The organism is Cupriavidus sp. SZY C1 (assembly GCF_032190535.1).
GTDB classification, from domain to species: Bacteria; Pseudomonadota; Gammaproteobacteria; order Burkholderiales; family Burkholderiaceae; genus Cupriavidus; species Cupriavidus pauculus_C.
On the sequence record NZ_JAUANU010000016.1, the window covers coordinates 1 to 56133 of the forward strand.

Consider the following 56133-nt stretch of genomic DNA (forward strand, 5'->3'; position numbering starts at 1 on the left):
GACGGCAACGGCAATGGCCCCGACGGGAACGGCAACGGCCCTGACGGAAACGGCAACGGCCCCGACGGCAATGGCAATGGCCCCGACGGGAACGGCAACGGCCCTGACGGAAACGGCAACGGCCCCGACGGCAACGGCAACGGCCCCGACGGCAATGGCAACGGCCCGGATGGGAACGGCAACGGTCCGGACGGGAACGGTAACGGCCCCGACGGCAACGGCAATGGCCCGGACGGCAATGGCAACGGACCCGATGGGAACGGCAACGGTCCCGACGGCAATGGCAACGGACCCGATGGGAACGGTAACGGCCCCGACGGTAATGGCAACGGTCCCGACGGTAACGGTAACGGCCCGGACGGCAACGGCAATGGCTCCGACGGCGGTAACGGCTCGAACGGTGGCAACGGCTCCGACGGCGGCGACAAGACGCCTGACGGTGGTTCGGACGGCTCGGGCGGTTCGGGCTCGGGTGGTTCCAACTCGGGTGCCACGGCCGGTGCAATCATGGGCGCGGTTGGCGCGGGCGGTATCCTGGCCTACGTGATCGACGACCTGACCGACCAGACGTGGTATCTCGATGCCCCGGTGCCGCTGACGGTCGAGTCCGACGAAGACAAGGCGTGGGAAGGTGCGCTGATGTCGGGTGCCACCGTCCAGGTGAAGGGCACGACGGCCACGGTCCAGGTGAAGACCAGGTCCGGGACTGTCGAGCGCACGCTGACGTTGCAGGACGGCGCCAACGGGACGAAGCACTTCGTCTACGAGGACCCGGTCACCAAGACCAAGGCCGATCTGGCGGTGAACATGGAGACACGCGAGTTCTTCTACACCGAAGCCGGTGCGCCGAATGGCAAGCGCTACGTCGTGAAGAGCCACGGCTGGTTGAAGAGTGACGCTGCGCCAGCAGCAAGCACCAGCTCCACCGTCTCGGCTACGCCGGGTACGGCAGGCGGTATCGGCGGCTGACGATAGCCATGTGCCGGCGTCGAAAGGCGCCGGCATATTGGCGCCCGCCATGGGTCCAATCATTCAACAAGAACCAGCGGTTCCGATCAGTTTCCGATGCTGTCGATGCGGAAACTGATTCGGACCATTTTCATTTCGAACGCGCACATTCCCTGCCACACTCCGCTCACATGCATGGGGTGGGAGATGCTGGGTATGCGCCTAACGCTCGGGTCCACGTCGAGATTTCGTAAAACGGCTATTAGCCTGTGGCCGCTGCGCCGCTACGCTGACTTGCATGAACGCTCTCTGAGCAGAATCGGACATGCAAGATGTCTCGACCGGTTCTGGAAAATCTTGAAAACCATCGAAACCATGCTCCGGCAGCATGCCAGCCGCACGCGCATGCTCATGCGCTGCCTGTGCACCACGCTGCTATTCGCCGTCGCGCCTGTCCAGGCGCAGTCGGAAACACCATCCACCACGCAGACTGGCATTCCCGCCGCCAACGTCGCCTTTGACGTCGTCCCGGCGGGCAGCCGCGCACACGACGACATCGTCGGCGTTCTTCGCAAGGCTTCCGCCACGCTGGGCGACACGCCGACGACCCTCGAAGCCGTCGGCGAATGGTCGGACAGCCTCACCAACGCGTTGCGCCAGGGCGGCTACCCCGTCGGCCAGGTCCTCGTGACCGAGCCAGACTGGCAGGCGAGCCGGCAAGGCGCGCCGCTGAAATTCACGGCCTTTCCTGGCCGCATTCATGAAGTCAAGATCGACAACAAGTCGCGCGTGAAGGATGCCCGGCTCTATCGGCTCATCACGAAGGCACTCTGTGGCGCCGACACGCTCGACCGCGTCTGCGTCCTGCAGACGTCGCGGCTGGAGCGCACCACGCAGCTCCTGCAGGACGTGCCCGGCGTGGCGATTGCCAAGGCGCCGCAGTTTTCGTCCGGCGGCGCGCTGGGCGGCATCGACGTGCTGTTCAGCCTGCAGCAGCGCGGCAAGCCCTTGAGCGGCGACATCTTCATCGACAACCAGGGTATCGAGGCAACAGGTCTCACCCGACTCGGCGTGACCGGCTCCGGCAACAACTTCTTCGGGCTGGGCGAAAGCTACGCGCTGACGCTGACCGGCACCGAGAAACGCATGTGGACCGGGTCGCTGACCGGCAGCATCCCGATCTTCGACGACGGGCTGCGCCTCACGGGCGGCTTCACGCGCCAGCAGTACACGATCAACGCCTCCACGCGGCTGGCCGGCGTGGCCAACACCGCGCAGCTCGGGCTGAGCTACCCCATCACGCGCGGGCTCGACCGCAACGTGTGGGTCGGCGGCTCCTACCTGCACAGCCGCACGTCGACGTCGTATGTCGACTTCGAGAATGCGTTCTCGCACAGCACGCTCGATGCCTTCCGCTTTTCGCTGCAGGGGAACAATGGCGACCGGGCGCAGCAACTGCGTACCAACATCTGGAGCGGCGAAGTGGCCCTGACGGCCGGCCGCCGGCGCAGCAGTTCCCCGGCCACCGACGCGGCGGTCAATCGCAAGGACCATTACGGCAAGCTCGGCGTGTCGGCCTTCGGCACCTATGCACTGAACACCAGCGGCGATTTCTTCCTGTCCGGGCGCGCGAACGGCCAGTACGCCAGCACCAACCTGGACCCCAGCGAGAAGCTCAGCGTGGGCGGCCCCGGCGCCGTGCGCGCCTACCGGGCCGACGAAGGGTCGTTCGATGACGGCGTGATCCTCAATCTCGGCGTCCACAAGCGCGTGCCGATCGTCGCCGGCAATCAGCTCCAGTTCGGCCTGTTCTCGGACTTCGCGATCGGCAAGGTCAATCACAAGCCCTGGAGCCGCTGGGAATCCGGCTACGTCGGCATCCCCGGTGTCACCAACCGACGCATCCTGTCCGGCTACGGCCTGAGCGTGGAATGGCTGACATCGTTCGGCGCCACGTTCTCGGCCTCGGTATCCAAGGCATACGGCTTTTCCTCCACCTCATGGGTCGACCCCGGCAAGAAACCCGTGCAGTACTGGCTATCCGTGTCCTGGGCGAACTAGGCCAACGCAACGCAAGCACAACACGCCAAGCGCCCCTTTTCGAGAAAGACGGCTATGAAATTCGATATCACGACGTTCGAGCATCACTGTTATCGCAGTGATCCCGCGATTGCCTTCAACGGCCTGCGCGAGCTGCTGCAGAAGATTGCCGATGGCTATGGCGAGACCAGCCACCTCGATGAATGGGAGCAGTCGACCGAGGCCATCAATATCCGCGACGAGCATATGGTGACGCGGCTGGCCGCGGCGATCACCGCGCTGGCGACCAATCCGGACTTCCACATGTCCGAGCAGGACAGCGCATCGGTGCTCAAGCACCAGCGCTGGCTGGCCAGCATCTTTGCCAGCAGCCCGTTCCGCAATGCCGACCACATCCTGCGGGCGCTGGGCATCGACGAAACGGCGCGCGACAGCTTCGACATCCACCCGGCCGACCTGTGGAAGTTCCAGCTCTTCTACCTGCCGCAGTCGGAAATCAAGCTCGACTGGGACGCATTGTGGAAGCTCGACAAGGGCGCGGCTGGCGGGCTGGCCATGGCGATCCTCTCGCCGCGGTTCCAGGGCACCGTCGCCGCGCACCGGAAACGCGAGTTCCTGCTGGAATGGCTGCCCGGCCGTTTGGACCAGGTGGAAAACCTCGACCGGCTGCCGCATGTGATCATGCACGACGTCAACATGTTCTGCAGCTACGCGGACACGCCGGAAAAGCACAGCATCAAGAAGCCGCTCTGCACGCTGGTGCGCCGCAAGCTGGCGGGGATGGGCGTGCATGACACCGAGCGCAAGGCCGTGGCGCCGAAGGACGGGAAGAAGCCGGTGCTGCTGGTGGTGCTGGAATCGTTCCAGAAGAACCATTCGATCTACCGCACCCATTCGCAGACCATCGACCTGATGCGCCGGAAGTTCCACGTGGTCGGCATGGGCTACCGCGACCGGGTGGACGACGCGGGCCGGGCGGTGTTCGACGAGTTCATCGAGCTGCAGTACCACGGTGTGTGGAACTCGGCCGCCCATGTACGCGACATCAGCGAGAAGTACCAGGCGCAGATGTTCTACATGCCTAGCGTCGGCATGTTCGCGGTCACCGTGGTCGTCTCGGCCTTCCGCGTCGCGCCGATCCAGATCATGGCGCTGGGCCATCCGGCGACGACCCATTCCCCGGCGATGGACTACGTGGTGGTCGAGCAGGACTACGTCGGCGATCCGGCCTGTTTCAGCGAGCAACTGCTGGTGCTGCCGCCCGATGGCATGCCCTACCGGCCGTCGGCCAACCTGCTGGCCTGGCCGCCAAAGCCGCCGGCCCGGTCGTCCGATGTCGTCAAGATCGCCGTGGCGGCCACGACCATGAAGCTCAACCCGGGGTTCATCGAGACCTGCGGCGCGATTGCCCGCGAGGCGCGCGTGCCGGTGGAGTTCCATTTCCTGGTGGGGCAGGGCAGCGGGCTGGTGTATCCGCAGGTCCGCAACATGATCCAGCGCGTGATGGGCAACAAGGCGGTGGTGCATCGGGACCAGCGCTACGGCGTCTACATGGACACCATCGCGAGCTGCCAGATGTTTGCGAACCCGTTCCCGTTCGGCAATACCAACGGCATCGTCGATACGGTCTGGCCGGGGCTGGTCGGCGTCTGCAAGACCGGCCGGGAGGTGCACGAGCACATCGACGAGGGCATGTTCCGCCGGCTGGGCTTCCCGGAATGGACCATCGCCAAGACCGTGGACGAGTACAAGGCGGCCGTGATCCGCATGGCCGAGAACCACGAGGAACGCGAGGCGCTGGCGGCGAAGCTGGCCGGGCGAGAGGCCATCGAGACGCACATCTTCAAGGGCCGCCCGGAGATCCTGGGCGAGCGCATGTATGCGCTGTGGTCGGAACAGGTTGCCAATGAGAACGCGAACAGATCATGAATGAACTCAGCAAATCGGCGCTGCGGCGCTCGCACGACCCCGCCTTCCTGCAGCATTACTTTGCCGGCCGGGGACTGGACATCTGCGGGGCGGGCGAGAGCCTGGCCACGTTCGCGGGCTGGTTCCCGCGCGTGCAGGACGTGAAACCCTGGCGCAAGTCGGCGTCCGACATGCAGGAGGTGCCGGGCATCGACGAACAGTCGCTCGACTTCGTCCACGCCAGCCTGCGCCTGCAGACCCTGGCCAACCCGCACAAGGCGCTGGCCCGCTGGCTGGACCTGGTGAAGCCCGGCGGCTATGTGATCTTCACCGTGCCGGACGAGGACTTCCTGACGCCGCGCAATACCATCCGGCTGACGATGCCCGGCAAGAATCCCAAGGCGCAGTCGTCCGGCCAGGGCGGCGGCGCGCGCTTCACGATCTACAAGCCACCGCACGACGACGCGACGACCCAGAACCTGCTGGACACCATCCAGCTGTTCTCGCGCGTGGCGTCGTGCGAGCGGATGGCGCTGGTGCGGGACCATGAAGGCGAGGCGCCAGTCAACGGCGAGGCCGATACGCGGCGCTTTGTCGAGGGCGTGATCGAGGTGGTGCTGCGCAAGCGCGCCGCGCCGGGCATCCAGGACCTGCTCGGCCGCGCCAACGCGGCCCAGAACGCGGAAGACTGCGTGCGCTGCTGCCGCGAGGCCGTCGCGACCTATCCGTACCGGTTCCAGGCCTACCTTCGCTCGATCATGCTGGCGCAGCGCTGGAGCCTGATGGACGAGATCGACCACGTGCTGGATCTGGCCACGAAGCGCCTGCATGGCGAATGGAATCCGCAGCTCTACCAGATGCTCCACTACATCAAGAGCGGGCGCCTGAACCAGGGCTTCCAGCTGCGCGAGCGGATGTACGCCCGCATCAACTGGCAGCGTCGCACCAAGGCGCAGCCGCCGGCCAACACCCCGGCCTGGACAGGCCAGCCGCTGGAGGGCAAGCGCATTGTCATCTGGAGCGAGTTCGGGCTGGGGGACGAGATCTTCTTCCTGCGGTTCGCCAGGGTCCTGCGGGAGCAATGTGGCGCCGCCCATGTGACCGTGGTGTGCCAGGGACCGATCTTCGAGCTGTTCAAGGCGTCGGGCGAGGCGGACGACGTGGTCCGCGTGGACGCCACGTCCAGCCTGGCGCCGCACGATTTCTGGGTCTATCCGCACGCGATCATGGCCCACCTGCCGGTCGATGTGTCGAACCTGCCGCAAACGGTGCCGTTCCTGCGCGTGCCGGAGGCGGCCAGCCTGCCCGGGCGGCCCGAGGCGCTGAAGGTGGGCGTGGTGTTCAAGGGCGCGCCCAATCACGAGAACGACCATGCACGCTCGCTGCGGTCGCTCTCGGTGCTGGACGCGCTGTTCGCGCATCAGGAAGTGGACTTCTACAGCCTGCAGAAGGGTCCCGGCGCCGACGAGGCCGCCGATTACGCGCGGCGCCTGCCCAACTTCTACGACATCGGCGCCGGCGTGCAGACGATGATCGAGACGGCGCAGGCGGTCCAGGCGCTCGACCTGCTGGTGACGGTGGATACCTCGGTCGCCCACGTGGCCGGCGCGCTGGGCAAGCAGACGTGGCTGTTCCTGCCGTTCTACACGGACTGGCGCTGGTTCTACGAAGGCGAGGACAGCCCCTGGTATCCGTCGATGCGGTTGTTCCGCCAGCGTTGGGGCGCCGAGGTGCCCGAGGTAATCGCCCGCATGAACGGCGAACTGCTCGGTCTGATGCTGGACAAGCAGAGACGCCAGGTGACTGTCGGCGAACCCAGAATCTGATGCCAATTGTTTAAAGAAATTGCTATTCGATGCGGTCAGGGACGGCTCTACCCTTCAGGTGAATTGACCAAGGAGTCCATCATGAAACATCCAGTCGACCGGCTGATTGCCGGCATCTTTCTGACAGTCGTGACGACGGTGGTGGCGATGCTGCTGCTGTCCGTCATACCCGTTGCCGAGATGAACGAAGGGCGGAACATCTGGCATCTGCTGATTGGCGTGACCATCGCCGCCTGCATTTGCCTGCCGCGTCCGATTCTGATGCGTACGTACTGGCGCGAGCGCTATCCGTTCGTGCTGGACGACGAACTCAACAACATGCTGCTGGGCCGGTTGATCGGCCTGGCCTGCGGGGCGATGGCGGGCATGTTCGTGCTCGCGAAGATTGCCTGATGTGCCACTGTCCCATCCTTTTCCTGCGAGGCCGATCATGACGATCACAAAATTCAGCATCAACAAGTTCGAGTACCTGTGCTACCTCGGCGAGCACGAAAAGGCCGGCCGCGAGCTGGTCGCCCTGATGGAGCTCATCGACCGCCACTACGGGCTGCTGATGGACGTCGACGAGTGGCCGCAATCGGTTGAGGCGCTCGACATCATGGACGACCACCTGCTCACGCGGCTGGCGTCCGCCATCACGAGCCTCGTCGCCAATCCGTCGTTCCGCTTCTCGGACCATGGGGCCGCCGTGCTGCTCCAGTACCAGCGCTGGCTGGCGGCCCTGTTCGCGGCCAGCCCGTTCCGGAACGGCGACCACATCCTGCGCACGCTGGGCGCGGACGAGGAGGCGCGCACGGCGCTGCAACTGCGCACGTCGGAGCTGCAGAAGTTTCAGTTGTTCTATTTCCCGGAATCGGAAGTCGTGCTCGACTGGGACGTGATCTGGGGCGTCGACAAGGTGCTGCCGGCCGGCCTGGCGCTGGCGATCATGTCGTCGCGCTTCCTGGCCACCCCGTCGGCGCACGCCAAGCGCGAGCTGCTGCTGCGCTGGCTGCCGCCGCGGCTGGCCGAGGTGGACAGCGTCGACCAGTTGCCGATGGCCATCCTGCACGACGTCTACATGCACTGCAGCTACGCCGACCTGCCGGGCAAGCACGACATCAAGAAGCCGATCAACACGCTGATCCGGCGCAAGCTGGCGTCGCTGGGCGTGGCCGACGTGGCGCGCCCGGCGGCCCGGCCGGCGTCGGGCAAGCCGGTGATCCTGGTGGTGCTGGAGTGGTTCTCCGAGAACCATTCGATCTACCGCACCCATTCGCAGACCATGGTGGCCATGCGCGACAAGTTCCATCTGGTCGGCATGGGCTACGAAGAGCGCGTGGACGACGCCGGCAAGGCCGTGTTCGACGAGTTCGTGCCGCTGGAAGGCGGCAGCGTCTGGGAAAACGCCGCGCACGTGCGCGCCACCAGCGAGAAGTACCAGGCCCAGGCGGCCTACATGCCAAGTGTCGGCATGTTCCCGATCACGATGCTGCTGGCCAGCCTGCGCGTCGCGCCGCTGCAACTGATGGCGCTGGGCCATCCGGCCACGACCCACGGCCATGCGATGGATTACGTGGTGGTCGAGGAAGACTACGTCGGCGACGAGGCGTGCTTCAGCGAGACGCTGCTCAAGCTGCCGCCGGACGGTATGCCGTACCGGGCGCCGGCGGCGATGCTGCGGCTGGACCTGGACGCGGCAAGGAAGCCGCGGCCGACCGAAGTCGTCAAGGTCGCCGTGGCGGCCACGACGATCAAGCTCAACCCCAAGTTCCTGGCGGCCTGCGCGGCGATTGCCCGGACGACCAAGGTGCCGGTGGAGTTCCACTTCCTGGTGGGGCAGGCCACGGGGCTGATGTTCCCGCAGGTCCGCAATGTGGTGCGCCGGATCATCGGCCCGTCGGCCATCGTGCACAAGCACCAGAGCTACGACGACTACATGGCGGTCATCGCGGACTGCGACATGTTCCTGAACCCGTTCCCGTTCGGCAACACCAACGGAATCGTCGATACGGTCTGGTCGGGCCTGGTGGGCGTGTGCCGCACCGGTGCCGAAGTCCACGAGCATATCGACGAGGGCATGTTCCGCCGGCTCGGTTTTCCGGACTGGACGATCACCACGTCCACCGAGCAGTACATCGCGGCGGCCGTGCGGATGATCGAGCGCGCCGAGGAGCGGCGGGTCATGCAGGGCAAGCTGGCGGGCCCGCAGGCCATCGAGCGGCTGATCTTCAAGGGCCGCCCGGAGATCCTTGGCGAGCGCATCCAGGCGCTGTGGGAAGACAAGCTCAGGACGGCCACGCCGGCCTGAGCGCTGGGCGCCAAGGGTATCGCTTACTTCGCCCCCGTCACCGGCTCCGGCATGGCCGACGAGTGATGGTGGGCGATCAGCCACTTGCCGTCCTTCCACTCGTAGACGTAGGTGTACCGGGCGTGGACGGTCTTGCCGTCGGCGTACCGGAACGTGTAGTTGCCGACGTCCTGGGCCACGTTGCAGCCGATGCGGATAAAGCGGTCGTCGATCGATCCCTGCGGCTTGTACTTCAGGAACTTGACGAAGTAATCCTTGATGGCGGCCGGCGTGGTGCGGGCCTGGTTGGACACGGTCGGCAGCAGCACGCCGTCCGGCGCGTAGTTGGCCAGCACCTTGTCCGGGTCGCCGGTGCGCAGCGAGTCGTTCCAGCGGTCGAACAGGCTGGCGATCTGCTGCTGGGTGGCGGGCGCGCAGGCTTGCTGCGCGGCGGACTGCGCGGCGGCCGGCAGCGAGGTGAGAAGAACGCCTGCGGCAACGGCGGCGAGGGAAGCGGCACCAACGTATGTCATCGAATTTTTCCTGTGGTCAGTCTGGTCGTCACCCCTGGGCAGGGGTGGCGCCGGTGAATCGGCACGGGAAAATTCTGGGGGCCGAACGTTAACCGCAGGGCCCGGCTTCGATGAAGCGATGCTGACGATCAGATGAACGGCAGATGAACGAATCGTGCCGGGACCGGCGCAACTGGCTCAGGGTGCATCGTCGATGCGGTAGCCAAGCCCGCGCACGGTCTTGAGCAGCGGCAGCGCGTGGCCGTCGTCTATCTTGCTGCGCAGCCGGCGCACGTAGACGTCGACGATATTGGTCAGCGGGTCCTCGTTGGCGCCCCAGACGTTGGACAGGATGCGCTCGCGGCTGAACACCCGGCCCGGCGCGCTCATCAGCAGTTCCAGGAAGGCCAGCTCCTTGGCCGTCAGCGGGATGGCCTGGCCGCCGCGCATGACCTGCATGCGGTCGCGGTCGAGCACCAGGTCCGCCACCTGTAGCTGCTGGGATATGGGCTGCTGCTCGCGGCCACGCCGCAGCAGGGCCTCGATGCGGGCCAGCAGTTCCTCGAACGCGAACGGCTTGGTCAGGTAGTCGTCGGCGCCCAGCCGCAGGCCGGCCACGCGGTCGCCCACGTCGCTCAGCGAGGTCAGGATCAGGATCGGCACGTGGTTGCGCTCTGCGCGCAGCGTCTGGCACAGCTCCAGGCCGTCGATGCCGGGCAGCATCAGGTCCAGCAGCAGCAGCGACGCGTCGCCGCGGCGCGCCATGTCCAGCCCCTCGGGCCCGGTGCGCGCGAGCTGGACGAGATAGCCCTCGGCGCGCAGCCCGCGCACCAGGAAATCGGCCACGCGGGCGTCGTCTTCAATGACCAGGATGTTCATGGTGTGGGATGGCAGTGGCGCCCGCGCCGGCGCCGGCGGCATCGGCGCGCGGCCCGGGCGGCAGCTCGATGCAGGCGCGGGTGCCATGCGGCGCGGCGGCGCTGACGGAAAGGTTGCCATGATGGGCCCGCACGATCGCCAGCGCAATCGACAGGCCAATGCCGGTGCCGTCCGCCCGATGCGCCCGCGCGCGCCGGCCGCGCATGAAGCGCTCGAACACCGACCCCAGTTCCTCGGGGTCGATGCCGATGCCCCGGTCCTCCACTTCGATCCGTACGCCGTCGCCGCTGGCCGCCGCGCGCAGGCATACCGTGCTGCCGCGCGGCGAATAGCGGATGGCGTTGTCCAGCAGGATCACGATGGCCTGCCGCAGCCGGTCGGCATCGGCCATGACGGTGAGACCGTCGGCGCCCTCGGGCGCCTGGAGCTGGATCTTGACGTCGTGCTCGGCCCCCAGCGCATCGGCAAAATCGGCGGAATCCTGCAGGAGCTGCCACAGCGCCACGCTGCGCGGCTGCATGACCAACTGGTCAGCTTCCGCCCGCGCGATCAGCAACAGGTCGTTGATATGCCCGGTCAGTTGCTCGGCGGCGCCGACGATGTGCTGCAGCGCCTGCCGGTACTCGTGCGCGGGCTTCTCGCCGCCGCGCAGCGCAATCTCGGCCTCGCCGCGGATGGCCGTGGTCGGCGTGCGCAACTCGTGGCCCAGGTCGGCAAACAGTTGCCGGCGGCGCTGGTCGATGCGCTGGAGCGTCTCGTGCGCCGAACTCAGCTCGGCCGTGCGCGCCTGCACCGCCTCTTCCAGCCGGCGGCGGGCCGCGTCGGCGTCGATCCGGTGCTGCTGCAACTCGGCGGCCATGGCGTTGAAGCCGGCGGCGACGTGCCCGAATTCGTCGCCGGAATGGATTGGCAGGCGGTAGTCGAGGGCCCCGCTACGCAGCGCGCCCACGCCTTCGAGCAACTGGTCCAGCGGCCGCTTGAGCCGCCGGCCCAGGCGCAGCGCCAGCACGACGGCCGCCAGCAGCGTCACGGCGGCCATCACGAATGCCTGGGTCCGCAGCCGGTCCAGCCCGCGCTCGGTGGCGGCCCGCGCCACCGGCACGGCGGCGCGCTGGCGTTCGATGGCGCCGTAAAGCAGTTCGCGCAGGTCACGGCCGCGCGCCTTGTCGAACACCTCGTTCAGCTCGTTCCAGACGCCCGCGAAGTCGGCGTCGCGCGGCAGGGGCTGCAGGGCCACGAGGCGGCCTTCCACTGCGCGGATGTTGTCGCCCAGCAGTTCGGACATGCCGGCCAGTTCGTTGACCTCGGGCGGCACGGGCACGCCGTCGAGCGCCGAGATGGTGTTCCAGAGCACGATGTCCCGCTGGGCAAGCTGCTGCAGCCGGCCGGCGCTGCGCTTCATGCTGGCCAGCAGGCGGTCGCGGGCCTCGGGCGAGGCATCGGCGTTCATCAGCCGCTGCGACGCCCAGACGCGCAGCCGCTGCTTGTTGGCGGAAAGGTCCAGCAGTTCGGCCAGGATGTCGTTGGCCAGCCGGCTGTGCTGGGCGTAGTCGTTGACGCGGTTGGCGCCCCAATAAACGAACGCCGCCTGGATGCAGACCAGGGCGACGAGCAGGGCAAAGGCGAGCGTCAGGCGAAAACGGAACATGGCGGGGTATCAGGGGCGCAGCGGTGGCATGGCGCGCCACCGGGCTTGGCATGGCGCGGCCAGCGGGCACCTTCCGGACGCCCGCTGGCCGCAGCCGGCGCTCATACTTCCTTCGTCAGCGCCTTGAAGTCAATCCACTGGTCGAACTGTTCGTTCGTGACGTGACCGGAGTCAATGGCCGCCTCGCGCAGCGACAGGTTCTTCTTGACCGCGAGCTTGGCGATCTCGGCGGCCTTGTCGTAGCCGATATGCGGATTCAGCGCCGTCACCGACATCAGCGAGCGCTCCAGCAGTTCCTGAATCCGTGCGCGGTCCGGCTCGACGCCTTCCACCATGTGCTCGGCAAAGCTGGCGGCGGCGTCGGCCAGCAGCGTGACGGACTGCAACAAGCTGTAGACGATCACCGGCTTGTACGCGTTGAGTTCCAGCGTGCCCAGGCTGTTGGCCAGCGTGACCGTGGTGTGATTGCCGATCACGCGGCAGCAGACCATCGCCAGCGCCTCGGCCTGCGTGGGGTTGACCTTGCCCGGCATGATCGACGAACCCGGCTCGTTGGCGGGCAACTGCAGCTCGGCAAAGCCGGCGCGCGGGCCCGAGCCCAGCAGCATGAAATCGCGCGCGATCTTCAGGAACGATGACGCCGTCGTGTTCAGCGCGCCGGACAGGTCCGCCAGCGCATCGTGCGCGGCCTGCAGCGCGTAGCGGTTGGCGGCCGGCTCGAACGGCAGGCCCGTGTAGCCGGCCAGCGCCCTGGCAAACGCCGCCGCGAATCCCGGCGGCGCGTTCAGGCCCGTGCCGACGGCGGTACCGCCCTGCGCCACGGGCATCGCACGCAGCATGGCCTGCTGCAGCCGCGACTGCGCGTCGGCCACTTGCGTCATGTAGCCGGAAAATTCCTGCCCCAGCGTCAGCGGCACGGCATCCTGCAGATGGGTGCGGCCGACCTTGACGATGTCGGCAAACGCGTCGACCTTCCTGGCGAACGCCTGTTGCAGCGTCTCCAGCGACGGCAACAGTGTCTGCTGGATGGCACGCGTGGCCGCGATATGCATCGCCGTCGGGAAGCTGTCGTTCGACGACTGGCTGGCGTTGACGTGGTCGTTCGGGTGAACCGGCTTCTTGCTGCCCACCTCGCCGCCCAGCATCTGGATGGCGCGGTTTGAGATCACCTCGTTGAGGTTCATGTTGGTTTGCGTGCCGGACCCGGTCTGCCACACCGACAGCGGGAACTCGCCTGGCCACTTGCCGGCGATGACTTCCTCGGCGGCCTTCTCGATGGCGTCCGCCACGTCGGGCTTGAGCACGCCAAGCTCGCGGTTGGCGCGGGCGGCGCACAGCTTCAGGACCGCGAACGCCTCGATCAGCGCGGGCGGCATTTTCTCGGTGCCGATACGAAAATTCTGACGCGACCTTTCGGTCTGGGCACCCCAGAGATGATCGGCCGGGACGGCAACGTCTCCCAGGCTGTCTTTCTCGATGCGGGTGGCTGGGGACTTCTCGGACATGGACGGACTCCTTCAGGAAAGAGATCGCAGTTGAATCTGAGCAGACCTAGAGGATAGCCGCCCGGTGGCATATGCGCCGCAAAGCCCTGCCGCCGGCGCGTGCTTGGGCAGCGGCCGGCGGCGGTTGCCTGGAATCAATGCCTACGGAGCGATTGGCGGGGCCGGGCCGGTGCCGGCGTCCCGCGCGCGCCACGCATGGCGTGGCACGGTCATGCGGTCATCTTCAAGCACATTTCCATGCAGGCCGTGCACGCCTTGGCGCATTCCTGGCAGTGCCAGTGGTCGTGCCGCTCGCATTCTTCCTTGCACCACTTGCACACTTCGGCGCAATCTTCGCAGACCAGCGGGGCGAACTCGCTGTTGCGGAGCATGTAGGACGCGGCCAGGTTGGCGATGCCGGCGCAGTCCATGTCCAGCGCGATGCAGCGCGACATCTTGCGGGTGTCGGGTTCCTCCAGGCACGCCGCCGCGCACTTCAGGCAGGCCGCCGCCGCGGCGTTGCACGCGGCGATGCAGTCGGCGTAGCGGGCAAAGTTTTCCTGCACGTTGGGTCGTATCATCGGTGTCCTCCTTGGGGGGATAGGTGGTAGGCAACCGTTATCCACAATAGGCAACATCGGGCGGCCGTGCAGTCCGGCGTGGTCTACAATGGCCCCCTCCACTTCGCCTACATGGCCCGATGGCGGCGGGGCGAGGGCGGGGTTGCGCGCAGTTCGGCGCAGTACGCGGCAGTTGACAGATCCGGGCGGCATGAAAGGACAGCATCATGGGTGAGGCAAAACGACGGGGTACGCCTGAGGAACGGGCGCAGCAGGCGCGGGCACGGGTAGACGCGCTGCGGCCGGCGCAACTGGTCTGCGGATCGTGCAAGACCGCCTTCACGAACTTCGACGCCATTCCGGCGCCGGGCCTGCACGGCATCGACGCCGTGTTCGGCGGCGAGTGCCCCAACTGCGGCAACGACGTGGTCGTGTTCAAGGGCGAATCGAAGGCGGTGGCCGAGGCCATGCTGGCCTACCAGAGGATGATGGGCGAGAACGCCAAGCTCGGTTACCAGTCGGCCGACGGCCGGCACGTGCCGTTCGACGCCGACGCCCCGCAGGCATCGGACGCTTCCGACGAATCCACCAAGCACTGACAGGTCTGCAGCCGCGCCGCGCGCGGCGGCTTTCAGCGCCGAAAGTCGGCGCTCAGGCGTCGACTTCCAGCAGTTCCGCCGGGCCGATCTCGTAGCGGCCGCGGCCGGCCGCCTTGGCGCGGTACAGCAGCACGTCGGCCTGGCGCATCAACGCTTCCTCGCTCATCGGCGTGCCGCGATACAGCGCCACGCCGATGCTGACATCCACGTCGGCCAGCACCCCATCGAAATAGAATCCACGCGCCACGGCCTGCAGGATGGCCTCGGCCACGCGCTGCGCGGCGGCCGGGGTGGCGATGTCCGACAGGATCACGGCAAATTCGTCGCCACCGAGCCGCGCGACGTGGTCCTGCTTGCGCACGCAGCGCCGCAGCCGCAGCGCGAACGATTGCAGCAACTGGTCGCCCGTGGCGTGGCCGTGCATGTCGTTGACGGCCTTGAAGCGGTCCATGTCCAGATAGAGCAGCGCCATCAGTGCATCGTCGCTGCGGCTCAGCGCCATGGCGTCGCGCAGGTGGGTCTCGAACGCGGCGCGGTTGGGCAGCTGGGTCAGGTGATCGGTGCGGGACAGGTGCGACAGCCGCTGGGCTTCCAGCTTGCGCTGGGTGATGTCCTGCACGTGGATGTGCACGCCCACCACCTGCTTGCCGTCCTCGCTCCACTCGGGCCGGTAGCTCGTTTCCATCCAGTGCAGGTCGGGGTAGGCATATTCGGCCTCGAAGCTGACCACGCTGCCCGCCAGCGCCCGCTGCAGGTGGGGCCGGGCGCGCTGGTAGCGTTCCTCGCCCAGCAGCTCGCGCATGGTCATGCCGCGGATGCGGTCCACCGGCAGCCCGAACGCGCGCTCGTAGGCGGCGTTGTTGAAGACGTAGCGCTCGTCGTTGTCGATGAAGGCCAGCAGCGACGGCAGCGTATCGGTCACGGCCCGCAGCCGGCGCTCGCTGCGCGCCAGTTGCTGGCCGCGCTGCCGCACGTCGCGCATCAGGCCGATAAAGGCCCGCGTGACGTCGCCGATCTCGTCGCGCTGGGGCCGCTGCGGCAGCCGCTCGAAGGCGTCGACGTCGTTCGCGCTCTCGCGCACCACCTGGTGCAGCCGCGACAGCGGCATCAGCAGCCGCCGCACGGCCAGCCAGATCAGCAGCGCCACCACGGCCAGCACGATGCCGGACAACGTCAGGAAGCGCGCCTGCATCTGCCGCAGTGGGGCATACGCCTCGCGCGCGGGCAGCACGGCCACCAGCTCCCAGCCCGTGGTGGCCATCAGGCGCCGCGCGATGACCGGCTGAGCCGGCGTCAGGAATTCCAGCCGGGCCGTGTGGTTTTCGACGCCGCAGGTATCGTCGAACGGCCACGCGGGCTGATGCAGCCGTGCCGCATCGGGATGCTGGATGTAGACCGGCGCCGCGCCGGCCGACACCAGGCAGTAGAAGCCCGTGATGCCCAGCCGGCTGCGCGCGATCTCGACCAGGAAATTGGAGTGGGCCAGGTTAAGCCAGCCGCCCACCAGCCCCATGAACTCCCCGGCCGGGGAAACCACCGGCACCGCCACCAGCGCACCCATCGCCCCGTTGGTGCGGGCGCGCAGCGGGGCGGCCACCACGACGTTGCGCGTGCGGGCTGCCTCATGGAAGTAGATGCGGTCGCTGACGTCGGCCGGCATGCCGTCCATCGTCAGCACCGTGCCGCGGGCGTCGGCGATGACCACGGCGTCGAACGCATCGGGGATCGAGATGGCGCGGTTGACCACGTCGAGCAGGCGCGGGCGCAGTTCGTCGTGCGGTGTGCCGGTCGCGGCGGCCAGCAGCGGCACGAGCTGGGGCGCCAGGTTCGTCAGCATCACGATGCGGTCTTCCATGGCCGTGTCCAGCAACTCGGTGGACAATTTGACGATGGAGTCCTGCTGGTTCTGCAGCACGTCCTCAAGGTCGCGGTGCGCGTGATAGAGCGAGCCGAGCACAATGCCGCCGCCAAGCACGGCGGCGAGCACCGTGGTGATCAGGGCGATTCGCGCCTTGAGCGATGGCAGTAATCGGGGCATGCGGTTCGGATGATTCCCGCGTGGCGGGCTGGGCGCCTCGGTAGTCGGCGGAGGCCGGGATTGCCCTGTGCCAGGGTCCGTCGAGCCAAAGTCACGGTATCACGACTCACCCGTTTGAGGCAGTCCGGGCATTCCGGGTTTGACAGCGCGGCCGCGCTGGCGCGTGTGGCGGTGACGCCATGTTTCGGCGGCAGCGGCCACGCTTCGTGAAGTTTCGGTGTCAGCGTCATCTGTCCTGTCACATAGCGCGTTCAATCTGCACGGGTGCGACCCAAACAGCGTGCAACGCGGCGCACGGGCGGGCCGCCGTACACCAATAATCCACGTCATGGGCGGCGCGGACATGCCTGGGCATGCCGCCCGCCACCATGCGGAGGGGTCACCATGATCAAGACAATGCTGGGCCGGCTGGCTGCCATCCGCGTGCAGCGGCGGGCGGCCGCGCCGCGGCAGGCCCGTGGCATCGAGCGGTTCGAAATGCAGCGCATGGCACCGGCGCAGCGCCGCCACCTCTGGCTGTCGTTCGTCTGCTGCGTCGCGTTGCTGGGATAGCCATCCGCCAAAAAGAAAACCCGGCTGGACGCACACGCGTGCAGCCGGGGTTTCAGGGGCGGGGGCGCCCGGTCTACCGCGTTCAGGTCTTGCTGGCGATGGTCAGCGGTTCGCCGACGCCGGTCGGGTTGTGCAGGCGCCGGTAAAGGTCGTCGATCCGCGAGCGGCTGCTGGCCAGCTCTTCGCGGCCTTGCTCGGTCAGCAGGTAGACCCGTCCGATGCCGTCGCGCAGCACGCTTTCCAGGTAACCCTCCATCTGCAGGGCGCGGAGCAAGGGCCGGACCGTGCCGATATCGACCTGGAATCCATACTCCATGAGCATTTCTGCAAGCATGGCCACGGTGGCGGGCACCTCCATGGCGAACTGCATGACGTAGACGCGGGCTAGCAAGCCGAGGAACTGTCGTTTCATGTGGCAGGCAACGCAAAACCGGGGCGGTAGGTTGACGTAGGAATGCAACGTGCGCGCAACGCCCCATCCCCCGATCGCTGCGCAGTCGCTACGATACGCCTTTCCGCCGACAAAAAAAAAGAAGCCGCCAGGAGTTGCCTGGCGGCTTGTCGGGAATGCGTCGGAGGGGTCAATTAACTCTGGCGCAGGGCAGATTTTAATGGAACTGAATACGCGATGTCACGCCCTGTGGTAAGGCCCCCTACCACGGGGGGGTAAACCTGTAAGGCATCCGAAAGCGTCACTGCGGCGTGCATGCAACAAACGCCGCTTTTGCCCCGTTTTTGGGCGCCGATCCGGGACGTTCGGCGTTGCAGTCTGTCGTATGTGCCGGCCCGCATGTCCGATTCCAGCGCGCCATGGTGGCCGGTTTGCGGTGAAATGGCGCCCATCCAGTGCCATGGCAATCCTCGGATTGAGGCGTAAAGCGGCACAAGTGTCGCTTGGCTGCAACGGTCTGCGCTCCCAAACTCTAATTCTTGCTCCGATCGAACTGATGAAACCCGCTGACCTGCTTCGCCTGCTGCTGCTTTCCGCCATCTGGGGCGCAAGCTTTCTGTTCATCCGCCTTGCCGCGCCGGTGCTGGGTCCGTTCCCGACGGCGTTCTTCCGCGTGCTGATCGGCGCCGTGACCCTGGTGGCCTGCCTGCCCCTGCTGGGCGTGAAATGGGACATGAAAGGCAAGTGGCCCGCCGTGGTGGGGCTCGGCATCATCAATTCGGGCATTCCATTCGTGATGTACTCGGTGGCGGCGCTCTGGCTGCCGGCCGGCTATTCGGCCATCTTCAACGCGATGACGCCGCTGATGGGCGTGGTGATCGGCACGCTGTTCTTTGCCGAGAAGCTGACGCGGGCCAAGGCGGCCGGCGTGATGATGGGGCTGGCGGGCGTGGCCGTGCTGACGCGCACCGGGCCGGTCGTGTTTTCGCACGATGTGCTGCTTGGGGCGCTTGCGTGCCTGATGGCGACGTCGTGCTACGCGCTGGCGGGCTTCCTGACCCGGCGCTGGATTACCGCCCAAGGCGGGCTGGACAGCCGGCTCGTGGCGGGCGGCAGCCTGGTCGGCGCCGCGCTGTTCCTGCTGCCGTTCAGCGCGGTGGCGCTGATCCGCGACAACACGCTGCCGGCCGCCGGCGTTGGCGTCTGGGCGGCGATGCTGGGCCTGGGCATGTTCTGCACCGCCATCGCCTACGTGCTCTATTTCCGGCTGATTGCCGACCTGGGACCGGTGCGCTCGCTGACCGTGACCTTCCTGATTCCGCCGTTCGGCATCGTCTGGGGCTGGATGTTCCTGGGCGAGGCGCTGTCCTGGGCGCACGCGGGCGGCATGCTGCTGATCGGACTGGCGGTGTGGCTGGTGCTGCGGCCGGCCGCGCCGGCGGCGACGCCGGCCGTGGCGCGGCCATGATGGCGGTGGCTTAGCGGCGATAGTAGCCGTGGTCGTAGCCATGACCGTGGTCGTGGCGGTGCCAGGCGTGGTATTCGCGGCGTTCGTACCAGCGGCGGCCATCCCAGTAGCGGTCGCCGTGCCAGCCGATGATGACGGCGGGCGGCGGCGCCACCACCACCGGCGGCGCCGGGCGATAGACCACGGGCGGCGGCGGAGGCGGGGCTACGTACACGGGTTGCGGCGGGACATAGACCGGCGCCGGGGCGACGACCACCGGGGCCGGCGCGATCGGCACGCCGAGATTCACGTCGACATCGACGCGCGCCATGGCGGCGGTGGAAGCAGCCAGCGCGGCGGCGCCGGCAACGAACAGCGAGAGGTAGAGGGGGCGCTTGCTCATGGAAATCACCAGTGGGTGAGATGCGATGGCTCCACTCTACCCATCTGGCGTATTACCGTTTGCGCACCTTTGTAACGGCACCTGACGTTTCTGTAAGAAACGTCCGCGCTACTTGCCAGGCTAGGCGGCGGTGGCGCTTTCGGCACCCGCCGACTGGCAGGCCGGGCACAGGCCGTACAGCACCAGCATGTGTTCGCGCAGCACAAAGTCGTTCTGGGCGGCCACCTGTTTCTGGCGCTGCTCGATGCCTTCGTCGCGGAACTCCTCGACCACGCCGCAGCTCACGCAGATCAGGTGGTCATGGTGGCCGCCCTCGTTCAGCTCGAATACCGCGTGGTCCGACTCGAAGCTGTGGCGCAGCAGGATGTTGGCCTGCACGAGCTGGTTCAGCACGCGGTAGACGGTGGACAAGCCTGCGTCGATATCGAGGTCGAGCAGGATCCGGTAGACGTCTTCCGCGCTGAGGTGCCGACGCTCGCTGCTGCGAAACGCTTCCAGCACGTGCATGCGCGGCGACGTGGCCTTCAGGCCCGCGCGCTTCAGGGGAACGGCATCGGAGTTCACGGTGGACATAGTCATGCGGCGGCTCGCGCCCGGTTGGGGGCGCCTGGTTAGTACTCCAGTCGGTGGAACCCCGACGGGGCGGAAGCCGGCGCGTGGGGCCGGCCGCCACCGCCGGAGGCGTGGCGGGAGCAGGCGGAGAAGCGCCGGGCCGCATCCGCATGATGTGCGGGAGCGTCCCGGGCGGCGCGCTGTGCCTGCGTGGCGCGCGGAATAAAAAGGTGGCCTGGCTTGCTGCAGGATGACGCGATCGGGAAAACGGGGTCTGGATGTTTTCCCGATCTTCCTGCAGCTGGCTACTACCAAACGCTCCGTGTCTCGGAGCGGTCCCCACAAAAGACGGTATCGGGCGCCGTATCGGCGGGTGCGGACACGCCGCACGCTGAACCACGCCCTGAAATCTGTGCCTGCCCGGTGTCGGCGGTGCCGTGCGTCGGACAGTGATGGGAATAGTAAATGGGAATCGATCTCATTTCAAGGAATATTTTTGCCGTGGGGATTCGACCCTGCGGTGGGAGTGGTCATGGACACGACAACGCAACCGGGCTTGCCCCTGCGCCAGCGCGTCGACGCGCTGGACTGGCCCGCCATCGCATACCAGCTCGACGCGTTCGGCTGTGCCGCCATCCCGGCGCTGGTGCCGCACGGGGTCTGCGACCGGCTCGTCGATCTCTATCGCGATGACACCCGCTTCCGGGCCCGCATCGACATGCGCCGGCACGGCTTCGGGCAGGGCGAGTACAAGTACTTCGCCTATCCGCTGCCTGACGTGGTGGAGACCCTGCGGACCGGCCTCTATCCCCGACTGGTGCCGATCGCCAACCGCTGGAACGCGGCGATGGGGATCGACACCCGCTATCCCGCCGCGCATGCCGATTTCCTGGCACGCTGCCACCGTGCGGGCCAGCCGCGCCCCACGCCGCTGCTGCTGCAGTACACGGCCGGCGACTACAACTGCCTGCATCAGGACCTCTACGGCGAGCATGTCTTTCCGCTGCAGGTGGCGGTGCTGCTGTCCTCACCCGGCCAGGACTTCACGGGCGGCGAGTTCGTGATGACCGAGCAGCGGCCGCGCATGCAGTCGCGGGCCGAGGTGGTGTCGCTGCGCAAGGGCGACGCCGTGGTCTTCGCGGTCAGCCAGCGGCCCGTGCAGGGCACGCGCGGCGTCTATCGCGTGAACCTGCGGCATGGCGTGAGCCGGCTGCACACGGGCCACCGGCACACGCTCGGCATCATCTTCCACGACGCGGCGTGAGCCGCATAGCCGATTTACATCACAGGATGATGTAAATATTGCCGCCCCGGGCGAGCCGGGAAATCGCTCGGGGATTTCCCGTAGCTTCGCCCAATTACATCACGACATGATGTATTGTCCGTCCCTCCTGCACCGGCACATCGCGCAAGACGACCGACGGTGCGCAGACGAAACGGGGAAAGACAGATGCAAATACGGAGACAGACGGACCTGCTGTCCGGACTGATGTTCATCGCGGTGGGGCTCGGATTCTCGTTCATCGCCCGCGGCTACACGATGGGAACGGCGGCGCGCATGGGGCCGGGCTACTTCCCGTTCTGGCTCGGCATCGTGCTGGCGCTGCTGGGCGCGGTGGTGGCCATCGGCTCCACGTCGGGCAAGGCCGAGGCGGACCGCATGGCGCGCTGGGACATCAAGACGCTGCTCTGGATCCTGGGGTCGGTAGTGCTGTTCGGGCTCGTGCTGAAGCCGCTGGGCATGGTGCTGTCGGTGCTCGTGCTGGTGCTGACGTCGTCGATGGCAAGCCATGAATTCACGTGGAAGGGCGCCTGCCTGAACGCCGTGGTGCTGGTGCTGATCAGCACGTTCGCGTTCGTCTACGGCATCAACCTGCAGATGCCGGTGTGGCCGGCATTCCTGACCAACTGAGGAGGGCGCGGACATGGAACTGCTGAGCCATCTCGCGCTGGGATTTTCCACGGCGCTTTCGCTGCAAAACATCGCCTACGCCTTCCTGGGCTGCGTGCTGGGCACGCTGATCGGCGTGCTGCCGGGGCTGGGGCCGCTGGCGACCATCGCCATGCTGCTGCCGGTCACGTACTCGCTGCCCCCGGTGGCCGCGCTGATCATGCTGGCCGGCATCTACTACGGCGCGCAGTACGGCGGATCGACCACGGCCATCCTCGTGAACCTGCCCGGCGAGTCGTCGTCGGTCTGCACCACGCTGGACGGCTACCAGATGGCCCGCCGCGGCCGCGCCGGCGTGGCGCTGGCCACGGCCGGGCTGGGGTCGTTCTTCGCCGGCAGCGTCGCCACGCTGATCCTGGCCGCGTTTGCCACGCCGCTGTCGGAGCTGGCGTTCAAGTTCGGGCCGGCCGAGTACTTCTCGCTGATGGTGCTGGGCCTGATCGGCGCCGTGGTGCTGGCGTCGGGCTCGCTGGTCAAGGCCGTGGGCATGATCGTGCTGGGCCTGCTGCTCGGGCTGGTGGGCACCGACGTCAACTCGGGCGCCGCGCGCTTTTCGTTCGACGTTCCCGAGCTGACCGACGGCATCAGCATTACGGCGCTGGCGATGGGCCTGTTCGGGTTTGCCGAGATCATTGCCAACCTGGAGCAGAAGGAAACGCGCGAGACGTTCACCGACAAGGTCTCCGGCCTGTTCCCGAACCGCGAGGATTTCCGCCGCATGATCCCGGCCGTGCTGCGTGGCACGGCGCTGGGGTCGGCGCTGGGCATCCTGCCGGGCGGCGGCGCGTCGCTGGCGTCGTTTGCGGCCTATTCGCTGGAAAAGAAGACGTCGAAGTTCTCGCACGAGTTCGGCAAGGGCGCCATCGAGGGCGTGGCCGGGCCGGAGTCGGCCAACAACGCCGCCGCGCAGACGTCCTTTATCCCGCTGCTGACGCTGGGCATCCCGCCCAATGCGGTCATGGCGCTGATGGTGGGCGCCATGACGATCCACAACATCCAGCCCGGCCCGCAGGTGATGACCAGCAACCCGTCGCTGTTCTGGGGGCTGATCGCGTCGATGTGGATCGGCAACTTCATGCTGGTGGTGCTGAACCTGCCGCTGATCGGCATCTGGGTGAAGCTGCTGACCGTGCCGTACCGCTTTCTCTATCCGGCCATCCTCACGTTCTGCAGCATCGGCGTGTACTCGGTCAACAACACGGTGTTCGACGTGTTCGTGGCCGCCGCCTGCGGCCTGGTGGGCTACCTGTTCCTGAAGCTGCGCTGCGAGCCGGCGCCGCTGCTGCTGGGCTTTGTGCTGGGGCCGATGATGGAGGAAAACTTCCGCCGCACGCTGCTGCTGTCGCGGGGCGACTTCAGCGTGTTCGTGTCGCGGCCGTTGTCGCTGGGCCTGCTGGTGGCGGCCGCGGCGCTGGTGGCCGTGGTGGCGCTGCCGTCGATCAAGGCCAAGCGCGAGGAAGCATTCCAGGAGGAATAATGTGGGCCACCCCACATTCTTATCGGTCACATAATCGGTAAATTACGGCGCTGTCATTATCCATATAATGACAGCGCCGTCATGTTAGGGTGTAGGCCGTTCCGGAAACCGGGCATTTAAAACGGGTCACTACAACCATAAGAACGAGGCCAGCAGCCAGATCCGGCTGTTACCGCACGAATATCCACCCATTATCGGACGTAGCCGTAATCCCGTTGTCCGATGCCCTTCCAGACGTATGGCCAAGTGTGCCGGCGTGCCCGCTGTGAAAATATGGGAAACACATTCCATAAACCGAGGGGCATGCAAATGAAAGCGAAACTGGCTTCGTTATCGATGGCCGTGCTGTTGACGCTGGCCGGGTGCGGCGGCGGCGGAGACGGCGATTCGACGCAACAGGCGAACAACGGCGGCGGCACGCCGGCCCAGCCGGCCCAGCCCGCGCCCGCCACCCCCACGCCCGAGAAGCCGGCGACCGTCCTGGAGACCAACCAGGCGCTGCTCAAGGCCGCGTCCGCGCAGGGCGCCATGCCGACCAACATGACCTCGCCGCCCATCGTCACGCCAGGCACGCCCAACATGCCGACGACGATCGCCAATGGCGTGCTGATCGCGCCCGGCGACCCGGCGCTGCGCTTCAGCGGCACCATGGTGCAGAACGGCACCGTCCACCCCGACCAGCTTCTGATGAAGAACATCGCCGTCAACTACGGCGGGCTGGGCCGTGGCTCCAACGTGCTCTACATCGATTTCGTCACCGATGCGCCGGTCTTCGAGATCCTGGTCAAGGGCAACGTGGAGATCTCGCGCCACCGCATCCTCGTGGACGGCGCCTACGTGTCCGGCACGCCGGTCGGCTATCCCGACGACGGCAACCTGTACCTGACGCGCGTGGACTTCCAGGGCGCCCGCAAGACGCGCCACATCCGCATCGAATCGAACGACATGCGCTTCGGCGGCCTTTACGTCGCGCCGGGCGACAAGGTCACCGCCGCGCCGACGCTGGGCAACGTGCGCGCCATCGCGCTGGGCGATTCGGTCACCGAGGGCATGTCCGGCCAGGGCGACAGCTTCGACAACTACGCCAGCCGCCTGGGCCACATCATGGGCTGGAAGGACATGTACGTGTCCGGCGTGGGCTCCACGGGCTATCTGGCCGCGCCGTCCACCAAGCTCAAGTTCCGCGACCGCATGGAGACCGACGTCTACCCGTTCAACCCGCACGTGATCCTGATCGCCGGCGGCATCAACGACGCCCCGTTCACGCAGCAGGCGCTGCAGGCCGAGGCCGCGACGCTGTTCGACGAGATCGCCACCCGCCTGCCCAACACCACGGTGTTCGTGCTCGGGCCGTGGTCGCCCGGCTCCACCCACGTGGAGCAGCGTGACGCGATCCGGGCCGCCGTGGGCCAGCGCGCCAACTTCCACTTCATCGACAACATTGCCGAGCAGTGGCAGACCGGCACCGGCAACGTGGCCAACCCCAAGGGCGACGGCAACGGCGACATCTACGTCTCGGCCGATGGCACCCACCCGACGCTGGCCGGCCACATCTACCTGGCCGACAAGGTGGCCGCCGCCATGCGTGCGGTGATCGGCAAGTTCTGACCTGGGGGGCGCGCCGTCCGCAGGGGCGGCGCGCGCGGGGCGGGCCAGCCGGATCAGAGCAGGTCGATGGCGGCCAGTACCGAGCAGGCCAGCGCGAAGACCAGCCCGCCCAGGCCCATCCGCTGCTGGATGATGCCGAATTTCTCGCGCCGCTTGGCCGCCGGGTACGACGCGCTGATGCCGCTTTCCTCGATCAGCGACAGCGCGAACGGCACGTGGCGGAACGCCTTGGCCTTGAAGCGCGTGTAGTACTGCAGCACGAAGTCGAGGTCGCTGTAGATGCGCCATTTCTCGTCGTAGCGCAGGTCGCAGACGCGGAACGCCATGGCCTGGTGGCAGGCGTGGATGATGCCGGCGCGCAGCCGGTAGAGCGGGGCGGCCGGCTCCAGCCCGCGCGGGCTGATGTTGTCGCCGTAGATCAGCCACGCGCCACGGTGCTCGTGGGCGGCCTGGACGACGATGGAGAGCGCGTCGGGCCGGGCGAAGCAGTCGCCCGAGTTCATGAACAGCACCCATTCGCCGGTGGCGCGGGCCAGGCCCTTGTTCATCGCGGCGTAGACGCCGTTGTCGGGCTCGCTGACGAACACGTCGATCTCGGCGGCGCGGGCGCGCGCCAGTTCCACGGAGCCGTCGGTGGAGCCGCCGTCGATGACCAGGTACTGCACGTCGAACGTGTCGGCCTGCTGCTGGGCCACGCTGTCCATGGTGCGCGCCAGGCCGTCGCGGTTGTTGTAGTTGACGGTGACTACGGAAATCTGGGTCATGACGAATTCCTGCCTGCGTAAGCGATAGCCAATATGGCGGCCGTCCGCGCCGATGACCCCGGCCGTCCCCTTCTTTTTGCATCGCGCAAGTTCGACGGCATGGCGCCAGCGTTCCACGTAAACGCTGGCGCCGATGTGGGACGCCGCACACAGCGTGCGCGGCGTGCGGCAGGAGGCTGACAGGAAGGATGCGGAAGGCGTGCGGAAGGCGTGCGGAAAGAACCGACGCCGGAAGGTCTGGCCCGGATCTGGCCCGGATCAGGCCCGGATCAGGCCCGGATCAGGCCGAAACAGTGACCCGGGCGTCACCCGCGGTCATGATGCCGATCTGGGCCGCATGGCCGAAGCCTGCCTGGCGGAAGCAGCGCAGGACCGCGTCGGCGGCGGACGGGGCACAGGTCACCAGCAGCCCGCCGCTGGTCTGCGGATCGGTCAGCAGCGCCTGCTGGACGTCGGACACGCCCGCGCCCAGCACCACGTCGTGCCCGTAGCTGGCCCAGTTGCGGCGCGACGCCCCGGTCACCGCGCCATGTTCGGCCAGCGCGGCCACGCCCGGCAGCAGCGGCACGCGCGCCATGTCCACCGTGGCGCCCAGCCCGCTGCCCCGGCACACCTCCAGCAGGTGGCCCAGCAGGCCAAAGCCGGTGACGTCGGTAATCGCCTGCACGCCGTCCAGCTCGCCCAGCGTGCGGCCGGGCGTGTTGAGCTGCGTGGTGCTGGCAATCATCTGGCGGTAGCCGTAGTCGTCGAGCAGGTCTTTCTTGATCGCCGCCGAGTAGACCCCCACGCCGAGCGGCTTGCCCAGGATCACCACGTCGCCGGCCTGCGCGTCGCGGTTGCGGCGGATGCGGTCCGGGTGGACCAGCCCCATCACCACCAGCCCGTAGATCGGCTCCACCGAGTCGATCGAGTGCCCGCCGGCAATCGGAATGCCGGCCTCGGCGCAGACTGCCTGGCCGCCGGCCAGGATCTTGCCGATGGTCTCGGGCGACAGCTTGTCCACCGGCATGCCGACCAGCGCCAGCGCCATGATCGGCGTGCCGCCCATCGCGTAGACATCGGAAATGGCATTGGTGGCGGCGATGCGCCCGAAGTCGTAGGGGTCGTCCACCACGGGCATGAAGAAGTCCGTGGTGGCAATCAGCGCCTGCGTGTCGTTGAGGCGGTAGACCGCCGCGTCGTCGCTGGTCTCGATGCCCACCAGCAGCGCGGGCGGCGCCGGAAACTGGCCGGTATTGCGCAGGATGTCGCTCAGCACACCCGGCGCGATCTTGCACCCGCAGCCGCCCCCGTGCGCCAGTGACGTCAGCCTGACCTCTTTATCCCCCGGCTTCGCATCCGCCATCACGCCACCCTGCGCGACGTGATGCGGTAGCCGAACGCGGCCGGGTCCAGGCTGTCGAGCGTGCCCGCCACCGTGCGGCCCTGCGGATACATCAGGAACGGCACCGGCGCCGCGCTGCTGCCCGGCAGCCGCACGTCGTGGCCATGGTTGTAGGCCACCCAGTTGCCTTCCCACGCGCCGAACAGCATCGCGCGTGCGGCGCGTACCTTGCCGTCGGTCATCGGCAGGCCGCCCGGCGTTTCCTCCAGCGCCACCTTGCGCACGTCGCCGGGGTCGGCCGGGATCCAGCCATAGCCGGCGGCGTAGAACTCGGCGCGACAGTGCTGGGCCTTGGAGATGTCGCCCGACTTGCCGAGCGCCCGGAAGCCTAGCTGCGAATCGTCGACGCGCACGCCATAGGCGTCGCGCGCCGGCACGCCGGCCGCCCGGGCCAGCGCGACAAACAGGCCGTTGATGTCGGCACACTTGCCGTTCATCACGCCGCCGGTCTTGAGCATCGTCACCACGTCGCCGGTGCCGCAGCCGCGCACGCTGGCGTCGCGGCAGGTATGGTCCACCACCCACTGGTAGATGGCCTGCGCCTTGGTCATGTCGTCGGTCATGCCGGCCGTGATGGCCAGCGCGGTCTGGCGCACGATGCCGTCGGTCGGCATCAGCGCCGTGGGCCGCAGGTATTCGCGCAGCGCCGCCGGCGATTCCGCGCCGGCGCCGCGGGCCGGTGCGGCGCCCAGGTCGACGTCGCGGTCGCGCAGCGCCACGGTGTTGGTCAGCCGGCCCGTCAGCGGCGCGCCATGCGTGGCGTTGGGCCAGTCGATGACGAGCATGTCCACGCCATAGCGCCCCGTGCGCACGGTACGGACCCGCCCGCCGGGCGCCAGCCATTCGTTCGATACGGTGCGCTGGTAGTCGCCAAGCTGGCCGGCCGTCATCGGCACCCACACGGTGGCGGGCGCGGAGGCGGCGGGTAGCTGGATGTCGGTGGTCAGTTCGTAGACCCGCCAGCCCGCCGCGGCCGGGAAGGCGTCCGGCGTGGCTGTGGCAGCGGGGGTGGAGGTGGCGGCGAAGGCCGGGGCGATGCCCGTGGCGCCGAGGGTGGCCGGAATGGCGGCGCCAAGCCGCAGGAACGCGCGTCTGTCCATGGTGATCCCCTGGATGAGAAGTTCGAGACTCGAAACATGCCCAACCGCTGCCCTAGGATGGTAGGCGACGCCAGGGCGACAGGAAAGCGGAAACTGCCCCGGCTGGAACGAAAGTTGCGCGTCAGTCTGCGGTCGGGGCCGCATGGGGCGGCCGATCCAGCAGGAGACGTCATGAAGCAGAGCAGGCACGACACGTCGGGCAATCGCGAACTGGACAAGCGCCAGGGGCTCGATGACCGCGAATTGCGCGAGAACGCCGCCGCGAACCAGCAGGCGCGCGAGCGGGCGGACAAGGATTGGGAAAACGCGGCGTCGCATCGCAAGCCGTCGGAGCCGGAAACCGACAAGCCGGCCGGCCGGAAATAGCGCGCCGCCGGGCGTGCGGTGCCGGTCAGATTTGCACCGGGCACCGGCAGGAAAGATGGCGGAAAGCAGCAGGAGTCGAACCTACCTGGGAACGTCTGGCGCCCCCAACCGGGTTTGAAGCCCGGCCGCATCACCGGATACGGATGCCTTCCGTGGTGGGCGGCGCCGCCGGCCGCCATTCGCTGTCCGGCCGCAGCATGCGCGCATTCGCCACGCGGCGAGTGTATCCCGCGCGGTCGAAGAACTCCAGAAGCTGGATCGTCCGCTTGCGGCCCAGCCCCACCGCGTCACGGAACGCGATAACCTCCACGCGCCCGTGCGCGGCGGCCATCGCGCCAAACCGGCCCGCCAACGCCTCGATGACCGGCGCGGCGTAGAACAGGTCGCGCACCACCTGGTGCACGTCGCCCTGCCGCGCCAGCTTGCGCAGCACCTGCCGCACCTGTTCCTCGGGCGCGTTCAGTGCCACCGCGTGCTCGCGCACCCAGGGCGGGTCGAAGCCGCCAGCCGCCACGCGCGGCAGCAGCCGTGCGGCCAGCGCCTGCTCGGCATCGGTGAACGTGATGGCATGGCCGGGCAGCCGCAGCCAGCCGCCGTGCCGTTCCACGTCGTGCCGCTGGAGCAGCGTATCGAGCAGCGCGGACCAGAGCGCGTCCGGCAGCGGCGCGCCCGCGAAGGCCACGCGGCGCAGCGAGCCGGCGCCCAGGCCGGGTTCGTCGGGCATGCGCGCGTGAAAGCCGGCCAGCGTGTCCAGCACGCGCGCGCGCAACGCATCGACATCGCGCGCCAGGATCCACGTGTCGCCCACGCGCTGCGCGTCGGGCGGCAGCGTCCCCGCATCGGCGGCGCGGCCCGTGAGCTGCACCATCCGGCGCTCGCCCAGGCCGTGCGGCGCGTGCTCCAGCAGCGCCGCGAGACCCTGGCCGGACAGGTAGCGCTCCACGGCCTGCAGCCACGCCAGCCGGGCCGGCGTGCGGCGGTGCCGCTCGGGGGCCAAGTTGTCCAGCACCACGCCACCGCCCACGGTCTGCGTGGCCTGCGCGTTGCGCACGATGATGCGGTCGCCGGCCAGCGCGCAGAGCGGCGCGGCGAACACCAGCTGCGCCAGCGCGGTGCCGCCGGCATCGAGCGACTCGGCGTCCAGCAGCACCACGTTGGCCACGCGATGCGCGGCGCCCAGATGCACGTGCACGGGCGTCCAGTGACCGATCCGCAGGTCGGCGCCCGGTTGCAGCGTCAGGCGAACATCGAGCCGCGTCACCGGCGCCATCAGCACGGGGTCGACGATCCAGTCGCCGCGCCGGATCGCGTCCTTGTCGACGCCAGCCAGGTTCAGCGCGCAGCGCTGGCCGGCCAGCCCGGCATCGGCCGGACGGTTCTGGGCGTGGATGCTGCGCACGCGCGCGGGCAGGCCCGACGGCGCCACCTGCATCACGTCGCCCACGGCCACGCGGCCGTCGAACACGGTGCCGGTGACGACCGTGCCGTGCCCGGCCAGCGTGAACACGCGGTCCACGGCCAGCCGGAACCGGCCATCGCTGCGGCGCGCGGGCTGCTGCCGCGCGGCATCGTGCAGCCAGTCGCGCAGCCGGGCCACGCCGGCGTCGGCGGCATCGGTGGCGTTGACCGCGAAGATGTCGGCGCCGGCATAGGGCGTGGCGGCCAGCAGCGAAGCAATCTCGTCGCGCACGGCGGCCAGGCGCGCCGCGTCGGCATGGTCGGCCTTGGTCAGCGCCACCACCGCGCGCGGCACGCCAAGCCGTTCGACGATGGCCACGTGCTCGCGCGTCTGCGGCATGACGCCGTCGTCGGCGGCCACCACCAGCAGCGCCAGGTCGATGCCGCTGGCGCCGGCCGCCATGGTGTGGATCAGCCGCTCATGGCCGGGTACGTCGATATAGCCCAGCACGTCGCCGCCGGGCAGCGGCGTGTACGCGTAGCCCAGTTCGATCGAGATGCCGCGCGCTTTCTCTTCCTTGAGCCGGTCGGTGTCGACGCCGGTCAGCGCCCGCACCAGCGTGGTCTTGCCATGGTCGATATGCCCGGCCGTGCCGACGATCATGCGTGCAGCGCCTCGGCCAGCCCGGGCAACTGGCCCGTGAACGCGGCTTCGTCGTGCGCTTCCAGGCAGCGCAGGTCGAGCCAGAGCGCGTCGTCGCGGATGCGGCCGATGACCGGGCGCGGCAGCGCGCGCAGCGCCGCTTCCAGTTGCTGCAGCCGGCGGCCGGCGCGCTTGCCCGCATCGCGCGGCGCCACCGCAAGCCCGAAGCTCGGCAGCTGCCCGCCCGGTAGCGCGCCGCTGCCAATCTGGCTGACGGTTGGCACCGCCGACACCTGCCACGCATCGCCCAGCGCCGCCTGCATGACTGGCAGCAGCCGCCCGGCCAGCGTCGCCATCTCGCCGGCGGGGCGCGTCAGCAGCCGCAGCGTCGGCAGCGAAGCCGCCAGCGTGTCCGGATCTCGATACAGCCGCAGCACCGGTTCCAGCGCCGCCAGCGTCAGCTTGCCCACGCGCAGCGCGCGCTTGAGCGGGTTCTTCTTGATCCTGGCGATCAAGTCCGCGCGGCCGACGATCAGCCCGGCCTGGGGCCCGCCCAGCAGCTTGTCGCCGCTGAAGGTCACCAGGTCCGCGCCGGCCGCGATGGTGTCGCGCACGGTGGTCTCGGGCGGCAGGCCCCAGCGCGCCAGGTCGCACAGCGTGCCGCTGCCCAGGTCCACCACCACGGGCAGGCCGTGCGGCTGGGCGGTGCGCACCACCTCGGCCACGTCGACGCTGCGCGTGAAACCGGTGATCTCGTAGTTGCTGCAGTGGACCTTCATCAGCAGCGCCGTGCGCGGACCGATGGCGTTGGCATAGTCGTGCGGATGGGTGCGGTTGGTCGTGCCGATCTCCACCAGCCGGGCGCCGGCCCGCTGCATCACGTCGGGAATCCGGAACGCGCCGCCGATCTCGACCAGTTCGCCGCGCGACACCACCACCTCGCGGCGCTGCGCCAGCGTGTTCAGCATCAGCAGCACGGCCGCCGCGTTGTTGTTGACCACCGTGGCGGCCTCGGCGCCGGTCAGCTCGCAGAGCAGGTCGTCGACCAGGTCGTCGCGGTCGCCGCGACCACCGGTGTCGAGGTCGAACTCAAGGTTGGCTGGCGCGGTCATCGCCCGCATCACGGCCTGCACCGCGCTGTCGGGCAGCAGCGCGCGGCCCAGGTTGGTGTGGAGCACGGTGCCGGTCAGGTTGAACACGGCGCGCAGGCGGGGCTGGCTGTCGCGCTGCACCTGGGCGGCCAGCGCGTCGCAGAGCGCGGCGTCGGCGATGGCGTGGCGCGTGAGCCGGCCTGCCACGGCCTGCGCGCGCAGCGTATCCAGCAGGCGGCGCAGCGCGGCCGTGACCGGGGCGCGGCCGTACTGGTCCAGCAGCGCCTGCGCGCCGGGCAGCCGCAGCACGCGGTCCACCGACGGGATGTCCGCCGGCTGCGCGGGCATCGACACGCTGTCGTTCATCGCCGCGCCTCCCCGCCGTCCGCGTCGTCGTCATCGTCGTCGGGCAGCCACAGCAGCGGATTGCCGTTGGCGCGACCGTAGCCGGCCTCGCCCATCATCACGTCGAGCGCCAGCGACGCCAGGTCGTCGGCCAGCGGCTCGGCCAGCGGGTCTTTCTCCATATAGCTGATCTTGCGGTAGTGGTGGCACTGGTCGCAGGTCTCGGCCTTGAGCGCGTCGCCGTGGCCTTCCACGGCGTAGTAGCTGATGCCTTCGGTCGTCTCGCAGTGGCTGCACTTGACGCGCACCATGTGCCATTCGGTGGCGCACAGCCCGCAATGCAGGTAGCGCAGCCCCTGGTAGCGGCCGCCGATGCGCACGATGCTGGCCACCGGCGGCGTGCCGCAGACCGGGCAGACCGTGTGGACATCGAGCACCGGGATGTCGCCCTCGCGCAGGCCGCTGGCCAGCACCGTGCGGTCCAGCTGCAGCGCCGCCATCAGCAGCGGGGCCAGCGCGGGGTCCACGGGGCCGTCATGCTGGCCCAGCAGCGCGCTGACCTGATCGGCCAGCGCGGCCGGCGACAGGGCGCGCAGCGTGGCCAGCGGGGCGGCAAGCTCGGGCAGCGCGGCCAGGCGTTCGAACAGCGCCGGGGCCGACACCGGCGCGCCGGCATCCTGCGCGGGCAGCAGCGGCATGCAGTGCTCGCCGGCGCGTTCGATGGTCTGGGGGGAGGGCGGGGGAATGTCCAGGGACTGGGCCACTGCGTGCTGCGCGTCGGCCACGGCGGCCATCAGCAGCAGGTAGGGCCCGATGGGGTTGGACGGCGCCAGCTGCCGCAGGCGCTGGGCCCGGGCGCCAAACACTTCGGCGCGCTCGGGCAACCGCACGCGCGCAATGGCGATGTGGTCGATCGATTCGATCTCCGCCGGCTCCAGAATGCGCTGCACCATCGTGTCGTCATCCTTTGGCGAGCCGGCCCGGGGGTGCCTGCCCGCTATTTGTCGCCTGGCCGGAAGTTCTCGCGGAACCAGGCGCGATGATGTTTCCACGCCCAGCCCGGCGTGACCGTCCCGCGCGTCATGGCCTGCACGGAACCCTTGACCCATACGGCTGCATAGATGTGCACAATGATGCCGCAAATCAGCAGGAAGGCGCAAACGGCGTGCACCACCGACGCGAGCCGGATGGCCCAGATCGGGAACAGGGCGGAAAACCACGCGCGCCACATCACCAGCCCGCTCAGCAACAGCAGCACCAGGCACGCCACCATCACGAAGAACAGCAGCTTCTGGCCGGCGTTGTAGCGGCCCACCTCGGGCACGTTTTCCTCGTGGTTGGTCAGCACGTCGCGGCCGTGGCGCAGCCATTCGCGGTCGCTCCAGGTCATCAGGTTGTGGTGCCAGAAGCGCAGCGCCAGGATCAGGAACGCCACGAACATGAACACGCCGATGTACGGGTGCAGGATGCGCGTCCACGTGCCGCCGCCGAACAGCGCGCTCATCCAGTACATCGACGGATGGAACAGCGCCAGCCCGGACAGCGCCAGCAGCACGAACGTCAGCGCCACGATCCAGTGGTTGGTGCGCTCGCCGGCCGTATAGCGGCGGATGTTGGCCTCGCGGCGCTTATCGATTCTCATCGCGCACCTCCTCTGGCGGCGTCACTTCGTCGGGCGTGCCGCGCGGCCGGGGATTGTCGCGGCCCCAGCGCACGATCTCGTCCTCGGCGGCGGCCTCGTCCTCTGGGCCGGTCTCGTTCGGGCCCACGCGGATGTAGTGGAAGAAGCCCGCGATGGCCGCCAGCGCCATGCCGGCCACGGCCAGCGGTTTCGAGATGCCCTTCCACAGGCTCACCAGCGGGCTGATGTGCGGGTCGTCGGGCAGCTCGTGGTACAGGCTCGGCTTGTCGGCGTGATGCAGCACGTACATCACGTGCGTGCCGCCCACGCCGGCCGGGTCGTACAGGCCGGCCTTCTCGAAGCCGCGCGACTTCAGGTCGACGATCCGCTCCTCGGCGTGGGCCACCATGTCGGTCTTGGTGCCGAACACGATGGCGCCGGTCGGGCAGGTCTTCACGCAGGCCGGCTCCTGGCCCACGGCCACGCGGTCCGAGCACAGCGTGCACTTGTACGCCTTGTGGTCGGTCTTCGAGATCCGCGGGATGTTGAACGGGCAGCCGGTGATGCAATAGCCGCAGCCGATGCAGTTTTCCTCGTGGAAGTCGACGATGCCGTTGGCGTACTGGACGATCGCGCCCGGCGCGGGGCACGCCTTGAGGCAGCCGGGGTCCTCGCAGTGCATGCAGCCGTCCTTGCGGATCAGCCATTCGAGGTTGCCGTTCGGGTTCTCGTACTCGGTGAACCGCATCAGGGTCCACGTGTGCTCGTCCAGGTCGGCCGGGTTGTCGTAGACGCCGACGTTCACGCCCACGTCGCCGCGCAGGTCGTTCCATTCCATGCACGCCGCCTGGCAGGCCTTGCAGCCGATGCACTTGGTGGTGTCGATCAGCTTGGCCACGCTGCCGGTAACCGGCTGCCGCACGCTGGGCGGCTGCGTGGTGGTGGCCGAGCGGCGCACGATATCGAGAGACTGTAGTGCCATCGTTGCGCTCCTATGCCCTTTCCACCTTGACCATGAACGACTTGAACTCGGGCGTCTGGGTGTTGCCGTCGCCCACGAACGGCGTGAGCGTGTTGGCCAGGAAGCCCGGCTTGGTCAGCCCCGTGAAGCCCCAGTGCAGCGGTATGCCCACCATGTGCACGGTCTTGCCGTCGATCCGGAACGGCTTGATCCGCTTGGTGACCAGCGCCACGGCCTTGATGTAGCCGCGCGTCGAACTGACCTTCACGCGGTCGCCCGCCTTCACGCCCACCTGCTTGGCCAGGTCCTCGCCGATCTCGACGAACTGCTCGGGCTGCAGGATCGCGTTGATGTGGGCGTGCTTGGTCCAGTAGTGGAAGTGCTCGGTCAGGCGGTACGTGGTGGCGATGACCGGGTAGGCGTCGGGCTTGCCGAACTGCGCCCAGTCGTTCTTGAACACGCGCGCCGCCGGGTTGCTGACCACCTTGGATTCGCGCCCGTTCAGCGGGTTGTAGCCCAGCGGGTTCTCGAACGGCTCGTAGTGCTCTGGGAACGGCCCCTCCACCAGCGTCTGCCGGGCAAAGAACCGCGCCACGCCTTCGGCCTGCATGATGAACGGCCCCATGCCGTTGGCCGGGTCCTCGTCCAGCTTGAAGTCCGGCGTGTCGAAGCCCGTCCAGCTCTTGCCGTTCCAGGCAATCAGCTTGCGGCCCGGGTTGAACGGCTTGCCGTTCACGTCGCACGATGCCCGGTTGTACAGCACGCGCCGGTTGGCCGGCCACGACCACGCCCAGTTCAGGTTCTGGCCGATGCCGGTGGGGTCGCTGTTGTCGCGCTTGGCCATCTGGTTGCCGGCCTGCGTCCACGACCCGCAGTAGATCCAGCAGCCGCTCGCGGTGCTGCCGTCGGCCTGCAGCTCGCCAAAGCTGTTTAGCTGCTCGCCGGCCTTGCGCACCACCTTGGTCGGGTCCTTCGGGTCGACGAGGTCGGTCAGCGCGCGGCCCGAATATTCCTTCGCCAGCTCCTCGGGCGTGGGCGAATGCGGCACCGCGTACGGCCAGTGCAGGTTGACGATGGGGTCCGGATACTTGCCGCCGTCCTTCTGGTACAGCGTGCGGATGCGCAGCCACAGGTCGGACATGATCTCGATGTCGCTGCGCGCCTCGCCCGGCGGGTCGGCGCCCTGCCAGTGCCATTGCAGCCAGCGCGACGAATTCACGAGCGCGCCGTTTTCCTCGGCAAAGCAGGTGGTGGGCAGCCGGAAGACCTCGGTCTTGATCGACTTGGTGTCCACGTCGTTCGATTCGCCGACGTTGCGCCAGAACTCTGACGTCTCGGTGGCCAGCGGGTCCATCACCACCATGAACTTCAGCTGGCTCAGGCTCTGCAACAGCTTGGCCTTGTTCGGCGCCGCCGCCAGCGGGTTGAAGCCCTGGAGGATGTAGCCGTTGACCCGGCCGGCGTGCATCAGCTCGAAGACCTGCAGCATGTCGTAGGCCTTGTCGAGCTTGGGCAGGTAGTCGAACGCCCAGTTGTTCTCCCTGGTGGCGGCCGGGCCCCACCACGCCTTCATCAGGCTGACGTGGAACTTGCCGTAGTTCTGCCAGTAGCTGAGCTGGTTGGGCCGCAGCGGCTTGAACGAGCGGGCCTCGATGTACTTGTCGTAGTCGACCTCGGAGTCGGCCGGCAGCGTCAGGTAGCCGGGCAGCAGGTTGGTCATCAGGCCCAGGTCGGTCAGGCCCTGGATGTTGGAGTGGCCGCGCAGCGCGTTCATGCCGCCGCCGGCAATGCCGATGTTGCCCAGCAGCAGCTGCACCATCGCGCCGCAGCGGATCATCTGCGAGCCGATGGAGTGCTGCGTCCAGCCCAGCGCGTACATGATGGTCATGGCGCGGCTTGGCGTGGCCGTGCTGGCCATCATCTCGCAGACCTTCAGGAAGCGGTCCTGCGGCGTGCCGCAGACGCGCTCGACCATTTCCGGCGTGTAGCGCGCGTAGTGGGCCTTGAGCAACTGGTAGACGCAGCGCGGGTGCTGCAGCGTCGGGTCGGTCTTCACATAGCCGTCGTCACCTTTCTCCCAGTCCCAGCTTTCCTTCAGGTAGTGGCGCTTCTCGGCGTCGTAGCCGGAGAAGATGCCGTCCTTGAACTGGTAGTCCTCGCGCACGATGAACGTGAGGTCGGTGTAGTTCTTCACGTACTCGTGCTGGATCCGGTCGTTTTCCAGCAGCCAGCGGATGACGCCGCCCAGGAACACGATGTCCGTGCCGGTGCGGATCTGCACGTAATAGTCGGCCACGGACGCCGAGCGCGTGAAGCGCGGGTCCACCACGATCAGGCGCGCCTTGTTGTGCGCCTTGGCTTCGGTCACCCACTTGAAACCGCACGGGTGGGCCTCGGCGGCATTGCCGCCCATGATCAGGATAACGTCCGCGTTCTTGATGTCGACCCAATGGTTCGTCATCGCTCCACGGCCAAACGTCGGGGCAAGACCTGCCACCGTCGGGCCATGTCAGACACGTGCCTGGTTGTCGAACCCCAGCATGCCAAGACTGCGGATCGTCTTGTGCGTGATGTATCCCGTCTCGTTACTGCTGGCCGACGCGGCCAGCATCGCGGTACTGAGCCAGCGGTTCACGGTCTGGCCCTGCTCGTTCTTCTCGATGAAGTTGGCGTCGCGGTCCTGCTTCATCAGCGTGGCGATGCGGGCGAGCGCGTCGTCCCACGAGATGCGCTGCCACTTGTCCGATCCCGGCGCGCGGTACTCGGGGTACTGCAGCCGGTTGGGGCTGTGGATGAAGTCGATCAGGCCGGCGCCCTTGGGGCACAGCGTGCCGCGGTTGACCGGGTGGTCCGGGTCGCCCTCGATGTGGATGATGCTGGCCTTCGCGTTCTTGGCCTTGTCGCCAAGGCTGTACATCAGCAGGCCACATGCCACCGAGCAGTAGGGGCAGGTATTGCGGGTCTCGGTGGTACGCGCCAGCTTGTAGGCCCGTACCTCCGCCAGCGCCGTGTCGGGCGCAAACCCGACCAGCGCGAGGCTCGATCCCGCCAGCGACGCTCCCGTGAACTTCAGGAACTGTCGGCGGTTCATCGTAACCATGAGCACACCTCCTTGTACCGACTCGCCGGCCGGTCATGGACTTGTTGCAGGGACAAGGACCAGTATAGGCATTAGTGGCGTTTTCGCTATGTATGCAGACCGAACGGGTGGCTCAAACGGCGATATTGGGAGGTTTGATGCAGTGCACAATCGCCCGGCATCGGCTTTGTAAGCCAAAAGTTACATTTTTGTCATGTGTCAATGCCCCTGCGGGGGGTTACCGGCTTTTGTGCGGGAGCTGCACACTCCACGCCGCCTGGCATAGGGTCAGAAGCCGTGCCGGTGCGTGCGCGGCGCCAGGGGGCCAGGGGTCGGTCCCCGCCGCGCGCGAAGCAAACCAACCATAGAAGAGGCAACTGGGATGAAATCGAAACTTCTTTTGACGGGGCTGGCTGCCGTTGCGCTGACGGCTTGTGGTGGCGGCGGGGATAGCGGATCTTCCAGTGCGCCGCCCACGGCCACGCCGGCAGTGACCACCAAGATCACCGGCACGGCCGCGGTAGGCGCCGCGCTGCCGAAGGTAACCGTACAGGCCAAGTGTGCCTCCGGCTCGGGTACGGCCACGACGGCCGACAACGGCACGTTCACGGTCAGCATCGACAATGCGGTGCGCCCCTGCGTGCTGAGCGCGCCGGCCCCCGATGGCACGACGCTGCACTCGATCGTCGAAGCCGGCGCGGGCACGACGCCGGTGGCCAACATCACGCCGCTGACCGAACTGGTCCTGGCCGCGCTGGTGAAAGGCGATACCAACGCATTTTTCGCCGGTTTCGACGCCAGCGCCCAGAGCCAGCTCACCCCGGCCAACGTGGCGACTGCCCTGGCCCAGATCTCGACCATCCTGAGCACCGTGGTCAACCTGTCCAACACGGACCCGATCAAGGGACAACTGGTGGCCGCCAACGGCGCCAACGCCGGCAATGTCCTCGACCAGCTCCTGGATCGGCTGGCCGCCCAGCTGGCAAAGGCCAAGACCACGCTGCCGGAACTCATCGCGGCGGTCAGCAGCAACGCCGGCGCGCCGGCAATCCAGACCATCCTCAAGCCGGCGTCGGCAGCGTGCGCCGGTCTGCGGACGGGCGACTACCTGGGCGCCACGCCGGTCGGCGTGGCGACGGTACGTATCGATGCCGCCACGCTGGCCGTGACCCAGCTCGATTCCGCTGGTCTGGTGGTTGCCCAGTCGCAACTGGTGCCGATCGCCAACGAAGCCTGCCGCTACTCGCTGTCGGCCCAGGGCTTGGTGTCGGACGTGCAGATGTCGCCGTCGGGCGTCATGCTGGTGCGCAATGTCGCGAACGCCAACAACGTTCGTGTGCTGCCCAACCTGCTGGTGCCCGCACAGGCGCTGACGCTGGCCGACCTGGCCGGCGCCTGGAATGGCCTCGGCTTCGAATATGACGGTCAGGCATTCAAGCCCAGCCGCGTGACGTTCACGGTGGACGCTGCCGGCAAGTTCACGGCCGGGGCCGACTGCACTGGCCTGTCGAGCTGCTCGGCCTGGGAAGAACTGCCCACGCTGAGCGCGGCGGGCGGCAGCGGCTTTGCGCTGGAGGACTCCCAGGGCACGGCCTACGTCGCGGCCTTCCGGGGTACGGACGGGCTGGCTACCGCGGTCGTTTCGAGCCCGAACGGCATCATCATCGCGTCGAAGCAGGTGGTGCGTCCGCTTCCGGTTGTCGGTACCACCAATGCCTATTGGGATCTGACCGTCTTTGGCGACCTGAGCGTCCAGACCGCTTCGGCATCGACGACGATCACGGCCGTCAATCCGGCAACCAATGCCTACACCCGCACCCGCAACGACGGCCGCGTCGATACGTGGACCCAGAACAAGCCGGTGAACGGCTTGCGCTACCGGGCGCCGTCGGGCGATGCCACGGCACGCGAGGCACTCTCGCTGACGCTGGGCAACACCGGTGTTGGCGTGTTGATCGGCCTCGAACTGGCGTCGCAGTTCTACGACATCTCGGTGAACCGCCCGCAATAAGCCGACTGCACCGGCGACGGCTCGCCGCCGGTCCGCTCAGCCAACAAAAAACCCGCTGGCGCAACCAGCGGGTTTTTTTGTTTCCAGCTTGCGACTCAAAAATCCACCTTCTGCCCCGGCTCCGGCACGATCACGGCCGTGGCCGGGTTGTTGCCCAGCGCCGTCTTCAGCTCTGCCGGCGTGCCGCGCAGCATCGGGCTGGTGCCGTAGTGCATCGGGATCGCGTATTTCGGCTTGATGAAGTCGCGCAGCGCGATGGCGGCGTCTTGCGGGCCCATCGTGAAATGGCCGCCGATCGGGATCAGCACCAGGTCGGGCTTGTAGCGGTCGGCCACCATCATCATGTCGCCGTACAGGCCGGTGTCGCCCATGTGCCAGATCTTGAAGCCGTTTTCCATCTCGATGATGTAGCCCACCGGTTCGCCGCCGTAGTGCGTTTCGTCCTTGCCGGTGGCGGGATTCTTCCAGACCAGTTCCGACGAATGCTCGGCATGCACGGCCGTCACCTTGGGGCCGTTCGGGCCCAGCGGCTGGACCGTGCCACTCTTGTTGAAGCGTTGCGACAGGTTGGCCGGCACCATGCCCAGGCTCACGAGCTGCTGGCCCATGCCGCCGCCGTTCCAGATGGGCGCGTTGTTGAGCTTGGCCAGTTCGGCCGCGTCGCCCAGGTGGTCGCCGTGGGCGTGGGTGACCAGGATCAGGTCGACCTTGCCCAGCGCGGAAAGCTGCTTGAACGCGGCCGGGGTCTTGGGATTGCCGGTCAGCCACGGGTCGACCACGATGACCTTGCCGCCCGGCGTGGTGATGCGCATCGCGGCCTGCCCCAGCCAGAGCACCTCGGTCTTGCCGGCGGCCACCGGCGCGCCGGTGGCGCCGGGCTGGGCCGGGGCGGGCGGATTCGAAACATTGCTGGCGCAGGCGGTGAGCAGGGCCACCGCGCCGGCGATCAGCAGATGGCGGGGGCGCAGCGCAAAGCGGCGTGTGATCATGGTCGTCCCTTTTGGAATTGTCTAGACATTTGCCGGAACCGCACCGCTTCAGCAGGCTGCCGCGCAGGCACCGAGGCGTTGCGATGTGGAGTATTTGCATCGCCCGAAACGCTGTCAACTGGCATTTCCCGCGCCATGACCGGACAGAAGTTGTAACGTCAGATTCAAGAAACGGCTATTTGCGGGCCGGTGCGGCCCGGCTGGCGGGGCGCCGGGGTGGCCTGGCATTTACATCTGCTCACCACCGTGTAACCCATCGTAATCAGCGGGCGTCCATCATGCATTCCGTAGTGCGGGCCATTGGCGGCCCGCCAAGGAGTGAGAGATGCGCAAGTCGATTCGTTACACCGGTATCGCCGTCCTGAGTGCCGCCATGCTGGTCGCGGGGACGGCCTCGGCCCGTGACCGTTACCACCATGGTGGCGGCGGATCGTCCGCGGGGGCCGCGATTGCCGTGGCGGCCGTGGCCGGGCTGGCGCTCGGCGCGCTGGTGGCCAGCAGCCAGCCGGTGGTGGCCGCGCCGGCGCCGTACTATGCCCCGCCGCCGCAGCCGGTGGCCTACGCCGCGCCGGCCGTGCCGCCGGGCTACTGCTACGACAACTACCGCGGCGGCTACGTGCCGTGCGGGCGCCCGGCGCCGGTGCAATATGCGCCGCCGTCGTCGTACTACGGTTCGTCGTACTACGGGTATTGAGATCCGGGCCCGGCCGGGCCCATCGGGGGGTGGACGGGAAGGCAGCCTGCGTGGCTGCCTTTCGTCATCTGGGGGTCAGGTCGCGGCGCCCAGCGTGATGGTGGACGCGCCGGCATCTTCCACGTCGATGCCCCAGTCGCCATGCATGTACCAGTCGTCGCCCAGCAGTTCGGCCGGATGCTGCGTGCGGCTGGAGCCGTTGCCGCAGCCCATGGCGTCGACGGCGCAATATTTGTCGCAGCCCCAGCAGATGCGCTCGGGATGCCTGGGATGAAGCGGAAATTTCTTGGCCATGTGGATGTGCCGGCGTGCGGATGGGGCGCCGACGCATTCGATGGTAGTGCGTCCGCCGGCAGGTTTTGGCGATTTTGCTAGTCGGTTTGTGCAGGATCAATTGCGATGCCACGTTGTGGAATCACAGTCCTTCCCGCTAGCGCCGGCGCATCACCAGATACAGCCCGGCCGCCGCGATGGCCATCCCCGGCCACGCCATCGGCGGCAGCGACTCGCCCAGCAGCACGAACGCGATGACGGCCGTCATGGGCGGCACCAGGAAGAACAGCGCCGACACGCGCGACGCCTCGCCATGGCGGATCATCGCCAGCAGCAGCGATATCGCCACCAGCGAATTGCACAGCACCAGATACGCCAGCGAGCCGAACAGCCCCGGCGTCCACGCCACGTGCATCGGCTCGGTCAGCCACGCCAGCGGCGCGGTTACCGCCAGCGCCACCCCGTACTGCACCGTGTTGGCCAGCACCGGATGCACGGGCGAGCCGAAGCGCTTTTCCCAGAGCGTGCCGGCCGTGATGGCCAGCAGCGCCAGCACCGCGAACAGCAGGCCCAGCGCGGAACTCACCTGCACCGACGACCGGGCCGTGATGACCAGTGTCGCGCCCGTCACGCCCAGCGCCAGCCCGGCCCAGCGCACGCGGTCCACGCGCTCGCCGGCAATCAGCGGCGCCAGCAGGCCGATCAGGATCGGCTGCTGCGACGTGACCAGCGCCACCGCGCCGGCCGACATCCCCAGCTTCAGGCTCAGGTACGTGAACGCGAAATAGCCGGCCTGGATCAGCAGGCCGATCATCGCCAGGTGCAGCCACGGCGCCAGCCCCGGCGGCATGGCGGGCCGCAGCCACAGGCACGGGCCGATCAGCAGCCCGACCACGATGGCGTAGCGCAGCGCCAGGAACGTCAGCGGATCGGCATATTGCAGGCCGAGCTTGAGGAACACGAAGCCGCAGGACCACAGCAGCAGGAACAGCGCGGGAGCCAGGCGCAGCCAGAGCGGGGCGGCCGGCGCCTGCAACGTACGGTCGGTCATGGATGGGCCAGCCGGGCCGGGCCGGCCACGGCGGAGTCAAGGGGGCAAGCCGAGACGATAGCACCGCATCGCATCAGGCCATCAGCTTTTCCTTGACGATCGGCAGGTCGCGCACGCGCTTGCCCGTGGCGTGGTACACCGCGTTGGCCACGGCGGCGGCAAAGCCGGTGATGCCGATCTCGCCAATGCCGCGCGCGCCGAACTCGTTGAACGCCAGGTCCGGATGGTCCAGCAGCAGCACGTCGATCTGCGGCTGGTCGGCGTGCACCGGCACCGCGTACTCGGCGTAGTTGTTGTTGCCCGGCATGCCGTTGCGCTCGTCGTACTCGGTGGCCTCGAACAGCGCCATGCCGATGCCCATCACGATGGCGCCCTCCACCTGGTTGCGCGCGGTCACGGGGTTGATCACGCGGCCCACGTCGATGGCGCTGACCACTCGCGACACGCGCAGCCGCGAGATGCCGGGGTCCCAGCGCACCTCCACGAAATGCGCGCCGAACGACATGAACGACATCTTGTCGGTGTTCGGCGCGCCGCCCGTGCGCCCGAAGCCCTCGGCCGCGGCAAAGCGCTGCTGGTTCAGCACGTCCGCGTAGTCCACGCTGCGCTTGCTGTCGGTCAGCTTGCCGTCCTGGAGCTTCAGCGTCTCGGGGTTGGCGCCGGCAAACGCGCCGCCCTCGCCGGTGGCAAAGCCGCGTAGCTGGCCGATGGCCTCGCGCGTGGCCTCGGCCACGGCGGGCAGCACGCTGGCCGTTGCCCACGACCCGCCCGCCACGGGCGCGGCCGGGAACGACGAATCGCCGATCCGCACGTCGATCTTCTCGAACGGCAGCCCGGTCAGCTCGCTCACGGTCTGCGCGACGATCGTGTACATGCCGGTGCCGATGTCCTGGATCGCGCAGGTCACCTGCGCCGTGCCGTCGCCGCGCAGGAACACGCGGGCCTCGGCTGGGGTGCGCCACGCGTCCCAGTTGCAGACGGCCACGCCGTAGCCGATGACCTCGTGGCCGTCCCGCATCGACCCCGGGCGCGGGTCGCGCCTGTCCCAGCCGAACTTGCGGCTGCCCAGCTCGATGGCCTCGCGCAGGTGGTTGCTCGACCACGGCAGGTTCATGCTTTCGTCGCGCGTGGACAAGTTGGTCATGCGGAACTGCACCGGGTCCTGCCCGCAGGCCAGCGCCAGTTCGTCGATGGCCGATTCCAGCGCGAACAGCCCGGGCGCGGCGCCCGGCGCGCGCATCGACGTGGGCGCGCCCCGGTGCACGCTGGTCGTGTGGTGCGTGACCAGCACGTTCGGGCACGAATAGAGGCTCTGCGTCATGCCGCCGCAGTTCTCCACGTACTGCTCGATGAACGACGTGGTGTTGACCGATTCGTGCCGGATCGACGTGATGCGCCCGTCGGCACTGGCCGACAGCCGCAGGTGCTGGCGCGTCTCGGGCCGCTGGCCCGTGGTCGTGAACATGGCCGCGCGCGGCACCACGAACTTGACCGGCCGGCCCGTCATCTGCGCCGCCGCGCTGGTGGCCACCGAATGCGGCCACATGAACAGCTTGGCGCCAAAGCCGGACCCCAGGAACGGGCAGTCCACGGTCACGCGCTCGGGCGTCAGGCCGAATACCTGCGCGATGGTATTGCGGTGCACGGTGGCGCCCTGCGTGGCCTCGTAGAGATGCAGCTCGCCGCCTTCCCACCACGCCACGGTGGCGTGCATCTCCATCGGGTTGTGGGTCTCCACGGGCGTGCGGTAGATGGCGTCGACCTTGACCGCGCCCTGGTCGAACGCCGGCGCCGGCGTGCCGCGGGCATGGCCCGCTTGCGTCGGCTTCAGGCCATTGGCCTTGACGCCGTGCTCCAGGTCCGCCACCGCCTTGTCTGGCGCGTACGCCACGCGCACGCGGTACGCGGCGTCGCGCGCGTGCTCGAACGTGTCCGCCACCACCAGCGCCACCATCTGGCCGCCGTAGTGGATCGTCTCGTCCTCGAACGGCAGCCGGTGCTCGTCGGTGATCGACGCGGTCAGGATGGTGGCGCCCGAGATCGGGCTCTTCGGCGTCCTGTACAGGCGCGGAAAGTTGCCGTGGTGCAGGATGTCGACCACGCCCGGCACGCGGCGCGCGTCGGCCACGTCGATGCCGGTGATGCGCCCGCTGGCCACGGTGCTGTAGACGCCGTAGGCGTGCAGCATGCCCGGCATCGAGCGGTCGGCGGTGTAGAGGGCGGCGCCGGTCACCTTGAGCCGGCCATCGATGCGGCGCGGCGAGGCGCCGATAGCAGTGCGGTTCACGCGGATACCTCCTTGGGCGGTGTCGGGCGCGTCAGGCCATCAGCCGCGACAGGTTCCGGATCACGGCCTGCTGGCCGAGCGGGATCTTGAAGCCGTTCTGGCCGTACGACTGCGCGCCGGCCAGCGCCGCGGCCGCGGCGTCGCGGATCGACGCCTCGGTCAGCGGCTTGCCGCGCAGCACGGCCTCGGCATCGGCGGCGCGCCACGGCTTGGTGGTGACGCCGCCCAGCGCGATGCGGATGTCGCGCACGCTGCCGCCGTCCATCGCCACGATGACCGCGCTCGACGCCAGCGCGAACTGGTACGACGTGCGGTCGCGCAGCTTCAGGTAGGCAGACCGGCTGCCCGCCATCGGCGCGTCCAGCGTCACGTGGGTGATCAGCTCGTCGGGCTCCAGCGCGTGTTCCTTCCAGGGCGTGTCGCCGGGCAGCAGGTGGAAGTCCGCGAACGCGATGTCGCGCTTGCCGCGCGGGCCCTGCACGTGCACGGTGGCGCCGATGGCCACCATCGCCACGCACATGTCCGACGGATGCGCGGCGATGCACTGCGGGCTGCCGCCCAGCACCGCGTGGACGTTGCGGTTCAGGCCCTCGATGGCGGCACAGCCGGATCCCGGCGCGCGCTTGTTGCACGGCGACACCCCGTCGCGAAAGTAGCCGCAGCGCACGCGCTGCATCACGTTGCCGGCCGTGGTGGCCTTGTTGCGGAGCTGCGTGCTGGCGCCGGACAGGATCGCTTCGGACAGCACCGGGTAGTGCCGGGCGACGTGCGCGTGCCGGGCCAGGTCGGTATTGCTGACCATGGCGCCCACGCGCACGCGGCCGTCGGGCAGCGGTTCGATCTGGTCCAGGCCGAGCTTGTGGATGTCCACCACGTGCGCGGGGCGCATGACGTCGAGCTTCATCAGGTCCAGCAGCGTCGTGCCGCCGGCCAGGAAGACCGTGTCGGCGCTGCGCGCGTGCAGCGCGATGGCCTGCTCCACGTCGGCCGCGCGGGCGTATTCGAAGTTGCGCATCACGCCCCCTGCATCTTGCCGCGCGCGTCCTGGATGGCCGCCACGATGTTCTTGTACGCGCCGCAGCGGCAGATGTTGCCGCTCATCGCCTCGCGCACGGCCGCCTCGTCGGCGGGCACGCGCTTGTCCTGCAGGATGCCCACGGCGCTCATCATCTGCCCGGCGGTGCAGTAGCCGCACTGGTAGGCATCGTGGTCCCAGAACGCCTGCTGCACGGGATGCAGCTGGCCGTCGCGCGCCAGGCCCTCCACGGTCGTGATCTCGTCGCCGTCGTGCATGACGGTGACCGACAGGCACGCATTGACCGTGACGCCGTTGACGATCAGCGTGCACGCGCCGCACTGGCCGTGGTCGCAGCCCTTCTTGGTGCCCGTGAGATGAAGCTGGTCGCGCAGCGTATCGAGCAGGATCGCATTGGCCGGCACGGTCAGCCGGTGCGCGATGCCGTTGACCTTCAGCGTGACGGGATGGCCCTGCGCCTCGCCGGTCAGCGTGGCGGTGGCCGCGTTCGTGGGGTCTTCCATATGTTCTCCTTGTTCTGGAGCGCGTCCACGAGCCCGGCCACATTGCACCAATGTCATGTGCCGGGCAGGGGCAACAGCGTCGGGCGCGCTCTCACTTTATGCGCAACCCCAGCTTTTTCAAGGACGGCTTGCAGCGGCACGGCGCGCGCACCGTCGTGAGGCAAATGTCTTTGCTTGTCTCATCGGATGGGGCTCGCTCGTTCCCGCCGGGACACGGTGTTGTCACGCTGATGTGCCTCGTCGGCGGGACGCGTGTGCCGAGGAACGGTCCACCGTGGGCGTGCTAGATTGGCCACCTGCCCCCGCCATGGGGCGCAACCGCGTGGAGCCGGATGTCCATGGATTCATTGATTACCGCCGCGGCGCGGGCGCTGGCCCACGGCGATCCGCTGGGTGCGCTGGATCGCGTTGCGCTGCGTGACGATGCCCCGGCGCTGGCCTTGCGCGGCATCGCCATGTCGCAACTGGGCGACTTTGCGCGCGCCCGGGCGCTGCTGCGCGGGGCGGCGCGGGCGTTTGGTCCGCGCGAGAGCCTGGCGCGGGCGCGTTGCGCGGTGGCCGAGGCCGAGGTGGCGCTGGCCGCGCGTGACCTGGGCTGGCCCGCGCGGGCGCTGGATGCCGCGCGGCGCGTGCTCGACGTCCATGGCGACCACGTCAACGCCGCGCATGCCGGCTACCTGATCGCGCGGCATCACCTCATCACGGGACAACTGGAAGATGCCGAGCGCACGCTGGCGACGCTCGATGCCGCGCCGCTGCCGCCGGCGCTGCGCGCGGTGCATGAACTCGTGGCGGCCGGCATCGCGATTCGCCGCGTGCGGGCGGCCGACGCGCACGCGGCACTGGCCCGGGCGGCGGACGCCGCGCAGCGGGCCGGCATCCCGGCGCTGGTCGCGGAGGTGGCGGCGGCCGAGCAGGTGCTGCAGGCCCCGGTCGCGCAGCGCGTGGCGCGCGGTCAGGCGCTGCCGCTGCGGCTCGATGCAGTGGAAGCCTGCCTGGCGTCCGATGCGCTGATCGTCGATGCCTGCCGCATGACCGTGCGCCGGCGTGACACGGTGGTGGCGCTGGCGCGCCGGCCGGTGCTGTTCGGGCTGGCGCGCGCGCTGGCGCAAGCGTGGCCGGAGGACGTGCCGCGCGATGCGCTGATCGCCACGGCGTTCCGCATGCGCCATGCCGACGACACGCACCGCGCGCGGCTGCGCGTGGAGATGGGCCGGCTGCGGCAGGCGGTGGCGCCGCTGGCCGGCATCGACGCCACGCCACGCGGCTTTGCGCTGCGGTCGGCGGATGACGCCGAGGTGCTGCTGATCGTGCCGCCTGCCGACCAGCTTTACGCGCCGGTGCTGGCTTGCCTGGCCGACGGGCAGTCGTGGTCCAGTTCGGCACTGGCGCTGGCGCTTGGCACCAGCCAGCGCACGGTGCAGCGCGCGCTCGACGCGCTGGCCGCCGCCGGGCAGGTCCAGCCGGTGGGCAGCGGCCGCACGCGGCGCTGGATGACGCCGCCGGCCACCGGATTCGCGACGGCCTTGTTACTCCCCGCGCCGCTGCCTGGCGCGTAGCATGGGTTTCACGTTCACCACGTCAAAGGAAACCGTCATGAAACGCAATGCCGCAGAAATCGTTCAGGAATACGGCCCGTTCCCGGGGGTCGAGCATGTGCACGGGCTGACGTTCGATGGCCGGCAGGTCTGGTTCGCGGCGGGCGACAGGCTGCTGGCGCTGGACCCGTCCAGCGGCGCCACCGCGCGCGAGATCGGCGTGCAGGCCGATGCCGGCACCGCGTTCGATGGCCGCTACCTGTTCCAGATCGCCGAGCGCCAGATCCAGAAGATCGATCCGCAGACCGGCAAGGTGGTGGCGACGATCCCGGCGCCGGGCCATGGCAACGATTCGGGCCTGACTTGGGCCGAGGGGTCGCTGTGGGTCGGCCAGTACCGCGACCGCAAGATCCACGAGATCGACCCGGAGACCGGCGCCATCCGCCGCACCATCGAATCGAGCCGCTACGTCACGGGGGTGACGTGGGTCGACGGGCAGCTCTGGCACGGCACCTGGGAAAACGACCAGAGCGAGTTGCGCCGCGTCGACCCGCAGACCGGCAAGGTGCTGGAGGCGCTGGAGATGCCGGCCGGCGTGGGCGTATCGGGGCTGGAATCGGATGGCGCCGACCGCTTCTACTGCGGCGGCGGCAACAGCGGCAAGGTGCGCGCGGTGCGGCGGCCGCGCTAGCCGACCCGGCCCCGCGGCGCGTCAGCGGTCGCTGCGGATCGGGCCGAATTCCACGGGCACCCAGGTGTAGCCCACCTGGTCGCGCCGCACGTGGCCCAGGCCCGGGAACGGCAGGTGCGCGCCGCCCACCCAGAGCTTGTTGCGCGCCGCATCGGCCAGCACGCGCTTGCGCGTCTGCACGGCCTGCTGGCTGTCCACGTCGAACTCGATGGCGATGTTGGGCCGGCGGAACTGCGTGGCGTGGCTGTGGACGATGTCGCCCCAGAGCAGCAGGTTGTCCTTGCCGGCCGTGAACAGGTAGCCGGTGTGGCCCGGCGTGTGGCCCGGCGTGGGCACCGGCTGCACGCCCGGCACCGGCGACTCGCCCGACGCGCCGCGGAACGTGCGGAAGCGGTTGGCGGCCTGGTACGGCGCCACGGCATTGCGCGCCATCGCAAAGAACGCCTGGGCGCCCTCGGGCGCGGCGGCGGCCACCGATTCGCTGAGCCAGTAGTCGGCGTCGGCCTGGTCCGCGTAGACCGTCGCGTTCGGGAACACCGGCTTGCCGTCGGCCACGAGGCCGCAGGCGTGGTCGCCGTGCAGGTGGGTCAGCAGCACCGCATCCACCTGTTCGGGGCTGTAGCCGGCCGCGCGCAGGTTCGGCACGATGCCGCCGAGCGTGGGGCCGAAGCAGGCCGCCGCGCCGGTATCCACCAGCACGAGTTGCGTGCCGGTGTGGACCAGGTAGGCGTTGACGGCGGTCTGCATGCCGGGCGTGGAGGCCACGAACATGCGCGCCAGCAGGCTCTGCACCTCGCGCGCGCTCGTGTACTTGAGCACCTTGGGGTCGAGGTCGATGTAGCCGTCGTAGAGGGCCGTGACTTCGAGCTGGCCGACCATCATCCGGTAATAGCCGGGCACCTGCGTCTTCTGCTGGGCGGGCGGGGCGGCATGGGCCACGCCGGATGCCAGCGGCAGTGCCGCGGCGGCGGCCAACAGCGCGGCGGCCATGGCAGCCCGAGCGCGGGGCTGGCGGATTTGGGGGGCGCGGGGCAGGCGCAGTTCCATCTGGGTTCTCCCTGGGGTCGGATTCGTCAAAGTGCGATGAAACGGAGATGCACGACGCTGCACATTACGCGGATCGCCCCGGCCGGGCAAGTTGGCACTCCGCACAACAGGGCCATACCTTTGGCTGATGCCCCGCACGGCCGCCATGGCAGGGTTCGCTGCCCGGCTTTGTAAAAACCACACACGCCACGGCGTGTCGTGACGGCGCCACGGGGGCTGGCGCAGTGGCATCGATCTTGCCTGCAGCGTTTGAATCCGCTCCCGCCGCCGCGCGTGAAGCGGGACCATTCGAACGATGATGAAGGAGTCCCCATGTCTGAGAAGCAACCGTTCCTGACGGACGTCAAAACGATTCGCGAGCGTGCCCGGCAACACATCGACGACGGCGCCGTGACCGCCGGGTACAACGCCGAGCGCGACACGGTGATCAAGTTGCTCAACGAGGCGCTGGCCACCGAGATCGTCTGCACGCTGCGCTACCGCCGCCACTATTTCATGGCCAAGGGGCCGAACTCGAAGGGCGTGGCCGAGGAATTCCTGGCCCACTCGAACGAGGAACAGGGCCATGCCGACCAGATTGCCGAGCGCATCGTGCAACTGGGCGGCGAGCCGGACCTGTCGCCCAACACGCTGACCACGCGCAGCCACGCCGAGTACGTGGAAGGCACGTCGCTGTCGGACATGATCAAGGAAAACCTGGTGGCCGAGCGGATCGCCATCGACACGTACCGCGAGATCATCCAGTACCTGGGCGAGAAGGACCCGACGTCGCGCCGGCTGATGGAAAGCATCCTGGCCGTCGAGGAAGAGCACGCCGACGAGATGCTGGACCTGCTGTCGTCGCGCGAGGACGGGCAGAAGAAGTAAGCGGAAGCCAGCGGCCGCCGGAGTCTGGCCGGCAGCCAAAGAGAAAGGCGAGGCCCCGGCCTCGCCTTTTTTCGTCGTGGCGCGTGGCGCCGTGGGCCCCGGTCGTCCGTCAGTTGACCGGCTGCGGCTCGGGGAAGCGGTACTTGCCGCTCAGCACTTCCTGGCGCGGGCGATACAGCCGCACCGTGTAGTTCCAGCCTTCGACGATCGGCAGGCAGTTGCTGGCGTTGGCGTCGCAGCCGCCGAACTGGATGGTCACGCCGCCGTCGGCATCCTTCTTCGCCGTGAGGTTGTTCAGCGTGTAGGCGTTGGCGGCGTTCTTTTCGAAGTAGCCCTTGGCGTTGTAGACGCTGACCGACCAGAAGCCGTTGACGGGCACGTCCTTGACGTGCAGCCGGTAGACGGTCTTGCCGTCGTTCTTCGGCGGCGTGATGTTCAAGTAGGTGGCGTCCTTGTCCGGGTTGCCGCCCCACGCGGCGGCCGCGCCGATCAGGTGGCGCACCGGGTCCACCTCGCCGCGCTTGCCGAAGGCGCGCTTGAAGTCGGGCACCGTCGACGCCAGCACCAGGATGGCCTCGCGCACCTTCTTCTGGCTGGCCGCGTCCCAGTTCGGCAGTTCCAGTTGGCCGGGCGACTTCTGGGTGACCTGGATGGCGTCCTGCAGCGCGTGCACCTGCCGGACGTCGTCCGGACTGTTCGGGTCCACCAGCGTGCGGATGCCGACCACGGCGTAGCGCGTGCCCACGCTGTCGCGCGTCAGCACGCGCTTGCCGGCGCCGTAGTAGACGGCCGGCACGTAGTGGTCCGCGTTGATGACCTGCAGCGACATGTAGCGCTTGCCCGGATCGGGCATCGTGATCCTGACCGGCCCCGCGTCGAGGTCGAACACGGCCGACGAGTACAGCGTGTCGCGGTTGAGCCGGATCACGGTCTGCCGGTCGATCGACGACGGCTCGCGGCGGTGGTAGATCTTGCCGAGCCCGCCCTGCTTGGCCAGGCTGGCGATGTAGGTATCCGATTCCGCGCGGACGAAGTTGTCGACGGTGACCGGTACCGGATTGGTCGCGGGAGCGGTTGCGTCCTGCGCGTGGGCCATGCCGAAACCGGCCAGGGCCAGGCCCGCGAAGGTATTGACGATCTGCTTTCTGTTCACTGGTTTGCCTTCCACAAAGCGTGGCGCCAGGCCACTTGCGGGGCAAGTATGCGGCAGCGCGGCCGTGCCCGGCATCGCGCGCGAAAGGACTCAGATCGGGCGCCGAAACCTTTTAATTGGCGGGCGCCGCCGGCCGCCTGGCCTGCGGCCCAGCCGGCATCGGACGCATCCGAGCCTGCGCGGTCAGCGTACCGCCGTGCCGGGCTTGCAGTTCTTCACATAGCCGGTGACGCGGCTCTTGCTGAGCATCGGACGCCAGTCGCCGGCGCTGCGGATCTCCACGTCGGTGCCCTGCCGGGCCGCGCGCAGGCTGATCAGGTACGACGTGCCGGCATCGGCGCGATGGCCGTAGCCCACGCGCACGTCGACCTTGCCGGGCTCGGGGTACGCCTGCACGCTGGCGTCGTCGCCGAGCTTCTGCTTCAGGCACAGCACCAGGTCGCCGACGCTGGCGTCGGAGTGCAGCGTGCTGCCGTCCTGCGATTCCAGGTATTCCATGCTGGTGCCGCTGGCGCAGGCCGCCAGCAGCGGGGCAAGGATGGCCGCGATCATGAGTGGCCGGATTCGGGTCATTGAGGCTCCTGTCGTGCATCGGGGGGGCGGAGGCGTCCGCCCCGCGATGCTGCCATGCCCGGGGCCGCGCGGTCAAAGCCGCCGGGCAGGGCCGGGCGCCCGTCAGCCGAACGTGAACGCGTACGCCTGCGCCCCGGCGTCCAGGAAGCGGATCTCGAACGTGTGCTCGCCCACGTCGCCAGCCTGGCGCACGAGCTGGTAGAGCCGCGTGGCGGTGACCGCGCCGTTGCCGTTGGCGTCGATGTCGGCACCGTGGCTGGCGCCGGGTGCCTTGCCGTCGATCGTCACCACGAAGCGCACCGCGCGGCCGTCGGCGCCGGGGCCCAGCACCAGGTGCAGGTCGCGCGCCCGGAAGCGGTAGCGGATGCTGCCGTCGGCGCGGTCCAGCATGGCCTGCTCGGGGCCCACGGTCCACTGGCCGGTCAGGCCCCACTGGTTCAGCGGCAGGCGGTTGCCCACGTCGTAGCGCTGCGATGCATCGGGCCGGATACCGCCCGGCGAGGCGAAGTTGGACGCCTGGCTGTAGCCGACGTACGTCTCGCCCGATCGGACGTTGCGCAGGTCAGGCGCGGCCTGGGCGCCCTGGGCGTCCGGCACCACCACGTCGCGCGACGCGGGCGGCTGGCCGGCCTCGGCCAGCAGCGTCTGGATCACGCGCTCGGAGTTGGCGTAGTCGCCCTCGCCGAACTGGTGATGGCGGATGTTGCCGCGCGCATCGACAAAGTAGGCGGCCGGCCAGTAGTTGTTGTCGAACGCGCGCCAGATGCGGAAGTCGCTGTCCAGCGCCACCGGGAAGTTGATCTTGAAATCGCCAATCGCGCGGCGGACGTTCTCCGGGCGCTTTTCGAACGCAAACTCGGGCGTGTGCACGCCGATCACGGTCAGGCCGGGGTACTTGTCGGCCCACGCCCGCAGGTACGGCAGCGTGCGGATGCAGTTGATGCACGAGTACGTCCAGAAGTAGACCAGCGTGACCTTGCCCTGCAGTTGCTGGCGCGTGATGGGCGCGCCGTTGGGCGTGTTGAACCACTGGACCGCGCCGTCCAGCGCCGGCAACTGGCCTTCCACGGGCAGGCGGCTGCCGAAGCCGGCGCTCATGTCGTTGGCCGCCAGCAGCATGCCGGGGCCGGCCTGGGCCACTTCCGGGGCGGCCGGCCGCACCGGCGCGGCGTCCTTGTGCAGCCGCTCGATCAGCGCCTGCTCCAGCCGGGCCGGGCCGCCAATCGACAGCCGCGCCAGCAGGCCGGTATCGGCGCCGATGGCGATGGCCGCCACGCCGCCCAGCACGCCCACCCCCAGGCCGCGGCGCAGCCATTCGCCCGCGCCCATCGACCGCTTCATGGCCGCGAAGAGCCGTCCGCCCACGCCCAGCGCGGCGGCCAGCGACGTCGCCGCGCCGGCCGCGTACGCCACCAGCAGCAGCGAACTCTGCACGCTGGCGCCCTGCAGCGCCGCCGTGGTCAGCACGATGCCGAGGATCGGGCCGGCGCACGGCGCCCAGAGCATGCCCGTGGCCACGCCAAGCAGCAGCGACGCCCACGGCGAGGCACCGGTGCCCGTGCCGTTGCCGGCCAGCCGGTTGCCCAGCGCCACCACCGGCCGCGTCAGCGCATCGGCCAGCCGCGGCACCAGCAGCGACACGCCAAAGACGGCCAGCAGCGCCAGCGCGGCGTAGCGGCCGTACTCGTTGGCGCGCACGGCCCAGGCCCCGCCCACCGACGCCAGCGTGGCCACGGCCGCAAAGGTCAGCGCCATGCCGGCCAGCATCGGCAGGCGGCCGCGCAGGAAGGGCTGGCCGCTGCCGCTCAGCACGAACGGCAGGACGGGCAGGATGCACGGGCTCAGGATGGTGAGCGCGCCGCCCAGGTAGGCAAGGATCAGCAGGGTCATGGTCGGGTCCTCTCGGCAAGGATGTCGGGCCAGCAATCTGGCATGGCCCAATGAGACGCCGCTGATCTACCGTAAATGTGTCGCCGAACGGCAAAGTTGTATGGCTTTGTGGGGCCCGCGCGCCCAGATACATTGCGATACACGGAAACCGGCGGCCGCCCATACAATCACGCCAACAGACGGATTGTTCACATTTCGCCAAGAACAAATTACCAGGGGTGACGCTGATGGAATCGCACGTAGACCACGTCCTGATCGTTGACGACGATCGGGAAATCCGGGAGTTGGTATCCACTTACCTGACCAAGAACGGCCTGCGCGTGACCATGGCGCCCGACGGCCGGCACATGCGCCAGTTCCTGGAGGCCAACACGGTGGACCTGATCGTGCTGGACGTGATGATGCCCGGCGACGACGGCCTGGTGCTCTGCCGTGAACTGCGCGCCGGCAAGCACAAGGCCACGCCGATCCTGATGCTGACCGCCCGCGACGACGAGACCGACCGCATCATCGGCCTGGAAATGGGCGCCGACGACTACCTGACCAAGCCGTTCGCGGCCCGCGAGCTGCTGGCGCGCATCAAGGCCGTGCTGCGCCGCACGCGCATGCTGCCGCCGAACCTGCAGATCACCGAGGCCGGCCAGTTGCTGGCCTTCGGCGACTGGCAGCTGGACACCACGGCGCGCCACCTGATCGACAAGGAAGGCACCATCGTCGCGCTGAGCGGCGCCGAGTACCGGCTGCTGCGCGTGTTCGTCGACCATCCGCAGCGCGTGCTGAACCGCGACCAGCTGCTGAACCTGACGCAGGGCCGCGAGGCCGACATGTTCGAGCGCTCGGTCGACCTGCTGGTCAGCCGGCTGCGGCAGCGGCTCAATGACGACGCCCGCGAGCCGGCCTATATCAAGACCGTGCGCAGCGAGGGCTATGTGTTCTCGATGCCCGTTGAAATCACGGAGGCACGTCAGTGAGCACTCGCCGCCGCTGGCACTGGCCCCATACGCTGGGGTCCCGGCTGTTCCTGATCCTGCTGACGGGGTTGATCGTCGCGCACCTGATGTCGATCGCGGTGCTGTTCTCCGAGCGCTACATGTCGGCCCGGCAGGTGATGCTGGGCACGCTGGAAACCGACGTGGCCACGTCCGTCGCCATCCTCGACCGGATTCCGGCCGCCGAACGGCCGCAGTGGCTGCCGCGCGTGAACCGGGGCAACTACCAGTACATCCTGGGCCCCGGGGCGCGGGGCGTGCCGGAAATGACCCAGCGCGGCAAGGACATCGCCGAGCGGATCATGGAGGCCACGGGCACGCGGTATCCGGTCACGGTGGAATCGATTCCCGGCGACGGCAAGCAGTTGCAGGCGCACCTGACGCTGACCGACGGCAGCCCGCTGACGATCGACGTGCATCCGCGCATGACACCCATAGCCGAATGGCTGCCCTACGTGCTGGTGCTGCAACTGGCGTTGCTGGTGCTGTGCTGCTGGTTCGCCGTGCGGCTGTCGATCCGCCCGCTGGTCGCGCTGGCCGAGGCCGCCGACGCGATGAATCCCAATGTGAAGTCGGCGCCGCTCGACGAGGACGGGCCGACCGAGGTGGCGCGCGCCGCCCGGGCGTTCAACGCGATGCGGGGCCGGATTGCGCACTTCGTGGCCGAGCGCGTGCAGATCCTGGCCGCCATCTCGCA

At 68.5% G+C, this 56133-nt stretch carries 48 protein-coding genes, 1 tRNA gene and 1 pseudogene (1 of these 50 only partly in view); 21 read left to right on the forward strand and 29 right to left on the reverse strand.

Translation table 11 applies throughout. The features are described from left to right. From QTN24_RS21375 to QTN24_RS21400, 6 genes and pseudogenes are all read left to right on the forward strand, one after another. Positions 1–969, forward strand: a pseudogene (locus tag QTN24_RS21375) (hypothetical protein); the annotation flags it as partial. 336 nt (positions 970–1305) lie between these two features. Continuing rightward, positions 1306–3009 carry a ShlB/FhaC/HecB family hemolysin secretion/activation protein gene (locus QTN24_RS21380; protein ID WP_313839631.1) on the forward strand — a complete coding sequence of 568 codons (1704 nt, stop codon included), beginning with the start codon at positions 1306–1308 and terminating at the stop codon, positions 3007–3009. 54 nt (positions 3010–3063) lie between these two features. Further along, positions 3064–4917 (forward strand): peptide transporter, encoded by a 1854-nt coding sequence (locus QTN24_RS21385; protein ID WP_124685758.1) that lies wholly within the window; start codon positions 3064–3066, stop codon positions 4915–4917. Next, the gene (locus QTN24_RS21390; protein ID WP_313839656.1) at positions 4914–6722 is read left to right on the forward strand and encodes a methyltransferase domain-containing protein; all 1809 of its coding nucleotides are present in this window, start codon (positions 4914–4916) and stop codon (positions 6720–6722) included. Before QTN24_RS21385 ends, QTN24_RS21390 begins: the two co-directional genes overlap by 4 nt. Positions 6723–6803: 81 nt before the next feature. Further along, a complete protein-coding gene (locus tag QTN24_RS21395) occupies positions 6804–7115 on the forward strand; it encodes a hypothetical protein (protein WP_124685757.1) in 312 nt (103 codons plus the stop codon). A gap of 37 nt (positions 7116–7152) precedes the next feature. Next, positions 7153–9012: a peptide transporter gene (locus QTN24_RS21400; RefSeq protein WP_313839658.1), complete on the forward strand. Its 1860-nt coding sequence runs from the start codon at positions 7153–7155 to the stop codon at positions 9010–9012. A 23-nt stretch (positions 9013–9035) separates the two neighbouring features. Here QTN24_RS21400 and QTN24_RS21405 read toward each other — a convergent pair whose 3' ends face one another. From QTN24_RS21405 to QTN24_RS21425, 5 genes are all read right to left on the reverse strand, one after another. Further along, positions 9036–9524, reverse strand: coding sequence for an SgcJ/EcaC family oxidoreductase (locus tag QTN24_RS21405; protein WP_313839660.1), 489 nt, complete (start codon positions 9522–9524; stop codon positions 9036–9038). 177 nt (positions 9525–9701) lie between these two features. Next, positions 9702–10382 carry a response regulator transcription factor gene (locus QTN24_RS21410; protein ID WP_313839662.1) on the reverse strand — a complete coding sequence of 227 codons (681 nt, stop codon included), beginning with the start codon at positions 10380–10382 and terminating at the stop codon, positions 9702–9704. Next, the gene (locus QTN24_RS21415; protein WP_313839664.1) at positions 10363–12030 is read right to left on the reverse strand and encodes a HAMP domain-containing sensor histidine kinase; all 1668 of its coding nucleotides are present in this window, start codon (positions 12028–12030) and stop codon (positions 10363–10365) included. Before QTN24_RS21415 ends, QTN24_RS21410 begins: the two co-directional genes overlap by 20 nt. A gap of 101 nt (positions 12031–12131) precedes the next feature. Next, positions 12132–13535, reverse strand: coding sequence for a class II fumarate hydratase (gene fumC / locus QTN24_RS21420; RefSeq protein ID WP_313839666.1), 1404 nt, complete (start codon positions 13533–13535; stop codon positions 12132–12134). A 209-nt stretch (positions 13536–13744) separates the two neighbouring features. Further along, positions 13745–14095: a four-helix bundle copper-binding protein gene (locus QTN24_RS21425; protein WP_124685751.1), complete on the reverse strand. Its 351-nt coding sequence runs from the start codon at positions 14093–14095 to the stop codon at positions 13745–13747. 206 nt (positions 14096–14301) lie between these two features. Between QTN24_RS21425 and QTN24_RS21430 the strand changes: the two genes are divergently transcribed. Continuing rightward, entirely contained in the window at positions 14302–14673 is a 372-nt protein-coding gene (locus QTN24_RS21430; protein ID WP_124685750.1) for a hypothetical protein, read from the forward strand. A 52-nt stretch (positions 14674–14725) separates the two neighbouring features. Here QTN24_RS21430 and QTN24_RS21435 read toward each other — a convergent pair whose 3' ends face one another. Beyond that, positions 14726–16711 (reverse strand): diguanylate cyclase domain-containing protein, encoded by a 1986-nt coding sequence (locus QTN24_RS21435; protein WP_313839669.1) that lies wholly within the window; start codon positions 16709–16711, stop codon positions 14726–14728. 384 nt (positions 16712–17095) lie between these two features. Between QTN24_RS21435 and QTN24_RS21440 the strand changes: the two genes are divergently transcribed. Beyond that, positions 17096–17263 carry a hypothetical protein gene (locus QTN24_RS21440; protein ID WP_313839671.1) on the forward strand — a complete coding sequence of 56 codons (168 nt, stop codon included), beginning with the start codon at positions 17096–17098 and terminating at the stop codon, positions 17261–17263. Positions 17264–17345: 82 nt separating this feature from the next. Here the strand turns inward: QTN24_RS21440 and QTN24_RS21445 are convergent, their stop codons facing one another. Further along, positions 17346–17675, reverse strand: a complete 330-nt coding sequence (locus QTN24_RS21445) for a PadR family transcriptional regulator (protein ID WP_124685748.1) — start codon at positions 17673–17675, stop codon at positions 17346–17348. Between the two features lie 535 nt (positions 17676–18210). Here QTN24_RS21445 and QTN24_RS21450 point away from each other — a divergent pair. Beyond that, a complete protein-coding gene (locus tag QTN24_RS21450) occupies positions 18211–19122 on the forward strand; it encodes a DMT family transporter (protein ID WP_313839673.1) in 912 nt (303 codons plus the stop codon). A gap of 10 nt (positions 19123–19132) precedes the next feature. Here QTN24_RS21450 and QTN24_RS21455 read toward each other — a convergent pair whose 3' ends face one another. Continuing rightward, complete coding sequence (locus QTN24_RS21455; protein ID WP_313839674.1) at positions 19133–19504, reverse strand: hypothetical protein; 372 nt, start codon at positions 19502–19504, stop codon at positions 19133–19135. Between the two features lie 120 nt (positions 19505–19624). After that, positions 19625–20083 (reverse strand): ferric iron uptake transcriptional regulator, encoded by a 459-nt coding sequence (gene fur / locus QTN24_RS21460; protein WP_313839676.1) that lies wholly within the window; start codon positions 20081–20083, stop codon positions 19625–19627. Positions 20084–20588: 505 nt separating this feature from the next. Here fur and QTN24_RS21465 point away from each other — a divergent pair. The 4 genes from QTN24_RS21465 to QTN24_RS21480 all read left to right on the forward strand — a co-directional run bounded on the left by QTN24_RS21465 (position 20589) and on the right by QTN24_RS21480 (position 25092). Continuing rightward, positions 20589–21320 carry a 2OG-Fe(II) oxygenase gene (locus tag QTN24_RS21465; protein WP_313839678.1) on the forward strand — a complete coding sequence of 244 codons (732 nt, stop codon included), beginning with the start codon at positions 20589–20591 and terminating at the stop codon, positions 21318–21320. Positions 21321–21506: 186 nt separating this feature from the next. Continuing rightward, positions 21507–21968 (forward strand): tripartite tricarboxylate transporter TctB family protein, encoded by a 462-nt coding sequence (locus QTN24_RS21470; protein ID WP_124685743.1) that lies wholly within the window; start codon positions 21507–21509, stop codon positions 21966–21968. 13 nt (positions 21969–21981) lie between these two features. Next, a complete protein-coding gene (locus tag QTN24_RS21475; RefSeq protein WP_124685742.1) occupies positions 21982–23484 on the forward strand; it encodes a tripartite tricarboxylate transporter permease in 1503 nt (500 codons plus the stop codon). A 309-nt stretch (positions 23485–23793) separates the two neighbouring features. Next, positions 23794–25092: an SGNH/GDSL hydrolase family protein gene (locus tag QTN24_RS21480; RefSeq protein WP_313839682.1), complete on the forward strand. Its 1299-nt coding sequence runs from the start codon at positions 23794–23796 to the stop codon at positions 25090–25092. Positions 25093–25145: 53 nt separating this feature from the next. On the opposite strand, the gene QTN24_RS21485 is transcribed toward QTN24_RS21480, so the two are convergent. From QTN24_RS21485 to QTN24_RS21495, 3 genes are all read right to left on the reverse strand, one after another. Then, entirely contained in the window at positions 25146–25856 is a 711-nt protein-coding gene (locus QTN24_RS21485; RefSeq protein WP_124685740.1) for a glycosyltransferase family 2 protein, read from the reverse strand. A 280-nt stretch (positions 25857–26136) separates the two neighbouring features. Further along, entirely contained in the window at positions 26137–27201 is a 1065-nt protein-coding gene (selD, locus tag QTN24_RS21490; protein ID WP_313839685.1) for a selenide, water dikinase SelD, read from the reverse strand. After that, the gene (locus tag QTN24_RS21495; protein ID WP_313839687.1) at positions 27201–28340 is read right to left on the reverse strand and encodes a transglutaminase family protein; all 1140 of its coding nucleotides are present in this window, start codon (positions 28338–28340) and stop codon (positions 27201–27203) included. Before QTN24_RS21495 ends, selD begins: the two co-directional genes overlap by 1 nt. Positions 28341–28511: 171 nt before the next feature. Between QTN24_RS21495 and QTN24_RS21500 the strand changes: the two genes are divergently transcribed. Next, positions 28512–28706, forward strand: a complete 195-nt coding sequence (locus QTN24_RS21500; RefSeq protein ID WP_313839689.1) for a hypothetical protein — start codon at positions 28512–28514, stop codon at positions 28704–28706. 56 nt (positions 28707–28762) lie between these two features. On the opposite strand, the gene QTN24_RS21505 is transcribed toward QTN24_RS21500, so the two are convergent. The 7 genes from QTN24_RS21505 to fdnG form a co-directional block, all read right to left on the reverse strand. Then, positions 28763–28858 (reverse strand) — tRNA-Sec (locus QTN24_RS21505). Next, on the reverse strand, positions 28837–30768 hold the full coding sequence (selB, locus tag QTN24_RS21510; protein WP_313839691.1) for a selenocysteine-specific translation elongation factor: 1932 nt from the start codon (positions 30766–30768) through the stop codon (positions 28837–28839). The genes QTN24_RS21505 and selB overlap by 22 nt, the downstream gene beginning before the upstream one ends. After that, the gene (gene selA, locus QTN24_RS21515; protein WP_313839693.1) at positions 30765–32204 is read right to left on the reverse strand and encodes an L-seryl-tRNA(Sec) selenium transferase; all 1440 of its coding nucleotides are present in this window, start codon (positions 32202–32204) and stop codon (positions 30765–30767) included. The genes selB and selA overlap by 4 nt, the downstream gene beginning before the upstream one ends. Then, positions 32201–33136: a formate dehydrogenase accessory protein FdhE gene (gene fdhE, locus QTN24_RS21520; RefSeq protein WP_313839695.1), complete on the reverse strand. Its 936-nt coding sequence runs from the start codon at positions 33134–33136 to the stop codon at positions 32201–32203. Before fdhE ends, selA begins: the two co-directional genes overlap by 4 nt. Before the next feature lie 44 nt (positions 33137–33180). Continuing rightward, positions 33181–33825, reverse strand: a complete 645-nt coding sequence (locus QTN24_RS21525) for a formate dehydrogenase subunit gamma (protein WP_124685733.1) — start codon at positions 33823–33825, stop codon at positions 33181–33183. Next, on the reverse strand, positions 33812–34786 hold the full coding sequence (fdxH, locus tag QTN24_RS21530) for a formate dehydrogenase subunit beta (RefSeq protein ID WP_124685732.1): 975 nt from the start codon (positions 34784–34786) through the stop codon (positions 33812–33814). The genes QTN24_RS21525 and fdxH overlap by 14 nt, the downstream gene beginning before the upstream one ends. Positions 34787–34796: 10 nt before the next feature. Next, a complete protein-coding gene (fdnG, locus tag QTN24_RS21535) occupies positions 34797–37865 on the reverse strand; it encodes a formate dehydrogenase-N subunit alpha (protein WP_313839698.1) in 3069 nt (1022 codons plus the stop codon). A gap of 469 nt (positions 37866–38334) precedes the next feature. Here fdnG and QTN24_RS21540 point away from each other — a divergent pair, with 469 nt between their 5' ends. Next, complete coding sequence (locus QTN24_RS21540; protein WP_313839700.1) at positions 38335–39855, forward strand: hypothetical protein; 1521 nt, start codon at positions 38335–38337, stop codon at positions 39853–39855. A 95-nt stretch (positions 39856–39950) separates the two neighbouring features. Here QTN24_RS21540 and QTN24_RS21545 read toward each other — a convergent pair whose 3' ends face one another. Next, a complete protein-coding gene (locus QTN24_RS21545; RefSeq protein WP_313839701.1) occupies positions 39951–40844 on the reverse strand; it encodes a metal-dependent hydrolase in 894 nt (297 codons plus the stop codon). Positions 40845–41169: 325 nt separating this feature from the next. Between QTN24_RS21545 and QTN24_RS21550 the strand changes: the two genes are divergently transcribed. Next, positions 41170–41538: a mechanosensitive ion channel protein MscS gene (locus tag QTN24_RS21550; RefSeq protein WP_124685727.1), complete on the forward strand. Its 369-nt coding sequence runs from the start codon at positions 41170–41172 to the stop codon at positions 41536–41538. A 75-nt stretch (positions 41539–41613) separates the two neighbouring features. Here QTN24_RS21550 and QTN24_RS21555 read toward each other — a convergent pair whose 3' ends face one another. From QTN24_RS21555 to QTN24_RS21575, 5 genes are all read right to left on the reverse strand, one after another. Next, entirely contained in the window at positions 41614–41832 is a 219-nt protein-coding gene (locus tag QTN24_RS21555; protein WP_124685726.1) for a DUF3079 domain-containing protein, read from the reverse strand. 136 nt (positions 41833–41968) lie between these two features. Next, a complete protein-coding gene (locus QTN24_RS21560) occupies positions 41969–42862 on the reverse strand; it encodes a DMT family transporter (protein WP_313839704.1) in 894 nt (297 codons plus the stop codon). Positions 42863–42935: 73 nt separating this feature from the next. Then, positions 42936–45149, reverse strand: a complete 2214-nt coding sequence (locus tag QTN24_RS21565; protein ID WP_313839706.1) for a xanthine dehydrogenase family protein molybdopterin-binding subunit — start codon at positions 45147–45149, stop codon at positions 42936–42938. A 31-nt stretch (positions 45150–45180) separates the two neighbouring features. Next, positions 45181–46164, reverse strand: a complete 984-nt coding sequence (locus QTN24_RS21570) for a xanthine dehydrogenase family protein subunit M (protein ID WP_313839708.1) — start codon at positions 46162–46164, stop codon at positions 45181–45183. Then, the gene (locus QTN24_RS21575; RefSeq protein ID WP_313839710.1) at positions 46164–46688 is read right to left on the reverse strand and encodes a 2Fe-2S iron-sulfur cluster-binding protein; all 525 of its coding nucleotides are present in this window, start codon (positions 46686–46688) and stop codon (positions 46164–46166) included. The genes QTN24_RS21570 and QTN24_RS21575 overlap by 1 nt, the downstream gene beginning before the upstream one ends. A 338-nt stretch (positions 46689–47026) precedes the next feature. Here QTN24_RS21575 and QTN24_RS21580 point away from each other — a divergent pair, with 338 nt between their 5' ends. After that, positions 47027–48247, forward strand: a complete 1221-nt coding sequence (locus QTN24_RS21580) for a helix-turn-helix domain-containing protein (RefSeq protein WP_313839712.1) — start codon at positions 47027–47029, stop codon at positions 48245–48247. A gap of 37 nt (positions 48248–48284) precedes the next feature. Further along, on the forward strand, positions 48285–48917 hold the full coding sequence (locus tag QTN24_RS21585; RefSeq protein WP_313839713.1) for a glutaminyl-peptide cyclotransferase: 633 nt from the start codon (positions 48285–48287) through the stop codon (positions 48915–48917). A 21-nt stretch (positions 48918–48938) separates the two neighbouring features. On the opposite strand, the gene QTN24_RS21590 is transcribed toward QTN24_RS21585, so the two are convergent. Next, positions 48939–49907 (reverse strand): MBL fold metallo-hydrolase, encoded by a 969-nt coding sequence (locus QTN24_RS21590; protein WP_409559070.1) that lies wholly within the window; start codon positions 49905–49907, stop codon positions 48939–48941. 369 nt (positions 49908–50276) lie between these two features. Between QTN24_RS21590 and QTN24_RS21595 the strand changes: the two genes are divergently transcribed. Further along, positions 50277–50831 (forward strand): bacterioferritin, encoded by a 555-nt coding sequence (locus tag QTN24_RS21595; protein WP_124685718.1) that lies wholly within the window; start codon positions 50277–50279, stop codon positions 50829–50831. Between the two features lie 109 nt (positions 50832–50940). Here the strand turns inward: QTN24_RS21595 and QTN24_RS21600 are convergent, their stop codons facing one another. The 3 genes from QTN24_RS21600 to QTN24_RS21610 all read right to left on the reverse strand — a co-directional run bounded on the left by QTN24_RS21600 (position 50941) and on the right by QTN24_RS21610 (position 54447). Further along, positions 50941–51984 (reverse strand): DUF1254 domain-containing protein, encoded by a 1044-nt coding sequence (locus tag QTN24_RS21600; protein ID WP_409559068.1) that lies wholly within the window; start codon positions 51982–51984, stop codon positions 50941–50943. A gap of 183 nt (positions 51985–52167) precedes the next feature. Beyond that, the gene (locus QTN24_RS21605) at positions 52168–52557 is read right to left on the reverse strand and encodes a hypothetical protein (RefSeq protein WP_313839716.1); all 390 of its coding nucleotides are present in this window, start codon (positions 52555–52557) and stop codon (positions 52168–52170) included. A gap of 102 nt (positions 52558–52659) precedes the next feature. Continuing rightward, positions 52660–54447: a cytochrome c biogenesis protein DipZ gene (locus QTN24_RS21610; protein WP_313839717.1), complete on the reverse strand. Its 1788-nt coding sequence runs from the start codon at positions 54445–54447 to the stop codon at positions 52660–52662. A gap of 227 nt (positions 54448–54674) precedes the next feature. Here QTN24_RS21610 and QTN24_RS21615 point away from each other — a divergent pair, with 227 nt between their 5' ends. After that, complete coding sequence (locus QTN24_RS21615; RefSeq protein WP_124685715.1) at positions 54675–55418, forward strand: response regulator; 744 nt, start codon at positions 54675–54677, stop codon at positions 55416–55418. Continuing rightward, positions 55415–56133: the 5' portion of an ATP-binding protein gene (locus tag QTN24_RS21620; protein WP_313839719.1), read on the forward strand. 592 nt of this gene lie beyond the right edge of the window; 719 of the gene's 1311 nt are visible here — the first part of the coding sequence; the start codon lies at positions 55415–55417; its stop codon lies beyond the right edge, outside the window. Before QTN24_RS21615 ends, QTN24_RS21620 begins: the two co-directional genes overlap by 4 nt.

What these genes read in the sequence shown, in the direction of transcription:
- QTN24_RS21450 (WP_313839673.1), top strand. Translation starts at nt 18,211, where the DNA reads ATGAAACCCGCTGACCTGCTTCGCCTGCTGCTGCTTTCCGCCATCTGG.
- QTN24_RS21430 (WP_124685750.1), top strand. Translation starts at nt 14,302, where the DNA reads ATGGGTGAGGCAAAACGACGGGGTACGCCTGAGGAACGGGCGCAGCAG.
- QTN24_RS21395 (WP_124685757.1), top strand. Translation starts at nt 6,804, where the DNA reads ATGAAACATCCAGTCGACCGGCTGATTGCCGGCATCTTTCTGACAGTC.
- QTN24_RS21610 (WP_313839717.1), bottom strand. Translation starts at nt 54,447, where the DNA reads ATGACCCTGCTGATCCTTGCCTACCTGGGCGGCGCGCTCACCATCCTG.
- QTN24_RS21545 (WP_313839701.1), bottom strand. Translation starts at nt 40,844, where the DNA reads ATGATCACACGCCGCTTTGCGCTGCGCCCCCGCCATCTGCTGATCGCC.
- QTN24_RS21425 (WP_124685751.1), bottom strand. Translation starts at nt 14,095, where the DNA reads ATGATACGACCCAACGTGCAGGAAAACTTTGCCCGCTACGCCGACTGC.
- fdxH (WP_124685732.1), bottom strand. Translation starts at nt 34,786, where the DNA reads ATGGCACTACAGTCTCTCGATATCGTGCGCCGCTCGGCCACCACCACG.
- selB (WP_313839691.1), bottom strand. Translation starts at nt 30,768, where the DNA reads ATGATCGTCGGCACGGCCGGGCATATCGACCATGGCAAGACCACGCTG.
- QTN24_RS21445 (WP_124685748.1), bottom strand. Translation starts at nt 17,675, where the DNA reads ATGAAACGACAGTTCCTCGGCTTGCTAGCCCGCGTCTACGTCATGCAG.
- QTN24_RS21440 (WP_313839671.1), top strand. Translation starts at nt 17,096, where the DNA reads ATGATCAAGACAATGCTGGGCCGGCTGGCTGCCATCCGCGTGCAGCGG.
- QTN24_RS21410 (WP_313839662.1), bottom strand. Translation starts at nt 10,382, where the DNA reads ATGAACATCCTGGTCATTGAAGACGACGCCCGCGTGGCCGATTTCCTG.
- fur (WP_313839676.1), bottom strand. Translation starts at nt 20,083, where the DNA reads ATGACTATGTCCACCGTGAACTCCGATGCCGTTCCCCTGAAGCGCGCG.
- QTN24_RS21465 (WP_313839678.1), top strand. Translation starts at nt 20,589, where the DNA reads ATGGACACGACAACGCAACCGGGCTTGCCCCTGCGCCAGCGCGTCGAC.
- fdhE (WP_313839695.1), bottom strand. Translation starts at nt 33,136, where the DNA reads ATGGTGCAGCGCATTCTGGAGCCGGCGGAGATCGAATCGATCGACCAC.
- QTN24_RS21555 (WP_124685726.1), bottom strand. Translation starts at nt 41,832, where the DNA reads ATGGCCAAGAAATTTCCGCTTCATCCCAGGCATCCCGAGCGCATCTGC.
- QTN24_RS21400 (WP_313839658.1), top strand. Translation starts at nt 7,153, where the DNA reads ATGACGATCACAAAATTCAGCATCAACAAGTTCGAGTACCTGTGCTAC.
- QTN24_RS21485 (WP_124685740.1), bottom strand. Translation starts at nt 25,856, where the DNA reads ATGACCCAGATTTCCGTAGTCACCGTCAACTACAACAACCGCGACGGC.
- QTN24_RS21595 (WP_124685718.1), top strand. Translation starts at nt 50,277, where the DNA reads ATGTCTGAGAAGCAACCGTTCCTGACGGACGTCAAAACGATTCGCGAG.
- QTN24_RS21570 (WP_313839708.1), bottom strand. Translation starts at nt 46,164, where the DNA reads ATGCGCAACTTCGAATACGCCCGCGCGGCCGACGTGGAGCAGGCCATC.
- QTN24_RS21470 (WP_124685743.1), top strand. Translation starts at nt 21,507, where the DNA reads ATGCAAATACGGAGACAGACGGACCTGCTGTCCGGACTGATGTTCATC.
- QTN24_RS21405 (WP_313839660.1), bottom strand. Translation starts at nt 9,524, where the DNA reads ATGACATACGTTGGTGCCGCTTCCCTCGCCGCCGTTGCCGCAGGCGTT.
- QTN24_RS21590 (WP_409559070.1), bottom strand. Translation starts at nt 49,907, where the DNA reads ATGGCCGCCGCGCTGTTGGCCGCCGCCGCGGCACTGCCGCTGGCATCC.
- QTN24_RS21615 (WP_124685715.1), top strand. Translation starts at nt 54,675, where the DNA reads ATGGAATCGCACGTAGACCACGTCCTGATCGTTGACGACGATCGGGAA.
- QTN24_RS21575 (WP_313839710.1), bottom strand. Translation starts at nt 46,688, where the DNA reads ATGGAAGACCCCACGAACGCGGCCACCGCCACGCTGACCGGCGAGGCG.
- QTN24_RS21525 (WP_124685733.1), bottom strand. Translation starts at nt 33,825, where the DNA reads ATGAGAATCGATAAGCGCCGCGAGGCCAACATCCGCCGCTATACGGCC.
- QTN24_RS21475 (WP_124685742.1), top strand. Translation starts at nt 21,982, where the DNA reads ATGGAACTGCTGAGCCATCTCGCGCTGGGATTTTCCACGGCGCTTTCG.
- QTN24_RS21500 (WP_313839689.1), top strand. Translation starts at nt 28,512, where the DNA reads ATGAAGCAGAGCAGGCACGACACGTCGGGCAATCGCGAACTGGACAAG.
- QTN24_RS21385 (WP_124685758.1), top strand. Translation starts at nt 3,064, where the DNA reads ATGAAATTCGATATCACGACGTTCGAGCATCACTGTTATCGCAGTGAT.
- QTN24_RS21480 (WP_313839682.1), top strand. Translation starts at nt 23,794, where the DNA reads ATGAAAGCGAAACTGGCTTCGTTATCGATGGCCGTGCTGTTGACGCTG.
- QTN24_RS21550 (WP_124685727.1), top strand. Translation starts at nt 41,170, where the DNA reads ATGCGCAAGTCGATTCGTTACACCGGTATCGCCGTCCTGAGTGCCGCC.
- QTN24_RS21560 (WP_313839704.1), bottom strand. Translation starts at nt 42,862, where the DNA reads ATGACCGACCGTACGTTGCAGGCGCCGGCCGCCCCGCTCTGGCTGCGC.
- QTN24_RS21455 (WP_313839674.1), bottom strand. Translation starts at nt 19,504, where the DNA reads ATGAGCAAGCGCCCCCTCTACCTCTCGCTGTTCGTTGCCGGCGCCGCC.
- QTN24_RS21415 (WP_313839664.1), bottom strand. Translation starts at nt 12,030, where the DNA reads ATGTTCCGTTTTCGCCTGACGCTCGCCTTTGCCCTGCTCGTCGCCCTG.
- QTN24_RS21580 (WP_313839712.1), top strand. Translation starts at nt 47,027, where the DNA reads ATGGATTCATTGATTACCGCCGCGGCGCGGGCGCTGGCCCACGGCGAT.
- QTN24_RS21435 (WP_313839669.1), bottom strand. Translation starts at nt 16,711, where the DNA reads ATGCCCCGATTACTGCCATCGCTCAAGGCGCGAATCGCCCTGATCACC.
- fumC (WP_313839666.1), bottom strand. Translation starts at nt 13,535, where the DNA reads ATGTCCGAGAAGTCCCCAGCCACCCGCATCGAGAAAGACAGCCTGGGA.
- selA (WP_313839693.1), bottom strand. Translation starts at nt 32,204, where the DNA reads ATGAACGACAGCGTGTCGATGCCCGCGCAGCCGGCGGACATCCCGTCG.
- selD (WP_313839685.1), bottom strand. Translation starts at nt 27,201, where the DNA reads ATGGCGGATGCGAAGCCGGGGGATAAAGAGGTCAGGCTGACGTCACTG.
- QTN24_RS21390 (WP_313839656.1), top strand. Translation starts at nt 4,914, where the DNA reads ATGAATGAACTCAGCAAATCGGCGCTGCGGCGCTCGCACGACCCCGCC.
- QTN24_RS21585 (WP_313839713.1), top strand. Translation starts at nt 48,285, where the DNA reads ATGAAACGCAATGCCGCAGAAATCGTTCAGGAATACGGCCCGTTCCCG.
- QTN24_RS21495 (WP_313839687.1), bottom strand. Translation starts at nt 28,340, where the DNA reads ATGGACAGACGCGCGTTCCTGCGGCTTGGCGCCGCCATTCCGGCCACC.
- QTN24_RS21605 (WP_313839716.1), bottom strand. Translation starts at nt 52,557, where the DNA reads ATGACCCGAATCCGGCCACTCATGATCGCGGCCATCCTTGCCCCGCTG.